Source organism: Ramlibacter cellulosilyticus (assembly GCF_014297465.1).
Lineage (GTDB): Bacteria > Pseudomonadota > Gammaproteobacteria > Burkholderiales > Burkholderiaceae_C > Ramlibacter > Ramlibacter cellulosilyticus.
On record NZ_JACORT010000003.1, the window covers coordinates 223234 to 277782 of the forward strand.

The following is a 54549-nucleotide window of genomic DNA, read 5'->3' on the forward strand; positions in this document are numbered from 1 at the left end:
CGCGCTGGTGATCGATCGCAAGCAGCTCGCCGCGCGCGGACTCGCGCTGGACGCCGTCGCCGACGCCGCGCGCGAAGCGCTGCTCGCGCAGCCGCCGATCGCCGCCGCGTACACGCGCCGCGAACTCGCGAGCGGCAGCCGCGCCGGGGCGCCCCTGTTCGAGGCGATGCGCAACACCTGGCACCCGGACGTCTCCGGCGACGTGCAGTACGCGTTGCAGCCGTACTGGATGTTCGGCAATGCGGGCAGCACGCACGGCTCGCCCTACGAGTACGACACGCACGTGCCGCTGCTGGCGTGGGGCCCCAGCTGGGTGCATGCAGGGCCGCGCGACGCGCGCGCGGAAATCGCGGACATCGCGCCCACGCTGGCCGGGATCCTCGGCATCCCGGCGCCGGCGGGCAACCAGGGCAAGCCGCTGCGCCTCGCGCGCTGACCGCCCATCGCCGGACCATGAAAACTTCACCAACGGGCAACACGGGGCTTACCCCGCGGTTACGCGCCAGGAGCAACCTAGGGCGCTCGCAACGCGGCAGGAAACAACCTACACAGGGTTGCGCCGGGAACTGTCGGCTGGGTCAGCCGTCGGCAGGCACCCTCAGCGCCTGCTGAACTTGCCCGCCTCCTGACGGAACAAGAAGGACATCGATGCCCACACCCCCGCCGTCCGCACCGGCCGATCCCCCCGAATACTTCGAACAGCCCGAGCCGCCGCCGCGGCGGAAGCTGAGCCGCCGTGCGTCCGTCATCGGCACCGTGCTCGCCCTGGTCGTGGCCGCGGGCCTGGCCTGGCTGGCGTGGGACCTCACGCGGCCCGAGCAGACGGCCGGCATGGGCGCGCAAGGCGGCCGGCCCGGCGGCGGCCCCGGCGGCCCCGGTGGCCCCGGCGGCGCGCGCGGCGCGGTCACCGTCGGCTTCGCCGTCGCGGAGGCCGCGGACATTCCCGTGAACCTCGACGCGCTGGGCACGGTCACGCCGCAAGCGACCGTGCGCGTGCGCCCCCAGGTGAGCGGCGTGCTCACGCAGGTGCTGTTCAAGGAAGGGCAGGGCGTCAAGCGCGGGCAGCTGCTGGCGACCATCGATCCGCGGCCGTTCGAGATGGCCTTGCAGCAGGCCGTGGGCCAGCGCATGCGCGACGAGGCGCAGCTCGCGGCCGCGAGGGTCACCCTCGAGCGCTTCGAGACGCTGCTCAGGCAGGACTCGATCGCCCGGCAGGAAGTGGACACGCAGCGCGCCACCGTGCGCCAGCTGGAGGCGACCGTCGTTTCCGACAAGGCGGCGGAAGGCACCGCGCGGCTGAACCTCTCGTACACGCGCATCACCTCGCCCATCGACGGGCGCGTGGGCCTGCGCAACGTCGACATCGGCAACCAGGTGAGCAACAGCGACACCAACGGCATCGCGGTGATCACCAAGATGACGCCCATCGACGTGGAGTTCGCCATCCCGCAGGACCACGCGGCCTGGCTGCAGCACAACGGCGGCGGCTTCATGGAGGTGCGTGCCTTCGACCGCACCCGCACCACGCTGCTCGACACCGGCGTGTTCGCCTCCATCGACAACCAGATCGACACCACGACCGGCACGGTGCGGGCGAAGGCGCGCTTCAACAACGCGCGGCTGCAGCTCTTCCCCAGCCAGTTCGTCAACGTGCAGCTGCAGGTGCGCACCATCAACAACGCGGTGGTGGTGCCCGTGACGGCCGTGCGCCAGAGCGGCAGCGGCGAGTACGTCTTCGTGCTGCAGCAGGACCGCACGGTGAAGCAGCGGCCGGTCGTGCGCGGCCAGCCGCTGGCCGAGCGCGTGCAGATCGTCAGCGGCCTGCAGCTCGGGGAGCGCGTGATCACCGAGGGCGCGGACCGCCTGCGCGACGGCGCGCGCGTCATGCTGCCGGGCGACACGCCGCCGGCCGGCCGCCAGGGCGGCGGCCGCCGCCGCGACGGCGCTTCCGCGCCCGGGGCCGCGGCATCGGGGGCGCAGCCCGGCGCGTCCGAACCCTTCACCGGCGCATCCGCCGCGCAGCGCCCCGCGACGAATCCGTTCGCGGGCGCGTCCGCCGTGCAGCAGCAGGCCGCCGGCGACCGCACCTGGCCTCGCGGGTCGCCGCCCAACGCCGTCACGCCGTCGCAGGCCGCGGCTTCGTCCGCGATGGGCGCCCCGCCGCAGCCGGGCGCCAACCTGAGCCCGGAGGAACGCGCCGCGCGCGCGGCCGAGTGGCAGAAGCTCACGCCCGAAGAGCGTGAACAGCGCCGCGCGCAACGGCGCGCGCAGCGCGAGGCGGCGGGTTCGGCACCAGCGCAATGAGTCCGTCCCGTCCCTTCATCCTGCGGCCGGTCGCCACCTCGCTGCTGATGGTGGCCATCGTGCTCGCCGGCCTGGTGGGCCTGAAGTTCCTGCCGCTGGCGGCGCTGCCGCAGGTCGACTACCCGACCATCCAGGTGCAGACGCTGTACCCGGGTGCGAGCCCGGAGGTGATGGCGCAGACCGTCACGGCGCCGCTGGAGCGGCAGTTCGGGCAGATGCCGGGCCTGTCGCGCATGAGTTCCACCAGCGCCGCCGGCGTGTCGGTGGTCACGCTGCAGTTCGGCCTCGGCCTCGCCCTCGACGTCGCCGAGCAGCAGGTGCAGGCAGCGATCAACGCGGGCGGTTCGCTGCTGCCGGCCGACCTGCCGGCGCCGCCGGTGTATGCCAAGGTGAACCCGGCCGATGCGCCGGTGCTGACGCTGGCGATCACCTCGCCCACGCTGCCGCTCACCGAGGTGCGCAACATCGTGGACACGCGCCTCGCGCTGAAGATCAGCCAGGTGAGCGGCGTCGGCCTCGTGACGCTCGCCGGCGGGCAGCGGCCCGCCGTGCGCATCCAGGCGGACAGCCGTTCGCTCGCGTCGCTCGGGCTCACGCTGGACACGATCCGCACGACCATCGCCGCGGCGAACGCCAACGCGGCCAAGGGCAGCATCGACGGCCCGACGCGTTCGTACACGATCAACTCCAACGACCAGCTGCTCACGGCCAAGGACTACAGCAGCCTGATCGTGGCGTTCAGGAACGGCGCGCCGGTGCGCGTGTCCGACGTCGCACAGGTGGTCGAAAGCGCCGAGAACGTGAAGCTCGGCGCCTGGGCGAACGCCCAACCGGCCATCATCCTGAACGTGCAGCGGCAGCCCGGTGCGAACGTGATCGCGACGGTGGATGCCATCAAGGAGCGCCTGCCGGAGCTCACGGCCGGCCTGCCGGGTTCCATGGAAGTGCACGTGCTGGCCGACCGCACCACCGGCATCCGCGCCTCGGTGGAGCACGTGTCGATCGAGCTCGTGCTGGCGGTGGTGATGGTGGTGCTGGTGATCTTCGCCTTCCTGCACAGCCCGCGCGCCACGCTGATCGCGAGCCTGGCCGTGCCGATCTCGCTGATCGGCACCTGCGGCGTGATGTACCTGCTGGGGTACAGCCTGAACAACCTGTCGCTGATGGCGCTCACGATCGCCACCGGCTTCGTGGTGGACGACGCGATCGTGATGATCGAGAACATCTCGCGGCACATCGAGGACGGCCAGAAGCCGATGCAGGCGGCGCTGCAGGGCGCGAGCGAGATCGGCTTCACCATCATCTCGCTGACGGTTTCGCTGGTCGCGGTGCTGATCCCGCTGCTGTTCATGGGCGACGTCATCGGCCGGCTGTTCCGCGAGTTCGCGGTGACGCTGGCGATCACCATCCTGATCTCCGCGGTCGTGTCGCTGACGCTGGTGCCGATGATGTCCGGCCGCTGGCTGAAGGCGCACACCGAGCCGGAGAAGGGCCTGGGCGGGAAGATCCAGCGCGGCTTCGACCGCGTGATCCACCACTACGACCGCGCCCTGGTCTGGGTGCTGGCGCGCCAGAAGCTCACGCTGCTCGTCGCACTGGGCACGCTGGTGCTCACCGTGCTGCTGTACATGCTGATCCCGAAGGGCCTGTTCCCCACGCAGAACACGGGGCAGCTGCAGGTGCGCGTGGAGGCGGCGCAGTCCATCTCGTATCCGCGCATGGCCGAACTGCAGCAGCAGGTGGCCAGGGCGCTGCTGGAAGATCCGGCGGTCGAATCCATCGCCAGCTTCGTCGGCGTGGACGCGGCGAATGCCACGATGCTGCACACCGGCCGCATGCTGGTGAACCTGAAGTCCGCCCGCGGCAGCCTGCAGCCGGTGATGGACAGGCTGCGCGAACGGGGCCAGCGCGTCGCGGGCGTGCGGATCTTCCTGCAGCCGGTGCAGGACCTCACCATCGAATCGGAAACGGGGCCGACCCAGTACCGGATCTCGCTGGAAGGCGCGGACACGCCGACGGTGAACGAGTGGGCCCAGCGCGTGGTGGACCGCCTGCGGCAGGAGCGCAAGCTCGCGAACGTGACGACGGACGCGGGCGCCACCGGCGCGGCGATGTACGTGGACGTGGACCGCGACACCGCGGCGCGCCTGGGCATCAGTACGTCCTCGATCAACGACGCGCTGTACAGCGCGTTCGGCCAGCGCATCGTCTCCACGATCTTCACCGAGACCAACCAGTACCGCGTGGTGCTGGAGGCGCGCCCGGAGACCACGACGAACGCCGTGGAAGGCATCCAGCTGCGCGCGAGCTCGGGCGAGGCGACGCCGCTGACGGCCGTGGCGCGCATCAGCGAGCGGCGGGCGCCGCTGCAGGTGACGCACGTGGCGCAGTACCCCGCGGCGACGATCGGCTTCGACACGGCGCCCGGCGTGGCACTGGGCACCGCCGTGGACGTGATCCGCGGTGTGGTGAAGGAGCTGCAGCTGCCGGCGACGGTGAGCGTCACCTTCCTCGGCGCGGCGGGCGCGTACGAAACTTCTCTCTCCAACCAGCTCTGGCTGATCCTGGCGGCAGTCGTCTGCGTCTACATCGTGCTGGGCGTGCTGTACGAGAGCTACGTGCACCCGCTGACGATCCTCTCCACGCTGCCCTCGGCCGGCATCGGCGCGCTGCTCGCGCTCATGCTCACGGGCAACGACCTGGGGGTGATCGGCATCATCGGCATCATCCTGCTGATCGGCATCGTGAAGAAGAACGCGATCATGATGATCGACTTCGCGCTCGACGCCGAGCGGGAGGAGGGCAGGTCCCCGCGGGAAGCCATCCACCAGGCGGCGCTGCTGCGCTTCCGGCCCATCCTCATGACGACGCTGGCGGCGCTGTTCGCGGCGCTGCCGCTGATGTTCGGCTTCGGCGAGGGCGCGGAACTGCGCCGGCCGCTGGGCCTGGCGATCTTCGGCGGGCTGATCGTGAGCCAGCTGCTGACGCTGTTCACGACGCCGGTGATCTACCTGGCGTTCGATCGGTTGGGGGAGAGGTTCCGTGGCCGAACTGCCCCCCACCCATCCTCCCCCCAGAGGGGGGAGGGGCCGGATGTTCCGCCCTCCCCCCCTGGGGGAGGGCCGGGGTGGGGGCACACGCGAGGCGCGGAATGAACCTCTCCGCCCCCTTCGTCCGGCGCCCCGTCGGCACCGTCCTGCTGACGGTGTGGATCGCGCTGGCGGGCATCTTCGCCTTCTTCCACCTGCCGGTCGCGTCGCTGCCGCAGGTGGACTTTCCGGTGATCTCGGTGTCGGCGAGCCTGCCCGGCGCGAGCCCGGACACCATGGCCAGCAGCGTGGCGACACCGCTGGAGCGGCGGCTCGCCACGATCGCGGGCGTCAACGAGATCACGTCCAACAGCGGCAACGGCAGCACGCGCGTCACGCTGCAGTTCGACCTGAACCGCAACATCGACGCCGCGGCGCGCGAGGTGCAGGCGGCCATCAACGCGACGCGCGCGGACCTGCCGTCCACGCTGCGCAGCAACCCGACCTATCGCAAGGCCAACCCCTCGGCCGCGCCGGTGATCATCCTCGCGCTGACCTCCGCCTCGCGCTCGCCCGGCCAGATCTACGACGCGGTGTCCAACATCGTGCAGCAGAAGATCGCGCAGGTGCCCGGCGTCGGCGACGTGGAGCTGGGCGGCGGATCGCAGCCGGCCGTGCGCATCGAGCTGATCCCCTTCGCCCTCAGCCGCTACGGCATCGCCTCGGAGGACATCCGCGCGGCCATCCAGGCCGGCACCGCCAACCGCCCGAAGGGGGACGTCAGCGTCAACGGCACGCGGCTGCAGATCTACACCGGCACCGGCATGGCCAACAACGGCAAGACCGCGTCCGACTATCGCGACCTGGTCGTCGGCTGGCGCAACGGCGCTGCGGTACGCCTGGCCGACGTCGCCGAGGTGAGCGACGGCGTCGAGAACATCAATACCATGGGCCTGTTCAATGGCCGGCCCGCGGTGATCGTGCTGGTGACGCTGCAGGCCGGCGCGAACGTGATCGAGACCGTCGACGCGGTGCGCGACCTGCTGCCCGAGCTGGAAGCGGCGCTGCCCGACGACATCGCGCTGGAGGTCGCCTCCGACCGCACGCACTCCATCCGCGCCTCGCTGCACGAGGTGGAGGTGACGCTGGTCATCGCGATCCTGCTGGTGGTGCTGGTGGTGAGCGTGTTCCTGCGCAGCGCCCGCGCCACCTTCATCCCCGCGGTCGCGACCGTCGTCTCCCTGCTGGGCACCTTCGGCGTGATGTGGATGCTGGGCTTCTCGCTCAACAACCTCTCGCTGATGGCCTTGACGGTGGCCACCGGCTTCGTGGTCGACGACGCCATCGTGGTGCTGGAGAACACGTCGCGGCACATCGAGGCGGGCATGGACCGTTTCCAGGCCGCCTTGCGCGGCGCGCGCGAGGTGGGCTTCACCGTGCTCTCGATCAGCCTGTCGCTGATCGCCGTGTTCATCCCGCTGCTGTTCATGGGCGGGCAGGTGGGGCGCCTCTTCCGCGAGTTCGCGGTGACGCTGTCCGCCGCCGTGATGATCTCGCTGCTGATCTCGCTGACCACCACGCCGATGATGTGCGCGTGGCTGCTTCGCCGCGACGCGCACGCGAAGAAGCCGGGCCGCCTCTCGCGCTGGGCCGAGCAGGGCTTCGGCCTCGCGCAGCGCGCCTACGCGGCGAGCCTGGACTGGGCGCTGGCCGCGCGCTGGCTGGTGCTGCTGATCCTGGTGCTGGTGATCGTGCTGAACGGCTTCCTGTTCGTGCGCGTGCCCAAGGGCTTCTTCCCGCAGCAGGACACGGGCCAGATCAACGGCGGCATCCGCGCGGACCAGAGCATCTCGTTCCAGCAGATGCAGGACAAGATCAAGCAGCTCGTGGAGATCATCCGCGCCGACCCGGCGGTGGACACGGTGGTGGCTTTCACCGGCGGCGGCCGCGCGGGCGGCGGCTTCATGTTCGTGAACCTCAAGCGCGGGCAGGGCGCCGAGCGGGGCCAGGCCGTGATCGCGCGGCTGCGGCCCAAGCTCGCGCAGGTGACCGGCGTGAGCCTCTTCCTCAACCCGGTGCAGGACCTGCGCATGGGCGGGCGGTCCTCCAACAGCACCTACCAGTACACGCTCAAGAGCGACAACGAGGCGGACCTCAAGCTGTGGGCCACGCGCCTGGCCGAAGCCATGAAGCGGCAGCCGGCGCTGACGGACGTGGACACCGACCAGCAGGAGAACGGCGTCGAGACGTACGTCGAGGTCGACAAGCAGACCGCGGCGCGCCTGGGCATCAGCTCGCGCGACGTGGACAACGCCTTGTACGACGCCTTCGGCCAGCGGCAGGTGGCGACCATCTACGAGGACCTGAACCAGTACAAGGTGATCATGCAGATGGCGCCGCGCTACATCCGCAGCCCGGAGGCGCTGAAGAACGTGTACGTGCCGGCGAGCGAGACCGGTGCGGCCACGGTGCAGGCCGCCGCGCAGTCGTCGTCCGCGACGTCCACCACGACCACCACCGGCTCCGCGACGGCCACCTCCGCCAATCCTTCGCTGCGCGACGCGTCCACGGGCGCCGCGGTGAGCACCTCGGTGACGCCCATGGTGCCGCTGTCCGCCATCGCGCGTTTCGCCGAGCGGCCCACGGCCACCTCCATCAACCACCAGGACGCCGAGCTGGCCACCACGGTGTCGTTCAACCTGGAGGAGGGCTACACCCTGCAGGACGGACAGAACGCCGTGCGCGCGGCCGCCGACGAGATCCGCATGCCGATCAACGTGCGCGGCAGCTTCCAGGGGCAGGCGCGCCAGGCGCAGGAGACCAACCAGCAGCAGCCGCTGCTGATCCTCGCGGCCATCGTCGTCATCTACATCGTGCTCGGGGTGCTGTACGAGAGCCTCGTGCACCCGATCACGGTGCTCTCCACGCTGCCTTCCGCGGGCATCGGCGCGGTGCTCGCGCTGCTGCTGTTCAAGATGGACTTCTCGATCATGGCGCTGATCGGGCTGTTCCTGCTGATCGGCATCGTCAAGAAGAACGCGATCCTGATCATCGACTTCGCCCTGGATGCGGAGCGCTCGCGCGGCCTGTCGCCCTACGACGCGGTGCGCGAGGCCTGCCTGCTGCGCTTCCGCCCCATCCTCATGACCACCCTCGCGGCCATCCTCGGCGCGCTGCCGCTCGCCGTGGGCTTCGGCGAAGGCGCCGAGCTGCGCCGGCCGCTGGGCATCGCCATCATCGGCGGCCTCGTGGCCAGCCAGGTGATCACGCTGCTGACGACGCCCGTGGTCTACCTGCTGATGGACAAGCTGCGCCGCCGCAGCCCGAACGAGCGCCTGCTCTCCCGCCACGGCGACGCCCGGACCGTCACCTGAAAAGAATGAACCGTTTCCGTCCCCTTGCCCTGATCGCCGCGCTGCTGCTCGCCGGCTGTGCCAGCCTGGAGCCCGCCTACGAATTGCCCGTCACGGACATGCCCGTCGCCTTCAAGGAAGGCAAGGGCGTGTGGGTGCAGGCCGCGCCCGCCGACACGCTGGAGAAAGGGCCGTGGTGGGAGCTGTTCGACGACCCGCTGCTGAACGCGCTGGCGTCGCAGGTGGAGATCTCCAACCAGAACGTCGTGGCCGCGGTGGCTGCGTACGACCAGGCCCGCGCGATCACGCGCGAGCAGCGCGCCTCCCTGTTCCCGCAGGTGAACCTGGATGCGAGCCAGAACCGCACCGGCGGCCCGGACCGCCCGACCACGCGCTCGTACCGCGTGAACATCGGCGCCACCTGGGAGCCGGACGTGTTCGGGCGCTTGCGCCTGGCGGTGCAGGGCGCGCGCTACGGCGAGCAGATCGCGCAGGCGGACCTGTACGCGGCGCAACTCGCGGCACGCGGCGAACTCGCCGCCAACTACTTCGCGCTGCGCCAGGCGGACATCGCCTACGCCTTGCAGCAGCAGGTGGTGGCGGGCTACCAGCGCAACCTGCAGATCACGAGCAACCGCTACCAGGCCGGCGTGGTCGCGCGCACCGACACGCTGCAGGCCGAGAGCCAGCTCGCCAACGCGCGCGCGGACCTGCTGGGCATCGAGCAGCAGCGCGCCACCTTCGAGCATGCGGTGGCGGTGCTGGTGGGACGTGCGCCGGCCAACTTCGACATCCCGGTCGACCTGAAGTGGAGCGTGAAGATCCCCTCGCTGCCGCAGGAAGTGCCCAGCACGCTGCTGCAGCGGCGGCCGGATATCGCCGCGGCCGAGCGGCAGGTGGCGCAGGCCAATGCGCAGATCGGCATCGCACGCGCCGGCTACTTCCCGAGCTTCGGCATCACGGGCTCGCTCACGTCCTCGGCCGCCACGATCGGCGACCTGTTCAACGCGTCCAGCCTGGCCTGGGCACTGGGCACGTCGGTGGCGCAGATGATCTTCGACGCGGGCGCGACGAGCGCGCGGGTGGACCAGTCGCGCGCGGCGCTGAACGCGTCGGCCGCCCGCTATCGCCAGACCGTGCTCACGGCCTTCCAGGACGTGGAGGACCAGCTGGTCGCGCTGCGGGTGCTGGAGCAGCAGCAGGCGCTGCGCGCGCAGGCGAGCCGCGCGGCCGACCTGGTGGAACAGCAGGTGCTCAATCGCTACGAGGCGGGGCAGGTGAACTACACCGAGGTCATCACGGCGCAGCAGAGCGCGGCGTCGGCGCGGCGGTCGCTCATCCAGGCGCAGATCGACCGGCAGGTCGCCGTGGTCGCGCTGATCCAGGCGCTCGGGGGCGGCTGGCCCGGCCTGGCCCTCGCGGAGGCCGGACGCTGATCAGGGGCTTTTGATCGGCGTCAACTCCGCGCAAGCGCCGCGGGGTACCGTCGCGGCATGGGCAACGGCAAATTCGCGCTGATCCTCGCGGTCCTGATCTCGGTGGGCGTGGCCGCGTGGCCGAGCGTGACGCAGAAGTCCGTCGTGCAGGGCGTGACGGTCGCCGTGACGCCGGGCAACCTGTCGCCGGACGCCACCATCTGGGATTTCGCCGTCGCCTACGACGCGGGGGCCACGCGCCAGCTCAAGGGCGACGAGCCGCTGGACCAGTTCGTGCTGCTCGGCGACGGCCGCCGCATGAAGCCGCTGGCATGGGAAGGCGACAAGGACGGCACGAAGCACCGCGCCGGCGTCCTCAAGTTCATCGCGATCCAGCCGCGGCCGAAGGAGCTGGAGCTGCAGTTGCAGCGGCCCGCGGAGAAGCAGCCGCGGGTGTTCCGGTTCGTGTTCGGGGATTGGTCGGCCTGAGCGTGCGCGCACCCGGGCCAGGCTGGGTTTCGCGCAGGAGGTAGGCTGGGTTTCGCGCAGCGAACCCCAGCATGCCGCCGCGATGTCGCTGGGGTCGCTGCGCGAACCCAGCCTACGGGGTCAGGATTGCTCCGGCTCCGTTCCCTGCCCCAGCAGCGCCAGCATCCCGCCCTCCAGCGCCTCCATGTGCTTCGCCAGCTGCGGCGTCGACTCCTTGGAGATCTTCATGTAGCCCTTGAAGGTGCGCAGCAGCGTCGCGCGGTCCGGGTGGTGCAGCAGCACGGTGGCCAGCGCCGCCTGCAGCACGTGCACCTGGGCGGCGAGCATCAGCTGGTTGTCGACGAGCCCCTGGATGCTTTGCCGGTGGACGTCGAGCGTTTCCCTGATTTCCTGGTCCTGGTCCATCGCTGCATTGTGACACTAGGCCTGCAGGGCCGGCGGCGGCGTCTTGGGCTGGTAGTCGCACCAGCGGGCCACCGCGCATTGCCAGCACTTCGGCAGGCGCGCCACGCAGACATAGCGCCCGTGCAGGATCAGCCAGTGGTGCGCGTCCCCGAGGTAGGCCTTCGGCACGCGCTCCATCAGCTTGCGTTCGACCTCGACGGGGTCCTTGCCCGGCGCGAGGCCCGTGCGGTTGCTGACGCGGAACACGTGCGTGTCGACGGCCATGGTCTCGTCGCCGAAGGCGACGTTGAGCACCACGTTGGCCGTCTTGCGGCCGACGCCGGGCAGCGCCTCCAGCGCCTCGCGGTCGCGCGGCACCTTGCCGCCGTGCCGTTCGACCAGGATGCGGCAGGTCTCCAGCAGGTTCTTCGCCTTGTTGCGGTACAGGCCGATGGTCTTGATGTACTGCTCCAGGCCGTCCTGCCCCAGCGCCAGGATCGCCTGCGGCGTGTTGGCGACGTGGAAGAGGCGGCGCGTGGCCTTGTTGACGCCGGCGTCGGTCGCCTGCGCGGACAGCAGCACCGCCGCGAGCAGCTCGAACACCGTGCTGTATTCGAGCTCGCTCTGGGGCAGGGGGTTGGCGGCCTGGAGCGTGGCGAAGAAAGGTTCGATGTCGGCGTCTTTCATGGGGGGATTGTCGCGCGGTGCGGTTATCGTGCGGCATGCGCCAGTTCCTCGCCGCGCTCCTGCTCGCCCCGCTCGCCTGCGCGGCGCAACCCCTCGCGGACGCGCGCCAGCTCGCCGCCGACCAGGGTTGCTACAACTGCCACGGCGAGCCGCCGCGGCGCTACGTGCCGTCGTTCCGGGAGATCGTCGCGCGCTATGCGACGTACCGCGGCCGTCTGGACGGCAAGGCGGAACAGGCGCTGGTGGACCGGCTGCACCACGGGTCGCTGTTCTCGCATGTCGCCGCGCACGAGCGGCTGACGGAGGAGCAGGCGCGGGCGCTGGTGCGGTGGCTGGTGGAGGGGGCGCCGTGAGCGGGGGCGTGGGTGGGCCCGCAGCAATCGTCGCCGTATTGGTAGGGTGGCGCGGCGAAAGCCGCGGACGGTGAGCGACAGCGAACCCCACCGAGCGGCCTACATCTCCTTCACCAACGCCGCCACGATGGCCGCCGTGGCAGCGTCGCGCCGCTGCACCAACGCCACCTTCCGCTCCTCCGCCTGCGGGATCTCGACCACCCGCAGCTTCGCGTCCTGCGCCCAGCGCGCGCCGCGCAGCAGCGGCACCACGGACACGCCGAGGCCGGAGCGCACCAGGTCCGCGATGCTCTCCAGCGCGTTGAGTTCGAGCACTTCCTGCGGCTTCACCTTCAGGCGCTTGAGCGTGCGCTCCACCAGGCGGCCGGTGTGCTGGGTGGGGTCGAACCGGATGAAGGGCTGGCGCTGCAGGATCGCGCGCGGGCTCGCTTCCTCCAGCTTGCGCGGCACCAGCAACACCATCGGCTCGGCATAGAGGGCGGTCCACACGAGGTCCGCGCGCGTGCCCGGCTCGCGGATGGCGATCGCGGCATCCAGGTCGCCGGCTTCCACGCGTTCGATCAGTTCGATGGACTTGGCCGCGGACACGTGCAGGTCCAGCGCCGCATGCCGCGCCTTGAGCGCCAGCGTGGCCTGGATCAGCGGCCGCACGGCGGAGACGACCGCCCCCAGGTGCACGGTGCCGGCCATGCTGTCGGCGCCGCGGGCGGGGGCGAGCATCTGGTCGTACAGCGCGAGCAGCCGGCGCACCTGCGGCACCAGCTCGCGTCCGGCTTCGTTGAGCACCACGCTCTTGCCCTGGCGCTCGAAGAGCGGGCGGCGCAGGTCGGACTCCAGCGCGCGCATCTGCTGGCCGACGGCGGCCTGCGTGAGGGACACGCGGGAGGACGCGGCGGCGAAGGAGCCCTCGGCCGCCACGGCGGCGAAGGTGCGCAGGAGGCGGATGCTGCTCATGGCGCCATGCTAAAGCACGGCTTTAGGATGGGTAAAGGAAGTTTCGCTTTTGCTTTCGCGTCACGCTTCCTATGATCGCCCCATGAAGCACTTCGACTTCCACAACCCCTACCCCACCACCCGCATCCCCGTCTTCGCGCGCAATGCCGTGTCCACCTCGCACCCGCTGGCGGCGCAGGCGGGGCTGCGGATGCTGTGGAAGGGCGGCAATGCGGTGGATGCCGCCATCGCCGCGGCCGCCGCCATGACCATCTGCGAGCCGGTCAGCAACGGCCTGGGCAGCGATGCCTTCGCGATCCTGTGGGACGGCAAGCAGCTGCAGGGCATCAACGGCTCCGGCCGCGCGCCGGCGGGCTGGACGCCCGAGTACTTCCGCAGGAAGTACGGCGCGGACGCGAAGACCCCGCCCAAGCGCGGCATCGACTCGGCGACCGTGCCCGGCGCGGTCGCCACCTGGGTGGCGCTGTCGGAGCGCTACGGCAAGCTGCCTTTCGGCGACCTGCTCGCGCCCGCCATCGAGATCGCCGAGCGCGGCTACCTGCTGCCGATCGTCGTGCAGCAGAAGTGGGATGCCGCCACGCCGGAGCTGGGCAGCCTGCCCGGTTTCGCGCAGAGCTTCCTGCCCTGGGGCCGCGCGCCGCGGGTGGGCGAGCTGTTCCAGTTCCCGGCGGCGGCGCGCGCGCTGCGCCTGATCGCCGAAACGAAGGGCAAGGCCTTCTACCAGGGCGAGATCGCCGAGGCGCTGGCGCGCTTCAGCAAGGACAACGGCGGCGTGCACGCGGTGCAGGACTTCGCGTCGTTCCAGCCGGAGTGGGTCACGCCGATCGCCAAGGACTACCGCGGCTACACGCTGCACGAGATCCCGCCGAACGGGCAGGGCATCGCGGCGCTGATGGCGCTGGGCATCCTGGGCAACTTCGACCTCGCCTCGCACAAGGTGGACAGCGCCGATTCGCAGCACCTGCAGATCGAGGCGATGAAGCTGGCCTTCGCGGACGTGTACCGCTACGTCGCCGAGCGTTCGGCGATGGAGGTCACGACCGAGCAGATGCTGGACGACGCCTACCTCGCGAGCCGCGCGAAGCTGATCAACATGAAGCGCGCGCAGGACTTCCAGGCCGGCAACCCGGTGAAGGGCGGCACGATCTACCTGACGGCGGCGGACGAGGACGGGATGATGATCAGCTTCATCCAGAGCAACTACATGGGCTTCGGTTCGGGCTGCGTGGAGCCGAACTTCGGCATCAGCCTGCAGAACCGCGGCCACGGCTTCAGCCTGCAGCCGGGCGCCAACCAGGTCGCTCCGGGCAAGCGGCCCTTCCATACCATCATCCCGGCGTTCCTCACGAAGGACGGCCAGCCGGTCATGAGCTTCGGCGTGATGGGCGGCAACATGCAGCCGCAGGGCCACCTGCAGACGCTGGTGCGCATGATCGACTACGGCCAGCAGCCGCAGGCCGCGTGCGACGCGCCGCGCTGGCGCTTCAACGCGGGGCTGGAGCTGAACGTGGAGCAGCAGATGGACGCCGGCGTCGTGCAGGACCTCGTCGGCCGCGGCCACCGCATCGACGTGATCAACGACAGCTACCAGGACTTCGGGGCGGGGCAGTTCATCTGGAAGATGGGCGACACGAAGAAGGAGGGGTACGTGATCGCGTCGGATTCGCGCAGGGATGGGTTGGCGGCGGGGTTCTAGTGCGCTGATTTGCTGGGGTTCGCTGGCGCGAAACCCAGCCTACGGCGCGGGCCGAACGTGCAGGGTCGCCTGCGTCCGTAGGCTGGGTTGCGCGAAGCGCACCCCAGCATCCGCCGCGCTACCTCAACCCCGCCAGGTAATGCCCCAGGTTCTCGATGTCCTGCTCGCTCAGCGTCCGCGCCACGCTCGTCATGTTCCCCGCGTCGTTCGTCCGCGTGCGGTCCTTGAACGCCTTCAGCTGCGCCACGACGTACTGGTAGTTCTGCCCCGCCACGCGCGGGATCTCGTTCTGGCCCAGGAAGCCGCCGAGGTGGCACATGGTGCAGAGCGTCTCTTCCGCCTTCGCCTTCCCCAGCTTGGCCTTCGCCTCGTCGACCTGGAAGGCCTGCGGCTTCAGCGTTTGCGCGGCGTAGAAGTTGGCGACCGCGATCATGTCGTCCCGCGACAGCGGCTGCGCCATCGGGGTCATGACCGGGCTGGTGCGCCGGCCTTCCTTGAAGTCGCGCAGCTGGACGTAGAGGTAGCGCCAGGTCTGGCCCGCCAGGAACGGCACCTCCGGCATGCCGGGTACGCCGTTGCCGTCCGCGCCATGGCACGCGGCGCAGACCTGCGCCTTGGCGCGGCCCGCCTCGATGTCCTGCGCGGCCGCCGCGGCGGCGGCCAGCGCAAGGAAGGCGAGGGCGAGGCGCCGCATCAGTCCGGCAGCGAGAACACCACCATGGTGTTGCCGCGCTTGAAGTCCAGCTGCGTGTTGCCGCCGCAGCCCATGGCGACGTACTGCTTGCCGTCCACCATGTAGCTCACGGGCATGGCGTTCGCGCCGGCGCCGCAGTTGAACTCCCACAGCTTCTGGCCGGTGCGCGCGTGCAGCGCGCGGATGTAGCCGTTGCCCTCGCCGTAGAACACGAGGTCGCCGCCCGTGGCGAGCGCGCCGCCGATCAGGGGCTGCTCGGTGTCGAACTTCCACGCGACCTTGCCCGTGTCGATGTCGACGGCCGCGAGCCGCCCCCACTGCTGCTCGCCCTCGATCACCTTGAAGGCACCACCCAGCCACAGCTTGCCGCCGGGGTACTTGGCCTCTTCCACGTGGTAGGTCATCGGCTGGTGGAGGTTGAGCGCGTAGGCGAGCCGGTGCCGCGGGTGGAAGGCCATGGGCGACCACTCCACGCCGCCGTTGGCGCCCGGCAGCATGCGCGCGCCCTGCTGCGTGGGCAGCACCCACATGTTCTCCTGCGGGATCATGGCTTCGGAGAAGCGGATCAGCCGGCCCGTGGCGCGGTCGTGCACGTACACGTGCCCCGTCTTGCCGCCGTGGATCACGCCCGGCACCATGCGGCCGCTCGCGTCCTTCACGTCCACCAGGATGGGCGGGCTCACGGCGTCGAGGTCCCAGACGTCGTGCGCGATGTACTGCGAGTGCCACTTGTACTGGCCCGTGTCCAGGTCGACCGCCACCATCGAGTCGGTGTACAGGTTGTCGCCGGGCCGCTCCGCGCCGTACAGGTCGGGCGAGGGGTTGCCCACCACGAAGAAGATCGTGCGTGTCCTGAGGTCCACCGCGGGATTCATCCACACGCCGCCGCCGAGCGTCTGGTAGAAGTTGCTGTCGCGGGCCAGCGCCTGCTTTTCGGCGGCTATGTCGCGCTTCATGTGGCGGCCGGTCGCGTCGTTCTCGGCCCAGACGCCTTCGTGGCCCTTCTCGGGGATCGTGTAGAAGGTCCACAGCAGCTTGCCGTCGCGCGAGTCGTAGGCCTTCACGAAGCCGCGGATGCCGTACTCGCCGCCGTTGGTGCCGATCAGCACCTTGTTCTCGACGACGGTGGGCGCCATCGTCTCGCTGTAGCCCTTCTCGGGGTCGGCGATCTGCGTCTCCCACAGCAGCTGGCCGGTGCGCGCGTCCAGCGCGACCAGCTTCGCGTCCAGCGTGCCCATGAACAGCGTGCCGCCCTCGATCGCCACGCCGCGGTTGTTGGGGCCGCAGCAGAAGGTGGTGATCGGCCCCATCTTGTGCTTGTAGTGCCAGAACTGCTGGCCGGTCTTCGCGTCGAGCGCGTACACGTGGTTGAACGACGTGGTCATGTACATGATCCCGTCGACCACGATCGGCGCCGTCTCCATGGACTCCTTCACTTCCGTCTGGAACATGAAGGCCGGGCGCAGGCGCCGTACGTTGCCTGCGTTGATCTGGTTGCCGGCGTAGTAACGCTGCTGCTCGTAGCCGCCGTTGGTGTGCAGCCAGTTGGCGTTCTGGCCGTGCGCCGCGTTGAGCATCTCCTGGGTGACGTTGGGCGCCTTGAGGATCATCGGCGGCCCGCCCCGCGCGCGCTGGCCCTGGATTTCCTGGGCTGCGAGGGGGACGGCGGCCAGCGCACACGCAAGTGCCACGGGCCAGGGCGAAAGGCGGAACACTCTCATACGACTTCTCCTCGGGTTGGATTCGAGTGAAGTCCGGCGCGCAAGCGTCGGGCTCGCAAGGACCGCTATCACAAGTATCATGATTTCGCGTGGCTCGCACAAGGAGGTTCCATGCGCATGCCATCCCCCAGCCGGTGGATCGCCGTCCTCGCACTCGCCGCCGCCTGCGGCGCGCAGGCGCAGCGCGGAGCCGACAACATCAACGTCAACGGGCAGCTGGTGCTCGCCGCGCGCGCGGGCCTGGTGCCGCGCGTGCAGCAGCTGCTCGCCGAAGGCGCGCAGGTGAATTCCCGGGACCGCAACGGCGACTCGCCCCTGAACATGGCGGCCGGCAAGGGCAATGTCGAGCTGGTCGACGTGCTGCTCGCGGCGAAGGCGGACGTGCAGCTCGCCAACCTCTCGGGCGTGACGCCGCTCATGTCCGCGGCCTATGCGCGCAGCCCGGAGATCGTGGGCAAGCTGCTGGCGGCCGGCGCGCGCACGGACCCCGTCGACCGCGTGAAGAAGACCGCCGCCGTCTACGCCGCCGGCCAGGGTTGCACGGCCTGCCTGGAACAACTGCTGGTGGCCGGCACGCCCGTGGACGCGCGCCTGGACCACAATCTCACCTTGTTGATGTGGGCCGCGGGTTATGGGCACGAGCCCATCGCACGGCTGCTGCTGCAGCGCGGCGCGGACCGCACGCTGCGGGACGACCGCGGCAAGACCGCCGCCGACATCGCGCGCGAACTCGACTACGCGCCCCTTGCGCGCCTGCTGGAGCCTTGATGCGACTCAGCGCGGAAACATTGCCGCGACTTCCTCCGGTAAGCACACGCAACCGCATGTGACGCTCCTGCCTCCCGGGCAAAGAGTGTTTCGCCGCCGGGGAGAGGGAGTTTCGCACGCATGCTTTCGTGCTCCCCCGGGCAGAGTGAAGCGACATGAGCTTCGACATCAAGGTCACCCACGAGCCAGGACTGGCGCGGGTGCGCATCGAGGGAAGCGCGGGCATCGGCAGGCTGCTGTCGCTGCTGAAGGTGCTGGAACTGGACTGCCGCAGCTGGCAGGCGGCTTCCGTGCTGCTGGACCTGCGGGACCTGCAGCCGGCGCTGTCGGACGACGAGCAGCTGCAGGCCGCGGAAGGCGCGGTCCTGGCTTTCGCCTCCCGCCGCAAGGTCGCCCTGCTGGCGACGCCCGGAGCGGCCCGCGAGGCGGGCGGCGTGCGCGTCTTCGACGACGAGGGCACCGCGCGCGACTGGCTGCTGCGCCCGTGATGCGATGATGCGTGCCGCAAGGAGGCACGCATGATCATCCGCAACGAACAGGACGTCACCGCGGCGGTGCTCGCGGAGGTGGAGCGCACGCCGGATGCGCGCCTGCGCGAGATCCTGGCCGCCGCGGTGCGGCACCTGCACGGCTTCGTCCGCGACGCGCGCCTCACCGAGGCGGAGTTCCACCAGGCCTGCGGCTGGATCGCGAAACTGGGCCAGGCCACCACGGGCTCGCACAACGAGGTGGTGCTCGCCGCCGGCTCGCTGGGCGTGTCCGCGCTCGTCTGCCTGCTGAACAACGGCGAAGGCGGCCGCCGCGAGACGACCGCCAACCTCATGGGGCCGTTCTGGCGCCAGGGTGCGCCGCGCCTGGCCAATGGCGGCAGCCTCGTGCGTTCGGCGACGACGGGCGCGCCCATCTTCGTGAACGCCTGGGTACGCGACCGCGAAGGCCGCCCCGTGGCGGGCGCCGACGTGGACGTGTGGCACACGAGCGCCGAGGGCTTCTACGAGAACCAGGACCCCGGGCAGGCCGACATGAACCTGCGCGGCACCTTCACCACCGACGAACGCGGCCACCTGTGGTTCCGCAGCGTGAAGCCGGCGGGCTACCCCATCCCGGTCGGCGGCCCCGTGGGTGCGCTGCTGCGTGCGCAAGGGCGGCACAACATGCGGCCGGCGCACATCCACTTCCTGATCACGAAGCCGGGCTTCAAGGCGCAGTTCTCGCAGGTGTACTCCAGCGACGATCCCTTCCTGCAGACCGACGTGCAGTTCGGCGTGACGCAGGCGCTGGTCGGGCAGTACGTGCTGCATCACGCGAGCGAACCGGCGCCCGCGGCGGACGTGCAGGGCGAGTGGTATTCGCTGGACCACCACTTCGTGCTCGACCCGGGCGAGCCGGTGCTGCCCAGGCCGCCGATCACGGGCAAGGCCGAAGGCGACCGGCCGGTACGGGTCGTGATCGAGCGGATGTAGGGTGGTGGTGAGCGACAGCGAACCCCACCGAAGGGCTACCGCCGCCCACGGGTAGTCCAAGACCTACCCGCCCCACCTCGACAGGACGACACTTTTTCTCCTCCGCACGACCTAAACAGGATGGAGTGCCACGAAAGGAGAACGACCATGCATACCGCCATCTGCGCCTTCGACACGCATGAGCAGGCGAAGGACGCCATCGCCTCGCTGGAGCGCGCCGGCTTCGCCCGCCACGACCTGCACATCGAGCACAAGCACGCCTCCGCGGAAGGCCGCGAGGCCAACGACCGCTGGGACGGCATGGAGCGCGAGATCGCCGTCGACCGCGGCGTGGTGCAGAACTTCGGCCACTTCTTCGCCAGCCTGTTCGGCCGCGACGAGCACGCCGGCCACGCCGACACCTACTCGCAGCACGTGGAGCGCGGCAGCCACGTCGTGGTGGTCGACGCGCACGACGAGGCCGAGGCCCGCCGCGCGCAGGACCTGCTGCGCGCCATGCAGGCCGGCGACCTGAACCTGGTGCACCGCCGCGAGCAGCGCCCCTTGCGCGACATCGTGGGCATGCGCCAGTCCGAAGGGACGGCCGTGAACCGCAGCAACGACACGTACGAGGCCGCGGGCAGCTTCGGCTCGCCCAACATGGACTACGAGCGCGCGCAGCGTGCCATGGCCTCCAACCGCGTGAGCCCGACGTCCGGCCCCGACCTGCGCGAGCCGGAGTCCGAGCGCGCGCCGGGCCTGCGCTATTCCGACAAGGACAAGCCGGTCTGATCGTCAAGGAGGCGCCATGCACACCGCCATCTGCACCTTCGAGGACCGCGCCCTGGCCCAGCAGGCCGTGGACCGCCTCGTCCAGGCCGGCTACGACCGGCACGACATCCACATGGAGCAGCGTCACCCGGACGGCAGCCCGATGGAGGAGCGGCGCGACCACGACGTGGTCGGCAAGTTCTCCTTCTTCGAGCGGCTCTTCGGGGCCGGCAAGCACGCTCCGCATGCCGAGGCCTACACCAGCGCGCTGGAGAAGGGCCTGTACGTCGTCATGGTGGAAGACCAGGACGAAGCGCACGCCGCGCGCGCGCAGGACGTGCTGCACGGCATGGAAGCGCGCGAGGTCAACCTGGTCCACCGCGCCGGCCAGCAGCCGCTGCGCGACGTCGTCGCGGAGCAGGGCTTCGGAACCGCCCGTTCGGACATGGGCGCGCTGCACAACGCGGACGTGAAGGGCGCCCCAGGCGAGTTCTTCCCGCCCGAACGTGAACCCGAGCGCGCCATGGCCTCGCAAGGCTGGGGCGAGCAGCGCAAGCTGGAAGTCGTCGACGAGGACAAGCCCATCGCCTCGCCGGACATCCCCGCCAGCCACGAGGACAAGCCCCGCTAAGCGCTGAACACTCCCTCCCCCTCCGGGGGAGGGCTGGGGTGGGGGCACGCACGGCCCGGGATCGCCGCTGGGCGACAATAAGCGCTCGCAACCCGAGACGCCCCCATGCCCCTCTCCTTCGCCTCCCGCCTCGACAACGTCGAAACCTCCGCCATCCGCGAACTCTTCAAGCTCCTCGGCAAGCCCGGCATCATCAGCTTCGCCGGCGGCTTTCCGGACAGCGCGATGTTCGACGTGGAAGGCCTGCGCGAAGCCTCGCAGCGCGCGCTGGCCGAGGAGCCGGGGGGCGCGCTGCAGTACGGCGCCACCGAGGGCTACGAGCCCCTGCGCACCCAGCTCGCCGCCTTCGAGCGCAGCAAGGGCGTGGCCGACCTCGAGCCGCACCAGCTGATCGTCACCACCGGCAGCCAGCAGGCGCTGGACCTCCTGGGCAAGACCATGATCGACCCGGGCGACAAGGTGATCGTCGAAGGCCCGACCTTCCTGGCCACGATCCAGTGCTTCCGCCTCTATGGCGCCGACGTGCAGAGCGCGCCCATCGACGCGCACGGCGTGCAGGTGGACAGGCTGGAGGAAATGATCAAGGAACACAAGCCGAAGTTCGTGTACCTGATCCCCACCTTCGGCAACCCGAGCGGCGCGCTGCTCTCGCTGGAGCGCCGCCGCAAGGTGCTGGAGCTCGCGGTGAAGTACAAGGTCCTCATCGTGGAAGACGACCCCTACGGGGACCTGTACTTCGGCGAGGCGCCGCCTCCGAGCATCCTGGCCCTGACGAAGGAAGTGCCCGGCAGCCGCGAGTGGGTGGCGCACTGCGGCAGCATGTCCAAGGTCCTGAGCCCGGGCCTGCGCGTGGGCTGGCTCGTCGCGCAGCCGGAGCTGCTGGCGAAGGCGACGATGTGCAAGCAGTTCAGCGACGCGCACACCAGCACCTTCGCGCAGGCGACCGCGGCGCAGTACCTGAAGTCGGGCCGCATGCCCGAGACGCTGAAGAACGTGCGCCGGAAGTACGGCGAGCGGGCGAGCGTGATGGCGGAGTCGCTGCGCAAGGAACTGGGCGACGCGATCGAGTTCACGGCGCCGCAGGGCGGGCTGTTCTTCTGGGCGCGCCTGACGGGTGCGGGCGGCAAGCTGAAGGACGCGAACGTGCTGGCCAAGCGCGCGATCGAGAACAACGTGGCCTTCGTGCCGGGGGCGCCGTTCTTCGCGAAGGATCCGGACGTGGCGACGCTGCGACTGAGCTTCGCGACGGCGGACGTGGAGAAGACGCGCGAGGGGATCGCGCGGCTGGCGAAGGCGCTCTGAGGCGCCGCCGGCCGCTGCGCTGCAGGCCGTGATCCTCGAACTCGTCGTCGGCTACTTCTCGACGCTGCAGGGCGCGCACGCGTACGGCTTCCTCTTCCTCCTGATGGCGCTGTGCGGCATGGGTGCGCCCGTGTCGCAGGACGTGATGCTGCTCGTGGCGGGCAGCTTCACCTTGCTCGGGACGATGCAGCCGGTGCCGGTGGTGATCCTCAGCGCGGTGGGGTTGCTGCTCGGGGATCTCTTCACGTTCTGGGCCGGCCACCATTGGGGCGCGCGCTGGGTGCGGCGGCCGTGGGCGGCGAGCTTCGTGGCGCCGGAGCGGCTGCCGGCGATCGAGGAGAGGGCAGGTCGCTACGCGCTGCCGTTCTCCTTCGTCACGCGCTTCCTCCCGGGGCAGCGGGCGACGCTGTTCTTCCTGGCGGGGACGTTCCGGATGCCGTATCGGGGGTTCCTCGTGGGCGACGGCATCGGCGCGCTGGTGCAGGCGGGGCTGTTCGTTTACGGCGCGCGGTCGCTGGGGTGGAGCTGGGCGATGCTGCGCGGGCGGTTCGAGCGGGCGGACGATGTGCTCACGGCCGCCCTGGTTCTCGGAGCGTTCGTGCTGCTATGGCGCAGGCGCGCCCCGTGAGGCGTGTGTGCTGGGGTTCGCTGTCGCGAAACCCAGCCTACGTTCGCTGGCGCGAGAACCAGTCGCCGAAGAGCGTTCAGAGTAGCCGCTGCAACTCGCGGTGGAACGCCTCCGGTTGCTCGTACTGCAGCCAATGCGCCGCTCCCGGCATCAGCACCAGCTCTCCGAGGTAAGGCGTCGTCGCGATCTTCTCGCGCAGGGCCGGCAGCACGTCGCGGTACAAGGCGTCTTCCTCGCCGTAGATCGCATCCACGCGGCAGGTAAGAGCAGGCAACGTGCGCGCCAGGATATCGGTGAGGGCCAGGCGCCGCCGATGCATCCGGTCCCGCGGCACGTTGGCCGCCTGCACGGCGAGCGCGAGGTCGTCCACGTTCTCCGGATGCAGCATCAGCACGCCCAGGTTGTTCCGGTGCGCCGCCAGCTTGCCTTCTTCTGTGGGCGCATCCCGCCACGACATCAGCGGCAGGCGACGGTCGCGCAGGCCGAGCCCAGGCGCGCCGACGATCACCAGCCGCTTGACCCGCTCCGGATGCGCAGCAGCCATCAAGCCACCGCACAGTCCGCCGAACGAGAATCCCACCACGTCGACGGGCGCATCGCCCACCAGCGCCGGCAAGGCCGCAGCAATCGCGGGCGCCACCGAGTCCGCATCCTGCCCGCCCGGCGGACGCGCCGAGTCGCCGAACCCCGGCAGGTCCGGCACCACCACCCGCCGTCCCGTGGCCGCGAGCGCTTCGACGTTGCGGATCCAGTGCGTCCAGCTCCCGCTGCCGCCGTGCAACAGCACCAGAGGTTCGCCCTTGTCCTCGCCCCACACGTGCCACACCAGGTCGCCGTCGCCGCAAGGCGTGGTGATGCGCCGCGCCAGCGCGTGCACGCGCAGGGCTTCGGGTGGAAGTTCGGTCGCGAGGGGAGGAAGCTGGGGCAAGTCGGTCATGCCGTGATTGTCGCCGCACGTGCACGCGGTGCGCCTTCCTGCCAACTCGTTCACGCCCTGCACCGGAATAAGGCCGTGCCGGCCGGCGTTGATCGCGTTGCAGGCCCCGTGCCGGCCTGACGACGGAGAAACCACCATGAAGAAACTGCTGCTGGCGGCGCTGCTGCCCGTGTCCCTTCTTGCTGCCTGCGCGTCCATGCGGGGCGCCGAGCCCGCGACGATGAAGGACGGCATGCTGGTCAACGCCAAGGGCCTCACCCTCTACAGCTTCGACCGCGACGTGCGGGGCAGCGGCAAGTCCAACTGCAACGGCGACTGCGCGGTGAAGTGGCCGCCGCACATGGCCACCGCCTCCGACCAGCCGCGCGGCGACTACACGATCGTGGTGCGCAACGACGGCTCGCGCCAGTGGGCGTACAAGGGCTGGCCGCTCTACACGTGGCCGGAAGACCAGGAGCCGGGGGACAAGTACGGCGACAACTACAACAAGGTCTGGCACATCGTGCGCTGAAGGAGCCGCCATGTCCCGTTCGCTGCTCGCGCTCGCCCTGGGCGCGCTCGCCTGGTCCGCCCAGGCCGGGCCGCTGAAGGTGACCGTCCTCGACAAGGAAGGCAAGCCCGTGCCCGACGCCGTCGTGGTGCTCGCACCCGCCGCGCCGGGCGCGCCCAAGCCGCTGCCCACGAAGGTCACGATCACGCAGGAGAAGATGCGCTTCCAGCCCGCCGTGGCGCTCGTGGGCGTCGGAGCGCAGGCGACCTTCGTGAACAACGACCCGTGGGAGCACCACGTGCGCGCCAGCCCCGCCGGCATCCACAACTTCGACAGCGCCGCGACGGGCGGCTTCGAACTGCGCCTCGATGGCAAGGCGCCGGGCAAGACGGCGCACGCCGTCGACGCGAAGTTCGACAAGGCCGGTGCCGTGCTCCTGGGCTGCCACCTGCATGCGTCGATGAAGGCGCACGTGTTCGTGAGCGACACGCCCTGGGCCGCGGTGAGCGGAGAGCAGGGCGAGGCGGGCTTCGACGCGGTGCCGGAAGGCCCGGTGCGCATCCGCGTCTGGCATGCGGACCAACTGCTGGACCTGCCGCCGCAGCAACTGACGCTCACGAATGCGCCGGCGACGGCGACGATGCAGTTGCAAGTCGTACCGCGGCGTCGCAGGGTGTAAGCGAACGCGGCCTGGGGACGCTAATCCCTTCGACAGATGCGAACCGTGGCGCGAGACTCCTAAAGTGGCAACCCGCACTCGCGCGGGACCATCCTGGAAGGAGGCGCACCATGGCGCATCGCTCGCTCCACATCGGACTCAACTTCGTCGATCCGGCGGCCTACGACGGCTGGGACGGCCAGCTCGCCGCCTGCGAGCGCGATTGCGACGACATGTTCGCGATCGCACGCGCGCAGGGCTACGAGGCGCAGCAGCTCAAGCGCGAGCAGGCGACCTCGGCGAACGTGCTGAAGGCGATGGCGGAGGCGGCCGCCGCGGTCGGCCCCCGCGAACATTTCTTCATGACGTACTCCGGGCACGGCGGCCAGGTGCCCGACACCAACGGCGACGAGCCCGACACGTTCGACGAGACCTGGTGCCTGCACGACCGCATGCTGCTCGACGACGAGCTGTACGCGATGTTCGGGCGCTTCCCGGCCGGCGCGCGCATCTTCGTGCTCTCCGACAGCTGCCACAGCGGCTCGGTCACCCGCGACCGCCTGCGCACGCGCCCGACGGAGATGCGCGGCGAGATGCGGCCCAAGTGGCTGCCGCTGCCGAAGGCGACGCAGATCTACCAGGCGCGCAAGTCGCTGTTCGACTCCATCCAGCAGCTCGCGGGACCGGCGGAGAAGCAGACCGTGGGCGCGAGCATCATCCTGATCTCCGGCTGCCGCGACGACCAGGTCTCGTACGACGGCCCGGTGAACGGCGCGTTCACGACGCAGGTGCTGGCCGCGTGGAAGAACGGCGAGTTCCGGGGCACGCACCGGCAGTTCCAGGAGCAGGTGTCCGCGGCGCTGGGCGGGTCGCAGAGCCCGCAGTACTTCCTGGCGGGGAACGTGGATCGGTCGTTCGAGAGGATGCGGCCGTTCGTGCTGAGCTGAGTGCGTGCGTGCCCCTCACCCCAACCCTCTCCCCAGGGGGGAGAGGGAGCAAGACGGGGTCAAAGCACGTCGTTGAGCAGGTACGCCGCGTTGTCGTGCAGCTTGTGCAGCCAGCCGCGCTTGCGCCATTCCTCCAGCTTCACCTCGCGGGCGCGGGCGACGTACTTCTCGAAGATGGCATCGAATTTCGCGGCGACGTCCTTGTCCAGGATGCCGAGCGTGATCTCGTCGTTGGTGTCGAAGGAGCGGTCGTCGAAGTTGGTGGAGCCCACGGCGCTCCAGCAGCCGTCGACCGTCATCACCTTCTGGTGCAGCAGCGTGTGCGGGTACTCGAAGAGGCGCACGCCCAGCTTCAGCATGGTCTCGAAGTGGCGGTGTCCCGCGTGCTGCACCGTCGGTGAATCGGAGCCGCTCGCGGCCGGCATCAGCACGCGCACGTCCACGCCGCGCTTCACCGCCGCGCCCATCGCGGCGATGGCTTCCTTCTTGGGGATGAAGTAGGGGTTCTGGATCCAGAGCCTCTTCTTCGCGAGGCACAGCACCGTGTGGTGCAGGATCTTCACCACCGGCGCGGAATTCTCCGGCTTGACGTAGGCGGCGTGGATCGAGATGTCGCCCACCTTCTGCAGCACGGGGAAGTAGGCGTCGCCCACGAACAGCTCACCGGTCTCGCCTGCCCAGTTCTCGCTGAAGGCGCCCTGGATGCTGTGCACGATGGGCCCGTGCAGCCACACGCTCACGTCGGAGTTGTGCAGGCCGTCTTCCGCATCCCCGAGCCAGTCGTCGGTGATGCAGTGGCCGCCGACGAAGGCTTCCTTGCCGTCCAGGATGCAGATCTTGCGGTGGTCCCGGTCATTGAGGACGCCGATCGTGTAGAGCGAGCGCTTGTGGAAGAACTTCACCTGGCAGCCCGCCTCGCGCAGGAAAGCCACCTTGTCCTTTTCGATTTTCTTGCTCCCCTGCGCATCCAGCAGGATGCGCACGGGCACGCCGGCGCGCGCGCGGTCCATGAAGGCGTCGGCCAGGCGGTCCGCCAGCTTCCCGGGCTTCCACAGGAACGTCTCGAAGTGCACGGACTTCCGCGCCGCCAGCATCCGTTCGACGAGCACGTCGTAGAAGTGCCCGTTCTCCAGGATGTCCACCGTGTTGCCCTCCACGGAGGTACTGAGCGTCAGTCCCGAGAGCGAGGGCATCAGCTCGCCGATGTCCGAGTCGCTGTCGACGGCGAGGATCGGGCTGCGGTGCCAGCGGATGGAGTAGATGACGAGCGCGAGCATCGCGACGAGCGCGATGGACAGCCACAGCCAGAACGGCGATTCCATGCCTTGGGTCTCCCGCAGGATGCAAATCCCGCCATCGTGGCCCATCCGGGGCACGGCTGAGGTACGACTGGGGCGCAGCCCGGCGCAGGCCGTGTCCGGCAAGATGCAGCGTCACGGCGTAGACTGGCGCGCCATGACCACCCCCCGCTACGACGCCTCCGCCCTGCACAACTATGCACGCGACCTGCTCGCCGCCGCCGGCATGCCGGAGGACAAGGCGCAGGGGGTGGCCGACATCCTGATCGAAGGCGACCTGCTCGGCCACACCACGCACGGGCTGCAGTTGCTGCCCTCGTACCTGCGCGAGGTGGAGTCCGGCTCGATGAACGTGGAAGGGCAGCCGCACGTGATCCGCGAGACGCCCGCCGCGCTCACCTGGGACGGCCGCCGCCTGCCCGGTCCCTGGCTGGTGCTGGAAGCCATGAAGAAGGCGGTGCCGATGGCGAAGCGCTGCGGCACGGGCACCGTCGTCATCCGCAAGAGCCACCACATCGCCTGCCTCGCGGCCTTCCACAAGCGTGCGACGGAGCAGGGGATGATGATGATCCTCGCGTCCTCCGATGCCAACTCGGCCAGCGTCGCGCCCTACGGCGGGCTCACGCCCGTCTTCACGCCCAATCCCATTTCGTTCGGCATCCCGACGTCGGGCACGCCCATCGTGACGGACATCTCGACGTCGGCCACGACCAACGGGCTCACCAACCGCCTGCACCAGGAAGGCGGCAAGCTGCCGGCGCCGTGGGTGATCGACGGGCACGGCAAGCCGTCGAACGATCCCGCGGTGCTGTTCCAGGAACCGAAGGGGACGATCCTGCCGCTGGGCGGGCTGGATTCGGGGCACAAGGGCTATGGCTTGTCGCTCACCGTCGAAGCGCTCACGGGCGGCCTGGCGGGTTTCGGTCGCGCCGACCCCAAGCAGGGCTGGGGCGCGACGGTGTTCCTGCAGGTCCTCGACCCCGCGGCTTTCGGCGGCAGCCAGGAGTTCGTGCGGCAGATGGACGAAGTGGCGCGGCAGTGCCATGCGGCGAAGCCGGCGCAGGAGGGGCGGCCGGTGCGGCTGCCGGGCGAGAAGGGATTTGCGTTGGCGAAACAGCAGGCCGCGGAGGGCGTGGTGCTGCACCCGGGGATCATGGAGGCGCTGAAGCCCTGGGCGGAGAAGTTGAAGGTGGCAGCGCCTGCGGCGCTTTGAAAATGCGCTGGGGTTCGCTTCGCGAAACCCAGCCTACGAGGCACGCTCCGTAGGCTGGGTTTCGCGAAGCGAACCCCAGCAATGCGAACGCACCTACGCCGCGACCACCGGCCGCCGCCCCCGCACCACCTTCATCACCGCGGGCGCGAACCACACCGCGAACGTCACCACCGCCAGCCCCAGCGCGATCGGCCGGTCGAAGAACGCGCCCAGGTTCCCGTTGGACTTGATCATCGACGTGATGAAGTTCTCCTCCAGCATCCCGCCCAGCACCACGCCCAGGATGGCCGGCGCGATCGGGAAGCGGTTGGCTTCGAGCACGTAGGCCACGACGCCGGCCACCAGCATCACCGTCACCTCGAACAGCGAGTTGTTGATCGCGAAGGTGCCCACGATGCAGAACAGCAGGATCAGCGGCATCAGGATGTTGCGCGGCACCTTGAGGATGCGCTTGGCCACCTTGATGCACAGGATGCCCAGCGGCACCATGAGGATGTTCGCCATGATGAACAGCAGGAACACCGCGTAGATGTTCTGCGGGTTGGTCGTGAACAGCGTCGGCCCCGGGTTCATGTTCTTCATGTACAGCACGCCGATCACGATCGCGGTGATCGAGTCGCCGGGGATGCCGAAGACGAGCGCCGGGATCCACGCGCCGGCCAGCGCGCTGTTGTTGGCGGAGCCCGACTCCACGATGCCTTCCACGTGCCCGGTGCCGAACTTCTGCGGCTCCTTCGAGAACTTCTTGCTCATGGCATAGGACATCCACGCCGCGATGTCCGCCCCCGCGCCGGGCAGGGCGCCGACGGCCGTGCCCAGCGTGCTGCCGCGCAGGATCTGCACCGGGTACTTCTTCGCCAGCTCCCACTGGCCGCGCATGACGTTGCCGACGTGGTCCACGACCAGTTCCGCCGGCGGGCTGGTGTCCACGACGTAGCGGATCACCTCCGAGATCGCGAACATGCCGATCATCATCGCGATCATCCCGATGCCGCCCGTCATCTCCGCATTGCCGAAGGTGAAGCGCGGGAAGCCGGCCGGGTTGCCCAGGCCGACGCACGCCACGAGCAGGCCGAGCAGCAGCGTCACCACGCCCTTGAGCGGCTGGTCGCTCGTGATGAAGACGGCGCAGGTCAGTCCCAGCAGCACGAGCCAGAAGTACTCGAAGGAGCTGAAGTGCAGCGCCACCTCGGCGAGCGCCGGAGCGGCGAGGATCAGCACCGCGGTGCCGAACAGGCCGCCGACGGCGGAGAAGACCAGGCCGGCGCCCAGCGCGAGTTCGGCGTGGCCCTTGCGCGTCATCGCATAGGCCTCGTCGGTGTACGCCGCCGAGGCCGGCGTGCCCGGGATGCGCAGCAGGCAGCCGGGCACGTCGCCGGAGAAGATCGCCATGGCGGTCGCCGTCACGATGGTGGCGATCGCGGGGATCGGCGGCATGAAGAAGGTCACCGGCACCAGCAGGGCGGTGGCCATGGTCGCCGTGAGGCCCGGCACCGCGCCGACGAACAGCCCGTACAGCGAGGCCAGCACCATCGCGATGAGGGTGCCCGGCTCGAAGACCATGGCGAACGCCTGGGCGATCGCGCCCCCGGTCACCAGGCCACTCCCTGCAGCATGCCCCAGGGCAGCGGCACGCGCAGCAGCTTGTAGAAGGCGAAGTGCACGAGCAGGCTGGCAACGATCGCGATGGTGATGGCGCCCAGCGGCCGCACGCGCAGCACGAGGAAGAGCGCCGCGAGGATGATCGCCGCCGTGAGCAGGAAGCCGAGCTTGTCGGCCGCGAGGATGTAGAACAGGATGGATCCGATGAGCACCACGAACGCGAGCACGTGGCGCGGCGAGCGCACCCAGTCGTCCCACACCAGCCAGTGCTGCTCCGCGCGATGGCGCAGGCCCTTCGCCACGAGCAGCACGCCGCAGATGCACAGCCCGGCGGCGATGAGGCCCGGGAAGAGGGCAGGCCCGACGGGCTGCCCCGGGATCTTGGGATAGCCCTGGATGGCCGCGAGGACGGCGGCGCCGAGCAGCAGCAGGAGCACGCCAAACACGGCGTCATTGAGTTTCATGCGGTAGCCCGTGGGAATGCCCTATGGATCCCTGCGTGCGCAGGGATGACGTCGCGAGACGGCGGCGTGCGCCGCCGTGGCGACGTCACTTCGCGATGCCCACGGCCTTCATCGTCGCGCCCAGTTCCGCGTCCGACTTCGCCATGAACTTGCCGAACTCCTCCGGCCCGGCGTAGATGACGCCGAAGCCGCGGCTCGCCATGAAGTCCTGGTATTCCTTGCTGTTGGCGACCTTCTGCACCACCGCCGCCAGCTTGTTGCGGACGTCGGCCGGGATGCCCTTGGGTGCGACGATGCCGCGCCAGGCGGCCATGGTCCAGTCGCTGCCGATCGCGGACTTCAGCGTCGGCACCTGCGGGTACAGCGCCGCGGGCTTGTCGCTCATGATCGCGAGGCTCTTCACCTTGCCGGCGTCGATCAGCGAACGCGCCTCGGGGAGCGACACCGGCGCGATCTCGATGCCGCCGGCCACCATGTCCTGCAGGCCCGGCGCGGCGCCGTTGCTGGGCACCCAGGCCACCGCCGCGGGATCGATCTTCTGGTCGCGCAGCAGGCCCGCGAGCGCCAGGTGCCAGATGCCGCCCTGGCCCGTGCCCGACGCCTTGAACTTGCCCGGGTTCGCCTTGATGGCCGCGAGCAGGTCCTGCACCGACTTGTACGGCGCATCCGCCCGCACCTGCACGCCCGCCGGGTCCGCGTTGACGAGGCCGATGGGCGTGTACGAGTCGCCCTTGAGCTCGGTCAGGCCCTGCCAGTGCATCATGCCGATCTCCACCGTGGCGAGGCCGATGGTGTAGCCGTCCGGCGGCGCGGAGGCGATGGCGGCGTGGCCGACCACGCCGCTGCCGCCCGTGCGGTTCACCACGTTCACCGGCTGGCCCAGCTCCTTCTCCATCAGGCTGCCCAGGATGCGCGCCGTCGCGTCGGTGCCGCCGCCCGCGCCCCAGGGCACGATCAGCTGGATGGGGCGCGAGGGATAGTTCTGCGCGGCAGCCGGCAGGGCGGCGGCGAACGCGGCGGCGAAAGCCCCGGCGATGAGCAGGCGGCGGGAAGCACGGGTCATGCGGATGTCTCCTTGCGTCGCGGTTTGGAGGGGAGGGCGACTGCCGGCCAATCTACGCCCGGCCGTGGCGTCGGCGTGCTAGGGAGAACCCAAGCCGCGCAGCATGCCTCTGCCATCGGGCAGGGGTGACATGCGCGCGCGCGAGGCGCAGACTGTCCTCCCCCTGCGAGGAGGTCCCCATGCTCGTCTTCACCAACCGCGACGTCGTTCCCGGGGCGGGAGCCTCGGCCTTCCAGCGCAGCTTCGCCCCCGGCGCCCGCCGCATCGGCGTGGCCGCGGCCGTGCGCGATGCCTCGGGCCGGTGGGACCTGTCCGGGATCGACGACGACGTCACGGAACGCGACGCCCTGGACCTGCTGCTGCCGCTGTTCTCCGGCGCGCGGCCGGTGCTGGTCTTCGTGCATGGCAACAGCCACACGCCCGTGCACACCTTCGGCCGCTGCCTGCAGCTGGACACCGAGTACAACGTGGAGGTCGTCGGCTTCTCCTGGGCTTCCGAAGGCTTCCTGTGCGACGGCAGCGCCTTGCCGCGCCTGGAAGGCGGCGACGCGCCGGTGGAGGAGATGGATCTCTCGGTCGTGAAGCCGGCGACGCGCGGCCAGGCCGACGCGCAGCAGTTCGCGCGCCGCTACCGCCAGGCCAAGACCAATGCGCAGGACTCCGTCGATGCGCTCGCGCATTTCCTGCGCATGGTCGCGACGGCGCGGCTGATCTCCAACGCGCGGCCGTACACGCTGGCCGCGCACAGCCTCGGGGCGCACCTGCTGCAGTACACGCTGGAGGTGCCGGGGGCGAGCGAGTCGGTGGCGACGGCGCAGAACGTGGTGCTGCTCGCGCCCTGTGCGCGCGCCGACGGGCATGCCGGCTGGCTGCACCAGCTGCGGCCGAAGGGGCGGACCTACGTGACCTTCAACAAGGCGGACAACGTGCTGTTCGGCGCCTTCGTGGCCGACGGCGGCAAGCAGGCGAAGCTGGGGGTGGACCCCGGCGCGACGCTGCTACGCGGGCCGGGCTTCCGCTACATCAGCTTCTCGAACGCGCAGACGGGGATGGGCGGGCATCGCTATTTCCTCGACGGGCTGACGACGGAGTCGCGGCGGCTGTTCTCGCGGCTGTTCCGGTCCGAGGCGGATCTGCAGGCGGGGGAGCCGGACCGGAAGGTGTATCCGGTCGGGTGCGATCCGGATGGGGCCGTCGGGTATATGGCGTTGCCGGATACGGGGCGGCTGGAGGCGTGAGCGCCGCCCGGTGGGGTTCGCTGACGCTCACCTTCCGCGGCTTCGCCGCGCCACCCTACAGGGGACCGGTCGCCCCCTGTAGGGTGGCGCCGCGCCAGCGGCGGAAGGTGAACGCAGTGAACCCCACCGATCACCCCTCGATCGTCAGCAACCGGTGGATCACCCCCGCATCCGCCACCCCCGTCTCCGGCAACTCGCTCGTGCGCTGGAACGCGCGGATGAAACGCGCCGTGCCGTTGCCGAAGATCCCGTCCGCGCGCACGTCGCAGCCCTGGTCCGACAGCGCGAGCTGCACCAGCCGCACGTCCAGCCCGCGCTGCAGCGGCGTGCGCACCGCGAGGTCGCGCGTGCCGGGCTGCGGGCCGTCGTAGCAGCCGGGCGGCAGCGCCGACAGCGTCGCGAGCGAGATCTCCTCGCCGCGCACCACCAGCGGCAGCGGCAAGCCCCAGGCGTCCAGCGCGATCAGGCGCTGGAACGCGTCCATGCGGTACACCGTCTGCCGCAGCAGCGCGTTCGGATGCGTCGCGAGCCACTCGCGCCGCGTGCGCACGTAGCGCTGGATCCATTCGTGCTCGCCCACCTGCTGCAGCGCGCCCGCGCTGGTGGTGCGATCGCGCAGCAGGCCCCAGGAGCCGTGCACCCAGCTGTCGTACACCACGGCGATGCCCAGGGGCGAGCGGATGCCCATGCGCGTGGCGGCGCGCACCGCGGGCTCCCAGTACACCTCGTCGAAGAAGGCGTCCTGCACGTCGCGCATGACGGGGTCGTCGGCACAGGCGCGCAGCAGGTTGTGCAGCTTCAGGTCCGTGTCGGCGGCCGCGCTGCGCGAGGCCAGGGCGGGCAGCCACGCGCGCAGGCGTGCACCGAAGCGCGCACCGGTGGTGGCGCAGTAGCGTTCGATGAGCAGGTGCAGGTTGCCCGAGCCGAGCGTGGTCTGCGCGCGCCCGTAGGTGAGCCGCCCGGTGTCGCCCGGCAGCAGCGTGACCTGCCCGTAGTCGCCGCGCACGGCCCCCGTCTCGAAGAGGTTCACGATCGCCTTGGCGGCCTGGGCCTGCGTGGCGGCGATCAGCGGTCCGGTGGCCCCGCGCGTGGCCGGCGGCATCGTGTAGCGCAGCACGCAGTAGCCGGGCAGGCCGGGGTCTTCGCGGCAGTCGACCACGTGGTGGCCGGTGCCCTCCAGGTCTTGCCTGCGCTCGCTGCAGTCGCTGCACAGGATGGTGGCGCTCAGGACTTCGCTCATCGACGTCTCCCAGGAAAGCTGCAGCCAGCTTAGGCCGCAGCGGGGAAGGCGCCATCTGCCGGATTGCATACCGGCCCGCGCCCCCGTGCACTGTGCACGTGCCGAGCCACGCCGGCAAGCGCGCGCTCATCCGCATAATGGCGGCGCATGACGACCCCGCCTTTCGCGCTGGAAGAAGCCACCGTCGACAGCATCCACGCGGCCTACCGTGCGGGCACGCTCACCACCATGCAGCTGGTGCAGGCTTACCTCGCGCGCATCGATGCATACGACCGCAAGGGCCCCGCGCTGCGCGCGCTGCTCACCGTGAACCCGAAAGCCCTCGAGGAGGCGGCGCGCCTCGACGCCGAGTACAAGGCGAAGAAGGGGCAGGTGGGCCCGCTGCATGGCATCCCCGTGATCCTGAAGGACAACTTCGACACGAAGGACATGCCCACCACCGGCGGCAACCTCGCCATGCGCGACTCGCGGCCGTCCGCCGATGCCTTCACCGTGCAGCGCATGCGCGCCGCCGGTGCGCTGATCCTCGCCAAGAGCAACCTGCAGGAGTTCGCGCGCGGCGGCGTGTCCGTCAGCAGCCTCGGCGGGCAGGTGCTGAATCCCTACGACCTCACCCGCACGCCCGGCGGCTCCAGCGGCGGAACCGGCGCCGCGCTCGCGGCGAACTTCGCCGTGCTCGGCACCGGCAGCGACACGGGCCAGTCCATCCGCTCGCCCGCGTCGGCCAACGCCCTCGTGGGCGTGCGGCCCACGCGCGGGCTCGTGAGCCGCGGCGGCGTCATGCCCAACAGCTTCACGCAGGACGAAGCGGGCCCGATCGCACGTACCGTGAAGGACGCCGCGTACCTCCTCGACGTGATGGCCGGCTTCGACCCGCGCGACCCCGTCACCGCGCTCGGCGTCGGCAAGGCGCCGGCCAGCTACGCCGCGGCGCTCGACGCGAGTGCATTGCGCGGCGCGCGCATCGGCGTCATGGGCAACCTGTATGGCAAGGAGCCGCGGCACGCGGAAGTGAACCGCGTGATGGAGCAGGCGATGCGCACCATGGAGGCGCAGGGCGCCACGGTGGTGCGCTTCAGCGTGCCCGGGTTCGACGCACTGGCGGCCAACGTGGGCACCGACCGCTGGGAAGCGCGCGCCGCCTTCGACAAGTACTTCGCCGAGCTCGGCCCGCGCCAGCCGGTGACCAGCTTCCGGCAACTCGTGGACAGCCGCACCGCATCGCCCGACATCCAGAAGACGATGGAAGCGGAGATCGCCATCGAGGACGGCCTGGCGAACGCGACGTACCGCGAGCGCATGCTGAACCGGGACAAGCTGCGCGTCCTCGTCGCCGCGAAGATGGCGGAACTGAAGCTCGATGCGATCCTGTACCCGCTGCAGCGCGTGCTCGTCGCGCCCGCCGGCCAGCCGGACCAGCCGGAGCGCAACGGCGTGCTTTCGCACGGCACGGGCTTCCCGGCCGTGACCTTCCCGGCCGGCTTCTCCACGCCGACGGCGACGGCACCCATCGGCGTGCCGATCGGCGCGGAGCTGCTTGCACTCGATTACACCGAGCCGCGCCTGCTCTCGCTGGCGTACGCCTTCGAGCAGGCGACGCACGCGCGCAAGCCACCGCAGAGCACGCCGCCGCTCGATTGAGCATTCCTCCCGCAGGGCCACCCCGAAAGGGCGAGGCACGCGCGCAGCGCCGGTGCTAAGTTTGCTTGCATGGCGCGGGACGGTGCGTCGCAGCCAGGGAGGAAAGACATGGACATCCTGCACGAGGAATGGGCCCAGGGCATCAAGCTCGCGCTCAAGGCGTACACGCGCGCCTCGGACGCCTATGCGCAGAACCTCGTCGCGCCTTCCGTGGCCTTGTGGGCGGTGCTCATCGCCGCCGGTGTCGTGCTGCTGGAATGGGTGATCGCCCGCCGGCATTCGCACGAATGACTTGACCTGCCGCAAACGGGGCGCGGCGCCGCGTCCCTAGCATGGCCTGCACAACCATGAGGTGCAGCATGCGTCTCCTCTTCGTCGCCCTCGCCGCCTTCGCGGCCACCTCGGCCCACGCGCAGGACACCAGCGCCACCCGCGGGCGGCTGCTCTACGGAAACCACTGCGTGGAGTGCCACACGCAGCAGATGCACTGGCGCGACCAGCGGCTGGCCCGCGACTGGGACACGCTCCTCGGGCAGGTGCGCCGCTTCCAGGGCATCGCCGGCCTCAACTGGGCCGAGGACGACGTGCAGGCCGTCGCGCGCTACCTCAACGAAACGATCTACCGCTTCCCGCAGGCCCAGGCGCAGCGCTGATGCACCATCCGGCAGAGGGCAAGGGCACGCGCGGCGCCTAGCATGTGCCCGCCTGCGCGTCGTACCGCGCGGCGCTGGAGGATGCGATGAGACTCCTGCACATCGCCGGCGGTGCGCCGGCCGTGCCCCTCGCCCGCGTGGGCGCCGATCCCGAACTCGCCGCCGACGTGCAGGCGCGGCTGGCCGCCGCCGGCCTGCTCGACCCGCCGGCCGACGGCCTCTTCGGGCCCGTGTCGCAGTGGGCACTGTCCGAATTCCTGGTCTTCTGGGGGCTCGCCGGGGCCTCGTCGCTCGACATGCACGTGGCCAGCGCGCTGCTGCAGGCCGACGCCGCGTTTCCCCTCGTCGCCGGTGACGACCTCGCGGGCGATACGGTGCGCGCGCTGCAGGCAGCAGGCCACTGGCTGTGCCGCCACCCGCGCGCGCTGAACATCGTCTACGTGGCCGACATGGGCCTGGACGGCGCACCGAGCGTGGACGCCACCTTCGGCGATGCGCGGCTGCTGCTGCGCGTGGACGAACGCGGCCGGCCGCAGCTGGCCGGCGCGTGGGAAGGCAGCCTGCACGTCGGCGGCCCGGGCGCGGTGCACGTGGCCTGCGGCCAGTACAAATCCTGGAGCGTGGGCCTGCACCAGGGCGACGCGCCGTACGACGCGCTGGTGCAGACCGGGCCGGTGGAAGCGCGCAACGCGAACGGCGCGGCGCTGGCCGGAGTGCTCGGCCTGGACCAGCACTGCGGCGACGACGATGCACGCGGCGGCCTGGGCCGCTGCAGCGCCGGCGGCCTGGTGGGGCGGAGCAAGTCCGGCCACCGCGAGTTCATGGCGATGGTGCGCAGCGACCCGCGCTACCTCGCGTGCAAGGGCTACCGCTTCCTCACGAGCGTCCTGCCGCTCGAGGCGGTGGCCGGCGCCGCTCCGTAGAATGCGGGGATGCGCAACACGGGAGGCGGCCTCGTCTATTCCACCGAAGGCGGCCGCATGTGCCCGGCGTGCCGGCGGCCGGTCGCGCAATGCACCTGCCGCCAGGCGGCGTCCGCACCCGCCGGGGACGGCATCGCGCGCGTGTTGCGCGAGACCAAGGGCCGCGGCGGCAAGGCGGTGACCGTCGTGCGCGGCGTCCCGGTCGACGCCACCGCGCTCCTCCAGCTCGGACAGGACCTGAAGGCCGCCTGCGGCAGCGGCGGCACCGTCAAGGACGGCTCCATCGAAGTCCAGGGCGACCACGTCGACAAGGTGATGGCCTTGCTGCAGCAGCGCGGTTTCAAGGCCAGGCGTGCCGGCGGCTAGTCGCAAGTCCTTACCGAATCAGCTGAACCGTCCGCTCGCGCCGGAGTCCTACACGGCTGAGCCTAAAGCACTACTAGATTCCAACGCATGACTCCGGCCCTCGTCCGGGCCCGCGCCTGGGCCGTCGACCACCTCCTGCGCGCGCGCGACCTGGCACGCCGGCACCCGGTGCGCACCGCGCTGCTGCCGCCGGCCCTGCTGCTCGCGTACGTGCTGGTCCTGATCCCCTTCACGCCGAGCATCTCCGACCTGCGCAAGGCCAGGTCCGAAGTGCCCACGGTGGTGCTCTCGTCCGACGGCATCGTGCTGGCGGAGTTCAAGCGCATCAACCGCGAGTGGGTGCCGCTGGACAAGATCTCGAAGCCGGTGATCGATGCGCTCATTGCCACCGAGGACCGCCGCTTCTACGAGCACCACGGCATCGACTTCCGCCGCACCGGCGCGGCGGTGCTCAATACCTTGCGCGGCCGGCGCGAGGGCGGCTCCACCATCACGCAGCAGCTCGCGCGCAACCTCTACCCCAACGAGATCGGCCGCTCCCTCTCGCTCACGCGCAAGGCCAAGGAAGCGATCACGGCGCTGAAGATCGAGGCGATCTACTCCAAGGACGAGATCCTGGAGACCTACCTCAACACGGTGCCCTTCCTGTACAACGCCTTCGGCATCGAGATGGCCGCGCGGACCTACTTCGACAAGTCCGCGGACAAGCTGGACGTGCTCGAAAGCGCCACGCTGATCGGCATGCTCAAGGGCACGGCCTACTACAACCCCGTGCTCAACCCGGAACGCGCCCGCGATCGCCGCAACACGGTGCTCGCCCAGATGGCGAAGTACGGCAAGCTGGACCCGAAACGCGCCGACCAGCTCGCCACGCGGCCGCTGCGGCTCGACTTCGAGCGGCAGGACCAGCAGGTGGGCCTCGCCCCGCACGCCGCTCAGCAGATCAGGAAGTGGCTGATCGCCTGGGCCGACCGCGAGGACTACGACATCTACGCGGACGGACTGGTGGTGCGCACCACCATCGACTCGCGGCTGCAGAAGGCTGCCAATGCCGCCGTCACCCGGCAGGTCCAGCAACTGCAGAACCTGGCGGACCGCAGCCGCCGCAAGGGCGAGGAAAGGCAGCTGCTGTCGGCGGGCTTCCTCGCAGTGGACCCGCGCAGCAACGAAGTGAAGGCCTGGGTGGGCAGCGCCGACTTCACGCAGGACCAGTTCGACCACGTCAACCAGGCGCGGCGCCAGCCGGGATCCACCTTCAAGCCCTTCGTGTACGGCGCTGCCTTCGCGCATGGCCTCTCGCCGCAGGACACCCTGGTCGACGAGATCGTCACCTACCGCGACAAGGGCGGCGCGCCCTGGACGCCGCGTGACGCGACGCCGCCCACGGGCCAGCCGATGACGTTGCGCGAAGGCCTCGCGCAGTCCCGCAACACCATCACCGCGCAGGTGATGGCGAAGGTGGGCCCGCAGAAGGTCGGCGAGCTCGCCTTCAACCTCGGCGTGCGCGACAGCAAGCTGGAGCTGGTGCCTTCGCTGGCGCTGGGCACGAGCCCGGTCACGCTGCGCGAGATGGTGACCGCCTACGGCACGCTCGCCAACAACGGGCGCTACCTGGGCGAGCCCACGCTGGTGTCGCGCGTCGATGACCGCCAGGGCCACACGCTGCTGCTGTTCACGCGGCCCAAGGGCATGGAGGTGCTGCCGAAGCCGCAGGCGCTGCAGATCGTGGACACGATGCGCGCCGTCATCGACGAGGGCACCGGCACCGCGATCCGCACGCGCTGGGGCATCCAGGCGGACGTGGCCGGCAAGACCGGCACGACGCAGGACAACACCGACGGCTGGTTCATCCTGATGCACCCGCAGATGGTGGCCGGCGCCTGGGTCGGCTACAACGACAACCGCGCGACCATGGGCGACGGCTGGGGGCAGGGCGCACGGAGCGCGCTGCCCATCGTGGGCGATTTCTTCGTGCAGGCGCTGCGCACGCGCGCCGTGGACGCGCGGGTCGAATTCGACCTGCCGCGGCCGCGGCCCAAGCCGCGGGAGCAGCCCCAGGACCCGGTGCAGGACCTGGTGAACGACATTCTCGGGCGGTTGATGCGCATGATCCAATGAGCGATTTCCGGGACAGCGCGGGGCAGGTGGCGGAGGCGCCGTCCCGGTACGACCTCGACGAGCTGGAGCGCCTGTTCCGGGACGCGCCGGCGGCGGTCGCCTGGCTGGAAGGGCCGCGGCACCTCTACCGGCTGGCGAACGATGCCTACCAGCGGCTCGTGGGCGAGCGCGACCTCGTCGGCCGCACGGTGGCCGAGGCGCTCCCCGAGATCGCGGCGCAGGGCTTCGTGGCGACGCTCGACAGCGTCTACGCTTCCGGGCAGCCCTTCGTGGGCAACGAGGTGCGCCTCCAGCTGCGGCGGCTCGCCGACGGCGCGCTCGAACCGCGCACCGTGGACTTCGTGTTCCAGCCCGTGCGCGACGCGGATGCCCGCATCACGGGCATCTTCATCCAGGCGACGGACGTCACGCAGCGCGTCGCCGCGCAGGTGGCGCTGGCGGAGAGCGAATCCAAGTTCCGCGCGATCACCAACTCCATCGACCAGATGATCTGGTCGACGCAGGCCGACGGCTTCCACGACTACTTCAACGACCGCTGGTACGAGTTCACCGGCGTGCCCTACGGCTCCACCGACGGCCAGGGCTGGAACGACATGTTCCATCCCGACGACCAGAAGCGCGCGTGGGCCGTCTGGCGGCACAGCCTGAACACGGGCGAGCCCTACCACATCGAATACCGGCTGCGGCACCGCTCCGGGGCCTACCGCTGGGTGCTCGGGCGCGCGCAGGCGGTGCGCGACGGCGACGGGCGCATCGTGCGCTGGTTCGGCACCTGCACCGACATCCAGGACATCGTCGACGCGCGCGAGGTGCTGAGCCGCTCGCGCGAGGAGCTGGAGCGGCAGATCGAGCACCGCACCCAGCAGTTGCTGCATGCCGAGGAGCAGCTGCGCCAGGCGCACAAGATGGAGGCGATCGGCCAGCTCACGGGCGGCATCGCGCACGACTTCAACAACATGCTGCAGGGCATCGTGGGCGCGCTCGACGTGATCCGGAAGCTGGAGCAGACCGGGCGTTCGGCGAACATCCCGCGCTTCGTGGACATGGCCATGAGCTCGGCGCAGCGCGCCGCGGCCATGACGCACCGCCTGCTCGCCTTCGCGCGCCAGCAGCCCCTGGCGCCGCAGCGGGTGGACCTCGTGGCGCTGGTGCAGTCGCTGCGCGACCTGGTGCGGCGCACGGCCGGCGAGTCGATCACGCTGCAGCTGGACCTGGCGGGAGACACGTGGCCGACCCGGTGCGACCCGAACCAGCTGGAAAGCGCCTTGCTGAACCTCGCCATCAATGCGCGCGACGCCATGCCCGGGGGCGGGCAGATCACGCTTTCCACGCGCAACGTGCAGCTGCCCGCGACGCAGCTCGGGCCCAACGAGGTGCTGGCCGCCGGCGACTTCGTGGAGGTGGGCGTGCACGACACCGGCACGGGCATGCCGCAGTCGGTGATCGCGCGGGCCTTCGATCCCTTCTTCACGACCAAGCCGATCGGGCAGGGCACGGGCCTGGGACTCTCGATGGTCTATGGCTTCGCGCGCCAGTCGGGCGGCTTCGCGCGCATCGAGAGCCGCGAAGGGGAAGGGACTTGCGTGGCGCTGCTGCTGCCGCGCGACAGCGGCGAGCAGGCGGTGGGGCCGGTGGTGGAGCCTGCACCCGAGCTGGTGGGCGGCCGCGGCGAAGTGATCGTGGTGGTGGAAGACGACGAGGTGGTGCGGATGCTCGCCGTCGAGACCTTGACCGGCCTGGGCTACCGCGTGCACGCGGCGGCGACGGGCCCCGAAGGTGCGCAGCTGCTGAACGAACTGGGTGCCGTGGACCTGCTGCTGTCCGACATCGGCCTGCCGGGCGGCGTCAGCGGCAAGCAGCTGGCGGACGCGGCGCGCGCGTCACGCCCGGCGCTGAAGGTGATCCTGATCACGGGCTACGCGCAGGAGGTGACGGACACCGACCTGCTGGCGCAGAAGATCGAACTGCTGAGGAAGCCGGTGCTGATCGACGTGCTGCTGCGGAAGGTGCAGGACGTGCTGAAGTCCTAGCTCTTCCCTGCGAGGGACGCGCCTGCCGCGCCCAGCTGCGCCAGCGCCGGACGGCTGCCCAGGTTGGCCGCGCGCTGCAGCCAGCTCACCGCCTGCGTGTCGTTCCTGGCCACCGAAGCGCCCTGCAGGTAGGCCACGCCGAGGAAGTAGCTCATCTCCATGCGGCCGTAGCGGATGCCTTGCTCGGTGGACTTGCCGCAGCGCTTCACGATCATCGGGATGTCGCCTTGCCCTTGCGCGAAGGCCTGCATCTCCTGCACCGTGCGGGACAGGTAGCGGTCGCGCGACTGCTTCGCTTTCGCCTTGTCCGGCAGGATCGCCACCAGCTCGTCGGCCAGGATGGGGAGCATCTCGAAAGGCGTCATGCCGCCGCGGGCACGAGGCGAGTACCAGGCGCGCAGCATCGCCTTGTCCAGCGGCTGCAGGCCTTCGACCTTGGTGGCGAAGTAGCTCAGCACGGTCGAGCCTTCCGGGTGGCCGCGCACGCCCATGACGTGCATGGACTCGTGGTACGCGCAGCGCCATTCCTCGCTCTCGCGCATCTGCATGGTCACGGAATCGATCTTGGTCTCGGCGCCGAAGTTCAGCCGCGTCTCGCAAGGCTGCGCTTCGCTGAGCTGGCTGTCCGGCACGATCTCGATGCTGACGTTCGCCTGCTGGGCGGCATCGGCGGCGTCGCTCACGTCGATGACCTTCAGGCCCGCTTCGGCGGCGACATCGCGCAGCGCCTTCAGCGTGTGTGCCTTCTTCGTGGCAGCGCTGGCGCCGTAGACGCGCACCTTCAGGTCCTCCTCCCAGCGCACGACCCGGGTCGCCGTGCCGCTCTGGTGCCACAGCACTTCCCACAGCGTGTCCATGCCCTGGTCGAAGGCTTCGGCACGGGACAGGGAAGGGAAGACGGCCGCGAGGGCGAGCAGCGCGGCGGCACCGGTCTTGAACATCGGGGTGGCTCTCCAGGACATGAACGCAGTAGGAGAGGGACTACGCGCGCAAGTTCAATCGTCGTACATGCATCTGCGATGCAGCGCGAATTGTTCCTGGCTGAGGCAGCTTGGCTCAGCCGGCCAGGCCCAGCGCCTCGTACACGCGCAAGGCCGCCCAGGCGTCGTTGGCGGCGTACAGCAGCTGCGACTCCGTCAGCCGGCGGTGCGCCCAGTTGGAGGTCGCCGCGCGCTTGGATTTCAGGTAGCGCTTGCCGAAGAGCACCGCGACCGCGGCCTTGACGCCCATCTGCCGGCGGTAGCCGCGCTCACGGAACACCGTGTCGAGGTCCAGCACTTCCTGCGGCTCGACACCGAGCTTGTTCACGATGCGGCGCCTGTCGTCGCGCAGGCCGAAGCCCGCCTTGATGATGCCGGAGCGCTCGAGCAGCTCGCCGGCGATCGCGCGGCAACCTGCGTCGTGCAGCTGGAAGATGAAGACGGCCTCGCGCGTCGCGAGCTGCACGATGTGCGGCCCTTCCGAGGCGACGCCGGCCTCGAAGGTGGGGCGGGACTCCGTGTCGAAGCCCCACACGGGCGCGAGCACGAGCGCGTCGGCCGCGAGTTCGGCCTCCGCTTCGGTGGCCACCACCGCGATGCGGTCGAGGCCGATGCGCTCGAAGGGCTCGAGGAGGGCGATCTCCTCGGGCGCCGGGAGGGACGGGGCTTGCATGGCCGCCAAGCATAACGGGCTGTCCGCTTGGCGACCGGGAACGGCGGAAACCCCTAGCGGCGCCGCCGGCCCGGCCCCCCAGAATGTTTGCATGCAACCCCGTCCCAGGAGAACCGCCATGTCCCGTTCCCGCGTCCGCCTGCTCGCGGCCGTGCCCGCCCTGCTGATCGCCGCCGCGCTGGCGCCCATGGCTTCCCACGCGCAAGGCGCCTGGCCGACGAAGCCGGTGCGCATCATCGTGACCTTCCCGCCCGGCGGCGCGCCCGACACGCTGGCGCGGGTGCTGGCGGAGAAGTGGAGCGGCCTGGGCCAGCCCATCGTGGTGGAGAACAAGCCCGGCGCGGGCGGCAACCTCGGATCCGACATCGTGGCCAAGGCGCCGGGCGACGGCCACACGCTGGTGGTCGGCACGGTGGGCACCCACGCGATCAACCCTTCGCTGTACGCGAAGATGCCCTACGACAACATCAAGGACTTCACGCCGATCAGCTTCCTGGCGTCCACGCCCAACCTCCTGGTCGTCAACAAGAGCGTGCCGGCCAACAACGTGAAGGAGCTGGTCGAGCTGGCGAAGAAGGAGAAGCTGTTCTTCGGTTCGTCCGGCAGCGGCACCTCGATCCACCTCTCGGGCGAGCTGTTCAACACGCTGGCCGGGGTGAAGATGCAGCACATCCCGTACAAGGGCCGCGCGGAAGCCATCCCCGACCTGCTGGGCGGGCGCATCCAGATGATCTTCGACAACATGCCCTCGGCGCTGCCCCTGGTGCAGGAAGGCAAGCTGAAGGCGATTGCCGTCACGAGCGCGCAGCGTTCGCCCGCGGCACCAGGCATCCCGACGATCGCGGAGTCGGGGCTGCCCGGCTTCGAGGCCACGTCCTGGTTCGCGCTGCTCGGCGCCGCGGGCATCCCGCGCGACGTGCAGATGCGCATCAACGCGGAGACGCTGAAGGTGATGGCCATGCCCGACGTGAAGGAGAAGCTCGCGAAGCTGGGGCTGGACCCGAACCCCGGCACGCCCGAAGCCCTCGCTTCGCTGATCCAGGCGGAGACGGCGAAGTGGGCCAAGGTGGTCAAGGAATCCGGCGCCAGGATCGAGTGAGGCCCGCCATGCTCACCCTGCACGGTTCCCCGATCAGCAACTACCACAACAAGGCGAAGCTCGCGCTGCTGGAGAAGGGCGTGCCCTTCGAGGAGCAGGTGGTCGACTTCCGCAACAAGGACGACGCGCTGTTCGCCAGTTCGCCGCTGGGCAAGATCCCCTTCCTCACCACGGAGCAGGGCTGCCTGTGCGAGAGCCAGGTGATCCTGGAATACCTCGAAAGCGTGCACCCGCAGCCCGCGCTGCTGCCGAAGGACCCGTTCGCGGCGGCCAAGGTGCGCGAGCTCGTCACCTTCCTGGACTGGCACCTCGAGATGGCGGTGCGGCAGCTGTATGGCGTGGCCTTCTTCGGCGCGCCGCCGCTGTCGGAAGGCAACCTGGCCCGCATCCGCCGCGAGATCGAGCAGAAGCTCGCCGGCGTGAAGCGCCTGCTGAAGATGGCGCCGTATGCGGCGGGCGACATCTTCACCATGGCGGACTGCAGCGCCTTCGTCGACCTGCCGCTCGCGGGGCTCGCCACGAAGACGGTGTATGGCGAGGACCTGCTGCTGGCCAACGGCATCGACTACAAGCCCTACCTGAAGTTCATCGGCGAACGGGCGTCGGCGCAGCGGGTGCAGGCGGACCGGAAGGCGGCGCTGGCGAAGGGGTGAGGACGCGGGCGCGTTAAGCTGCGCCCATGACCCCCGAACTCCTCCTCCGCCACCTCGACGACGCCACCCCCTGGCCGGCGGGCTGCGGCCTCGCGCTCGGCGAAGCCTACGAGCGTGCGCTCAGCGTGCGGCAGCTGCGCCTGCGTCGCGGCGAACAGCCGCGCGGCTACAAGATCGGCTTCACCAACCGCACCATCTGGGAACGCTACGGCGTCTACGCGCCCATCTGGGGCACCGTGTGGAACACGACGCTCACGTTCTGCGAAGGCGAGGGCGAACTCGCGCTGGCCGGCACCTGCCAGCCGCGGATCGAACCCGAATGCGTCTTCGGCCTGAAGGCCACGCCGCCGGCGCGCGCCACGCTGGACCAGCTGCTCGCCTGCATCGAGTGGATGGCGCCCGGCTTCGAGATCGTGCAGTCGCACATGCCGGACTGGAAGTTCACCGCCGCGGACACCGTCGCCGACAGCGGCCTGCATGCGCGCCTCCTCGTGGGCCGGCGCATCCCGGTGGACGCGAGCGATGCCGCCGCCTTTGACGCGCAGCTCGCCGCCGCGCGCATCCGCCTCACCCGCGACGGCCAGCCCGTCGACGAAGGCGTGGGTGCCAACGTGCTCGATGGCCCGCTGCATGCACTGGCGCATTTCCTCGGCGCGCTGCGCGATTGCCCCGGCGCCACCGACCTCCAGCCCGGCGACGTCGTCACCACCGGCACCTGGACGGATGCCTGGCCCGTGCACCGCGGCGAGCAGTGGCGCGCCGGGTTCGGCGCCCCGCTCGCGCCGCTGTCCGTGCGCTTCACCTGAGGGACGCCATGCAGCCTCCCTCTCCCGACCAGTGCCTGGCCGCGACGCCGCTCGTGGACAGCGACCATCCCGACGTGCGCGCCTTCGCGCAGCGCCATGGGCAAGGGGCCACGCGGCGCGAGCAGGCAGTGTCCCTGTACTACGCCGTGCGCGACGGCTTCCGCTACGACCCCTATCGCCTGGACCTCGGAGCGCAAGGCATGCGCGCGAGCTCGGTGCTCTCGCTCGGCTACGGCTGGTGCGTGACCAAGGCCGCCCTGCTCGCGGCCGCGGCGCGCGCGTCCGGCATCCCGGCCCGCCTGGGATTCGCCGACGTGCGCAACCACCTGTCCACGCAACGCATGCGCGACACCATGCAGACCGACGTCTTCATCTGGCACGGCTACACCGACCTGTGGCTGGAAGGCGCGTGGCGCAAGGCCACGCCGGCCTTCAACGTCGAACTGTGCGACCGCTTCGGCCTGCACCCGCTGGAGTTCGACGGCCTGCAGGACTCCATCTACCACCCCTTCGACAAGTCGGGGCAGCGCCACATGGAGTACCTCCAGGACCGCGGCAGCTACGCGGAGATGCCGCTCGAACGCATCGTCGCCGACTTCCGCGCGGTGTACCCCGGCTGGCTGCATGCCGCCGGCGTGCGCAGCGAGCTGCACGGCAGCGACTTCCTGCAGGATGTTGCGAAGGAGCCCGGCCCGGCCCTATGATCCGCGACCATCCTGGAGGAGGGTTCATGGACAAGCGACAGTTCCTCGGCGCCGCACTCGTCGGCGCGGCCGGCCCCGCGCTCGCGCAGGGCAATGCGGCGAAGGCCCTGAAGGGCCCCGCGCTGCTGACCGTCACGGGCGCCGGCGTGCGCGCGAACCGGGGGCCGTTCGATCCGATCCGCGACCAGATGATGGGCAAGCAGAAGCTCACCTTCACCAACGCGCACGCCTTCGACTTCGCCGCGCTCACCGCGCTGCCGGCGGTGCAGATCCAGCCCACGCTCGAATACGACAGCAAGCCGCACAAGCTCTCGGGCCCCCTGGTCACCGACGTCCTGAAGGCGGCCGGCGTGTCGGGGCAGGGCGGCAAGCTCGCCATGCGCGCCGTCGACGGCTACGCGCCGGTGGTCACGCTGGCCGACGTGGCCAAGTACCGCTTCATCGTCGCCACGCACCTGGACGGCCAGCCCATGCCGCTGGGCGGCCTGGGGCCGCTGTGGGCGCTGTACGACCCCGACCGCTTCCCCGACATGATGGCGAAGCCGGTCGACCAGCGCTTCGCCAACTGCCCCTGGGGGCTGTTCCACATCGACGTGCAGGCCGGCTGAGCCAGGCACCGGTTTCGTCGCGCGGCCAGCGGCGGCCGACTGCCGCCTTCGCTGCGCGACTACATGGCCGCGGGGGCCGGCGCGCTACGGTAGGGCAAGAAACAGGGAGACCCTGCCATGCCCCACAAGACATCCGAACTCCTGCGCGCGCTGGCACTGGTGCTGCCGCTCGGCATCGCCGCCGCCCCCGCGCTCGCGCAGGCCGCCACGCACTCCAAGCCGCAGGCCGCCGCGGCGAAGAAGTCCACGGCCATCGTGCCGGCGGGCTTCCCCGCGGACGCGGCGCAGCACGTGCAGCAGCTGAACGCGGACACCGCCACCCCCGAACTCCGGCAGGGTGACAAGGGTCCCGCCGTGATCCGCGCCCAGGTGCTGCTGGACCGCAACTGGTTCTCCGTCGGCGAGATCGACGGCAGCTTCGGCAGCAACATGAAGAAGGCGCTGGCTGCCTTCCAGGAAGCGCGCGGCTTGCCGGCCAGCGGCGTCGTGGACGCCGCCACCTGGCAGGCGCTCGGCCAGCAGTCGCCCGCCTTCGCGAGCTACGTGCTCACCGAGCAGGACGTCGCCGGTCCCTACGTGACGATCCCCAAGGACGACCCCGAGGGGCAATCGCAACTGCCCTCGCTCGGCTACCAGTCGATGGAAGAAGCGGTCAGCGAACGCTTCCACATGAGCCCGAAGCTGTTCGCCGCCCTGAACAAGGGACGCAACCTGCAGGCCGGCCAGTCCATCGTGGTGCCGGACGTCGGCCGCGCGGCCACGATGCCCAAGGCGGCGTCGCTGCGCATCGACAAGTCCGACCAGATGCTCTACATGATCGGTGGCGACGGCCGCGTGATGGGCGCGTTCCCCGTCACCATCGGCGGCCAGGAGTTCCCGCTGCCCGAAGGCGCGCTGCAGATCGTGGCGCAGGCGCCCAACCCGGACTACAGCTACAACCCCGAGCTGCTGCGCAACCCGAAGAGCGACAAGAAGGTGAAGCTGCCCCCGGGGCCGAACAGCCCGGTGGGCGTGATGTGGCTCTCGCTCAGCAAGGAGCACACGGGCATCCACGGCACCGCGGAACCGTCGCGGATGTCGCGCGCCGAAAGCAGCGGCTGCGTGCGCCTGACCAACTGGGACGTCGTGCGGCTGTCCACCGTCGCCGAGAAGGGCATCACCGTGGAGGTGCAAGCATGAAGACCTGGAGCCTGGCCCTGCTGGCGGCCGCGGCGGCGTTGTCGCTGCAAGCCTGCGATGTCACCGTGCACGACGCGTCGAAGGAGCAGGCGTCGTCGTCCGTGAGCGAACCGGCCCCCGCGCCCGCGCCGGCCGACACGACGAGCGTGGCGAGCAGCGAAGCGCCGCAGCCTGCGACGCAGCCCGCCGCGGAGGCGCCGGCCGCAGGCGCCTCGGCGCCCTCGGATACGACGATGTCGGCGCCGCAGCAGCCCGGCACGAGCGAGATGGGCGGCCCCGCCATGGGGACGGGCAGCATGCCCACCGACAACGTCGCCGCGGGCGTCGCTGCCCCGACGGAACTGGAGCGCTTCCTCCAGGAGCATCCGATCCGCGCCAGGTCGGGTGAGGGCGCGACCGCGAAGCAGTGAGCGCGATGCGCCGCGCCAGCTTGCTCCTCGCGTGCGCCCTGGCCGCGGTGCTGGCCGGCTGCGACCGCGAGGTGGTGACCACGGTCCATCCGCCGCGCCCGGACGTGCAGGAGAACACGGTGGCGCAGCCGCAGGCGCCGGAGCCCGCGCCGCCGCAAGCGGCCGTGCCGCCCGAGGCGCCGCCCGCCGTCTCCACTGCACCGCTGCCGGCGGTACGCGATGCGGGTGACGCGCAGGGCGCGCTGCTGCTGGCGCAGCGCCCGCTGGTGGTCCCCGTCGCGGGCATCGCCCCGAGCCGCCTCGCGGACAACTTCGAGCAGAGCCGCGGTTCGCGCAAGCACGAGGCGATCGACATCCTCGCGCCCGCGGGCACGCCGGTGGTCGCACTGGACGACGGCCGCATCACGAAGCTGTTCACGAGCAAGCCGGGCGGACTCACGATCTACCAGTACGACCCGGACGGCAAGCTGGCCTACTACTACGCGCACTTGCAGCGTTACGCGGAAGGCCTGCGCGAGGGCCAGGAAGTGCATCGGGGCGACGTGATCGGCTACGTGGGCAGCACGGGGAACGCGGACCCCGGCACGCCGCACCTGCACTTCGCCGTGTTCCGCCTCGGCGATCCGCCGAAGTGGTGGGAAGGGGAGGCGGTGAATCCGTATCCGGCGTTGAGCCGGGCCAAGGCGGCGGAGCAGGTGGCGGCGCGGTGAGTTGCTGGTAGCTCGTAGGCTGGGTTTCGCGCCAGCGAACCCCAGCGCTCCGCGAAGCGCTACGGCCTCCGCGCCATCACGACATACATCCCCGCTCCCACCACCAGCATCCCGCACGCGATCCACAAGGACCTTGCAAACCCCTGCGCCGCGTCCGCGCTGTGCGCCACCAGCCACGCCGCGAGCGGCGGACCGGCGATCTGGCCCACGCCGTACATCGCCGTCAACAGCCCCATGTAGCTCGTCGCCTGCCGCGGCCGCACGCGCCGCACTTCCTGCATGCCGAAGAAGGTGATCGCCGTGAACGGCAGGCCGAGCAACAGGCTGCCGATCGCGAAGCCCGCCAGCGTCGGGCTCACCAGGCTCGCGGCGACGCCTGCAGCCTGGATCGCGTAGCAGGCGGCAAGCCGCAGGCGCAGGTCGGCCGCCCGCAGCCGCGAAGCGACGATCGCCCCGACCATCACGCCGACACCGAACAAGGGCCAGAAGAGATCGAGCCACGGGGATCCGGGCAAGGCCTGCCGCGCGATCACGGGCAGGAAGGTCGCCGTGATGATGTAGCCGATCCCCGCCAGCCCGTAGGCGACCGTGAGCATCGCCATGTACCCCGGCCCGATGCGCTGCGTTTCCGTGGTCGCCGAGGACCCGTCGCCCGTCACCGCAGGCGCCGCCAGGCCGCGCCGCAAGTCGAACACCGCCCACACCGACGCACTCAGCCCCGCCGCGAGGACCGCGAACGTCGCCCAGCCCACGGCCGCCGGTGCCTCCATCGCCACCAACGCGCTCGCCGCGAGGCCGCTTGCCACGATGCCGGCGCCCGGCCCGACGTAGATCAGCGCGCCCATCGCGGGCACGCCGCGGCGCGCGAGCTGCTCCAGGCACCAGCCCGAGGTGTAGAGGAAGACCACCGCGCTCGCCACGCCCGCGAGGAAGCGCAGCACCGGCCATGCGGGCTCGACATGCAAGGCCATGCCGAGGGTCAGCAGCGCGGTCGCGACGAGGCCGGCGCGTACCAGCCGCGGCCCGTTCACCGCGGGCGAGGCGCCCAAGCGCCGCCAGATCCACGGCTGGAAGGTGCAGGCGAGCGCGCCCAGCAAATAGCCGAAGTAGTTCGCGCTGGCCAGCAGGCTCGCGCCCGCGAGCGTCACCGAGCGCTCCGCCAGCATCATCGGCAGCAGCGGCGTGAAGGCGAATCGGCCGATGCCCATGGCGACGGCGAGCGAGACGAGCCCGGCGAGGGCGATGGCGAGCGGGCGCGAGGGCGGCGGGACGGCGGACATGGGGCCGCGCAGTGTCGCACGGAGCGCGGTTCCGGCACTGCCGTGGCGATTGGCTACCATCTCGGCCCATGAAGATCATGCTCGCGCTGCGTCCCTGCAGCCCGGGGCTCGCGCGCCGCCTCGGTGCCGACGAGGCCCTGGCCAGGGCGCTGGGAGCCAAGGCGCATCCCGCCGTCGGTTTCCTGTTCCCCCGTTTTTTCGATGCGTCCGGCCCCGTGCTGCCGCGCCTGCTGGCGCTGGCCGAGGGCGAACCCGTGAGTTTCCTGCGCGACGTGCAGTGCACCGCCACCGAGCTGGAGGCCTGCAGCCACTTCGAGGCGGTCTGCCGCAGCACCGTCGGCCAGACGCGCGCCGACTCGAAGGCCACCATGGCGGCCTACCACCAGGAGACCCTGCAACCCACGGCGAGCCGCTGGGCGGTGCGCCTGCCGCAGCGCATCTTCCTGAGCAAGACGCTCGCCGGTGGCGCGCTGAGCCACGTCGACGAGTGGACCGGCGAGTACGTCCTGGGCGGCGACCTCGCGCAGGCCTTGCGCGCGAGCGGGCTCACCGGCTTCGAGCTGCGGCCGGTGCTGCATTTCAAGACCGGCGAGGGGCACGACGGCGGCCACCACCTGGTGGCGCGCGAACTGCTGCCCGCGGCGCTGGAAGACGCGACGACTTTCGAGACCTTCGACGACGGCCCGCGCCAGCCTTCGACGCCGCGCCGCTACGGCCTGCTCAGTTACGCGGAGGGCGCGCTGGAAAGCAGCCCGGACCTGGCCCGCACGGCCGAACCCTGGGGCGCGTGGCGCACCCCGGCGTGGATCGTGCGCCAGCGGGCGCGCGCGTGGTTCGAGGCGCAGCAGGTGAAGGGCTGGAAGTTCCAGCCCGTGCTCGCGGCGGGCAGCCGCCTGCACGCGGAGCACACGCAGCGCTGGCAGGACGTGCTCGGCCGCCTGCGCGGCGCGGGCGCGAGCATCGTCGCCTGACTTATCGGGCGACGAGCACCGGCACCGGCGACTCGGCCACCACCTTGCTCGCCACGCTCCCCAGCATCAGCCGCGCGATCCCCGTGCGGCCGTGCGAGCCGACGACGATCAGGTCGGCTTCGGCCTGCTTCGCGGTCTGCAGGATGCCGCTCGCCGCGGCCACGTCTTCGGCGAGGCGCGGCTGGAACGAGACGCCCGCCTGCTCGCACAGCGCCAGCACCTTGTTGTGCGCATCGGCGGCGTGCTGCAGGGCGGCCGACATGTAGGCCTGGAAACCGAGCGGGTTCGACTCGCCGATGCCGAGGTAAGGGTAGGGGTCCACGACGTACAGACCCGTGACGCTCGCGCCGTGCACCTTCGCGAGGTCGACCGCGAGGCGGGCGGCGTGTTCGGAAGCGGCGGAGCCGTCGGTGGCGAGCAGGATGCGCTGGAACATGGGGGAACTCCGTGAGGGCATGCGTCCATCCTGCGCCGCCCGCTGCGGGCCACGCTTGACCTGCATCAACGCGCGCGGCCGCGCGGACATAATCCGCGGCATGGCGTTTCCCCTCGACGGCTCCTCCATCACGCACGGCATCCAGCTCGCGGTCGCGCCCGTGTTCCTGCTCACGGCGGTCACAGGGATGATCGGCGCGGTGGCCGGCCGGCTCGCGCGCATCATCGACCGCGCGCGGACGGTGGAAGACCGCGCGCTGACCGGCACCTACCCCGGCGGCCCGGAGCTCGCCCACCAGGAACTGGAGGCGCTGCGCGTGCGGGGCAAGCTGTCCAACGCCTGCATCGCGCTGCTGACCACCTGCGCCTTCCTGATCGGCGTGACCATTATCGTGCTGTTCCTCGGCGAGACCAGCGGCATCCAGATCAGCCGCTGGGCGATCGGCAGCTTCCTGCTCGGGGTGGCCACCTTCCTCGCGGCGCTCCTGTGCTTCCTGGCGGAGACCTTCCTCGCCACGCGCATCCTGGACTTCCGGCTTCGTCCGCATGGCCGGGGTCCGACCGCTTGAAGCGGCCTGCCGCGCCGGGTAGCATGGTCCGGCCGCGGGTCGCGGTGAGGAGACCGGCATGCCGCAGCTGATTGCCACCGTCAAGGGCGTCGAAGTCAAGCACGTCTACCTGCACAAGGACCGCACGACGCTCGGCCGCAAGCCCGGCAACGACATCGTGCTGGACACCATGGTGGTGAGCGGCCAGCACTGCGCCTTCGACCTCGTGGGCGTCGCGGACGTCTACCTCCAGGACCTGGGCAGCACCAACGGCACCTACGTCAACGACCGCATGGTCAAGGAGCGCACGCGCCTGAACGACGGCGACGTGATCGCGATCGGCCCCTACCGCATCCGCTACCTGCAGGCGAGCGAGGAGCCCAGCACCTTCGGCGGCACGCAGGCCTTCATGCCGGACGCGCCGCAGCTGCACGCGAGCTTCACCGTCGAATCGGGTTCGTCCAGCGGCCTCGAGGTGCCGGTGGTGAAGGCGGTCACCACCTTCGGCAAGCCCGGCGTGTCCGTCGTCTCGGTCGCGCACCGCCGCGGCGGCTTCTTCGTCACCCACCTCGGCGGGGCCAGCGCGCCCCTGCTCAATGGCCAGGCGATGGGCAGCGACCCGGTGATGTTGTCGGATCAGGACGTCCTGGAGCTCGCCGGCACCCGGATGCGGTTCCAGCTGCGGGAATGAGGGTACGATGACTGCATGGGACTGATCGGACGGATCTTCGGGGGCAAGGGGAGCGAGGGCGCCGCCGCCCACTCCACGCAGTTCCACGAGAGCGAGCCCGACTCGTCCGACCAGGAAGGTTCGCGCAACGCGCCGCGGCGCGAGCTGGTGCAGGTGATCCTGCGCGACACCATGCGCAAGCACGGCATCCCTTCCGACTGGATCGAGTGCCGCATGCTGTCCACCGTCAACCGCGTCGGGCGCCACGGCCTGCACGTGAACTTCGTGGTCAAGCAGGCGCACGACCGCCTGCTCGCCTATGTCTTCGCCTTCCAGGACAGCTTCGAGCGCGAGCTCGCGCGCTTCGAGCCGCGCGCGCGCGACTGGCTCCTGAGCATCGGCTGGGAGTTCCAGGGCTTCAACGCCGCCGAGATGCCGGACCCGCGCACCTGGGCGCAGAGCGGCCCGGCGCCGCTCATGCCCATGCCCGGCCTGCGCGCCGGCGCGCTGAAGGGCTTCGAACCCACCGAGGACCCGCTGGCGGCGGATGCCGAACCCCCCAAGAGCGACGAGGACGTGCAGCGCGACCTGGAGGCGCTGTTCGCCATCCGCGACCAGGCTCTCGCCGATGCCGCCGGCCGGTCCACGCCGAAGGGCGAGGAGTTCGAGCCCACGCAGCCTTTCTCCGATTCTTCCGAGTCGCCCGACGCCGACGACCCCCGGGGTTCCAGGAAGTAGAACCTTCTGCTGTCGCGCCGTTGCCGCGCGCGGTGTATCCGCCCGCAACAGGAGCGCACACAAGCGACCGCCGGTCCGCACGCCATGACCGTCCGCTCGTTGCGGGCAGGATGCGTTACGCGTCGACACCGCCGGGTCCCTCCGCCCCTGCACCATCCGCGCGTGTCTTGACCACGAAGGAAGTTGGATGGAGAAGAAGACGATGAAGCGCTGGATGCTGGCCCTCACGGGCGTGGGAGCGGCGGTGGCGCTGGCGGCCTGCGGTGGCGGCGGTGGCGGCGGCGCGACCCCCATGGGCACGCTGCAGCTGTCGGTGACCGATGCGCCGGCCTGCTACGAGCACGTGATGGTGAACGTCGCCAAGGTGCGCGTGCACATGAGCGACGACACCGGCACGAACGATGGCGGCAGCGGCTGGCGCGACATCGTGCCGCCGAACGCGCCGGTGCAGATCGACCTCGTGAACCTCACGAACGGGCAGCTGAAGGACCTGGGCAGCGCCGAAGTGCCCGCCGGCACCTACCACCAGCTGCGCCTGGTGCTCGCGGACACCGGCAACACGGTCACGCCCATCGGCGGCACC

55 protein-coding genes (2 of these 55 cut by a window edge) are annotated in these 54549 nt (G+C 70.5%); 40 read left to right on the plus strand and 15 right to left on the minus strand.

Translation table 11 applies throughout. The features are described from left to right. From H8N03_RS09730 to H8N03_RS09755, 6 genes are all read left to right on the plus strand, one after another. On the plus strand, positions 1-436 hold the 3' portion of the coding sequence (locus H8N03_RS09730) for an alkaline phosphatase family protein (RefSeq protein WP_187075964.1). The gene continues 1196 nt to the left of window position 1, outside the view; only the last 436 of its 1632 coding nucleotides appear in the window; the start codon falls outside the window, past its left edge; the stop codon is at positions 434-436. A 212-nt stretch (positions 437-648) separates the two neighbouring features. Next, complete coding sequence (locus tag H8N03_RS09735) at positions 649-2304, plus strand: efflux RND transporter periplasmic adaptor subunit (RefSeq protein WP_187075965.1); 1656 nt, start codon at positions 649-651, stop codon at positions 2302-2304. Beyond that, on the plus strand, positions 2301-5459 hold the full coding sequence (locus tag H8N03_RS09740; RefSeq protein WP_187075966.1) for an efflux RND transporter permease subunit: 3159 nt from the start codon (positions 2301-2303) through the stop codon (positions 5457-5459). Before H8N03_RS09735 ends, H8N03_RS09740 begins: the two co-directional genes overlap by 4 nt. Further along, entirely contained in the window at positions 5456-8707 is a 3252-nt protein-coding gene (locus tag H8N03_RS09745; protein WP_187075967.1) for an efflux RND transporter permease subunit, read from the plus strand. The genes H8N03_RS09740 and H8N03_RS09745 overlap by 4 nt, the downstream gene beginning before the upstream one ends. Before the next feature lie 5 nt (positions 8708-8712). Next, the gene (locus tag H8N03_RS09750; protein WP_187075968.1) at positions 8713-10122 is read left to right on the plus strand and encodes an efflux transporter outer membrane subunit; all 1410 of its coding nucleotides are present in this window, start codon (positions 8713-8715) and stop codon (positions 10120-10122) included. Positions 10123-10179: 57 nt separating this feature from the next. Beyond that, complete coding sequence (locus tag H8N03_RS09755) at positions 10180-10590, plus strand: hypothetical protein (protein ID WP_187075969.1); 411 nt, start codon at positions 10180-10182, stop codon at positions 10588-10590. Between the two features lie 120 nt (positions 10591-10710). Here the strand turns inward: H8N03_RS09755 and H8N03_RS09760 are convergent, their stop codons facing one another. Together H8N03_RS09760 and nth are read right to left on the minus strand one after the other, a co-directional pair. Then, positions 10711-10995: a hypothetical protein gene (locus tag H8N03_RS09760; RefSeq protein ID WP_187075970.1), complete on the minus strand. Its 285-nt coding sequence runs from the start codon at positions 10993-10995 to the stop codon at positions 10711-10713. A gap of 15 nt (positions 10996-11010) precedes the next feature. Next, positions 11011-11661, minus strand: a complete 651-nt coding sequence (nth, locus tag H8N03_RS09765) for an endonuclease III (RefSeq protein ID WP_187075971.1) — start codon at positions 11659-11661, stop codon at positions 11011-11013. 35 nt (positions 11662-11696) lie between these two features. Here nth and H8N03_RS09770 point away from each other — a divergent pair, with 35 nt between their 5' ends. Beyond that, positions 11697-12014 carry a c-type cytochrome gene (locus H8N03_RS09770; protein WP_187075972.1) on the plus strand — a complete coding sequence of 106 codons (318 nt, stop codon included), beginning with the start codon at positions 11697-11699 and terminating at the stop codon, positions 12012-12014. A 99-nt stretch (positions 12015-12113) separates the two neighbouring features. Here H8N03_RS09770 and H8N03_RS09775 read toward each other — a convergent pair whose 3' ends face one another. Then, positions 12114-12968, minus strand: a complete 855-nt coding sequence (locus H8N03_RS09775; protein WP_187075973.1) for a LysR family transcriptional regulator — start codon at positions 12966-12968, stop codon at positions 12114-12116. Between the two features lie 82 nt (positions 12969-13050). Between H8N03_RS09775 and H8N03_RS09780 the strand changes: the two genes are divergently transcribed. Then, positions 13051-14664, plus strand: coding sequence for a gamma-glutamyltransferase family protein (locus tag H8N03_RS09780; protein WP_222622921.1), 1614 nt, complete (start codon positions 13051-13053; stop codon positions 14662-14664). A gap of 118 nt (positions 14665-14782) precedes the next feature. On the opposite strand, the gene H8N03_RS09785 is transcribed toward H8N03_RS09780, so the two are convergent. Together H8N03_RS09785 and H8N03_RS09790 are read right to left on the minus strand one after the other, a co-directional pair. Next, positions 14783-15358: a c-type cytochrome gene (locus H8N03_RS09785; protein WP_187075974.1), complete on the minus strand. Its 576-nt coding sequence runs from the start codon at positions 15356-15358 to the stop codon at positions 14783-14785. Further along, on the minus strand, positions 15358-17079 hold the full coding sequence (locus tag H8N03_RS09790) for a pyrroloquinoline quinone-dependent dehydrogenase (protein ID WP_187075975.1): 1722 nt from the start codon (positions 17077-17079) through the stop codon (positions 15358-15360). Before H8N03_RS09790 ends, H8N03_RS09785 begins: the two co-directional genes overlap by 1 nt. 111 nt (positions 17080-17190) lie before the next feature. Here H8N03_RS09790 and H8N03_RS09795 point away from each other — a divergent pair, with 111 nt between their 5' ends. The 7 genes from H8N03_RS09795 (at position 17191) to H8N03_RS09825 (ending at position 22621) form a co-directional block, all read left to right on the plus strand. Then, positions 17191-17847 (plus strand): ankyrin repeat domain-containing protein, encoded by a 657-nt coding sequence (locus H8N03_RS09795; protein WP_187075976.1) that lies wholly within the window; start codon positions 17191-17193, stop codon positions 17845-17847. A 155-nt stretch (positions 17848-18002) separates the two neighbouring features. Then, a complete protein-coding gene (locus H8N03_RS09800) occupies positions 18003-18335 on the plus strand; it encodes a hypothetical protein (protein ID WP_187075977.1) in 333 nt (110 codons plus the stop codon). Positions 18336-18365: 30 nt separating this feature from the next. Next, positions 18366-19310 carry a dioxygenase family protein gene (locus H8N03_RS09805; protein ID WP_187075978.1) on the plus strand — a complete coding sequence of 315 codons (945 nt, stop codon included), beginning with the start codon at positions 18366-18368 and terminating at the stop codon, positions 19308-19310. A gap of 147 nt (positions 19311-19457) precedes the next feature. Continuing rightward, positions 19458-20081, plus strand: a complete 624-nt coding sequence (locus H8N03_RS09810; RefSeq protein WP_187075979.1) for a hypothetical protein — start codon at positions 19458-19460, stop codon at positions 20079-20081. 16 nt (positions 20082-20097) lie between these two features. Then, positions 20098-20691 carry a hypothetical protein gene (locus tag H8N03_RS09815; RefSeq protein ID WP_187075980.1) on the plus strand — a complete coding sequence of 198 codons (594 nt, stop codon included), beginning with the start codon at positions 20098-20100 and terminating at the stop codon, positions 20689-20691. 105 nt (positions 20692-20796) lie between these two features. Continuing rightward, positions 20797-21993: an aminotransferase-like domain-containing protein gene (locus tag H8N03_RS09820; RefSeq protein WP_187075981.1), complete on the plus strand. Its 1197-nt coding sequence runs from the start codon at positions 20797-20799 to the stop codon at positions 21991-21993. A gap of 28 nt (positions 21994-22021) precedes the next feature. Then, positions 22022-22621: a DedA family protein gene (locus H8N03_RS09825; protein WP_187075982.1), complete on the plus strand. Its 600-nt coding sequence runs from the start codon at positions 22022-22024 to the stop codon at positions 22619-22621. A gap of 76 nt (positions 22622-22697) precedes the next feature. Here H8N03_RS09825 and H8N03_RS09830 read toward each other — a convergent pair whose 3' ends face one another. Next, positions 22698-23558, minus strand: coding sequence for an alpha/beta fold hydrolase (locus tag H8N03_RS09830; RefSeq protein ID WP_187075983.1), 861 nt, complete (start codon positions 23556-23558; stop codon positions 22698-22700). A gap of 136 nt (positions 23559-23694) precedes the next feature. Between H8N03_RS09830 and H8N03_RS09835 the strand changes: the two genes are divergently transcribed. From H8N03_RS09835 to H8N03_RS09845, 3 genes are all read left to right on the plus strand, one after another. Further along, positions 23695-24069, plus strand: coding sequence for a COG4315 family predicted lipoprotein (locus tag H8N03_RS09835; protein ID WP_187075984.1), 375 nt, complete (start codon positions 23695-23697; stop codon positions 24067-24069). Between the two features lie 10 nt (positions 24070-24079). Beyond that, positions 24080-24727, plus strand: coding sequence for a cupredoxin domain-containing protein (locus H8N03_RS09840; RefSeq protein WP_187075985.1), 648 nt, complete (start codon positions 24080-24082; stop codon positions 24725-24727). Positions 24728-24837: 110 nt separating this feature from the next. Beyond that, complete coding sequence (locus tag H8N03_RS09845; RefSeq protein WP_187075986.1) at positions 24838-25653, plus strand: caspase family protein; 816 nt, start codon at positions 24838-24840, stop codon at positions 25651-25653. Positions 25654-25712: 59 nt separating this feature from the next. Here the strand turns inward: H8N03_RS09845 and H8N03_RS09850 are convergent, their stop codons facing one another. Further along, positions 25713-26975 (minus strand): phospholipase D-like domain-containing protein, encoded by a 1263-nt coding sequence (locus H8N03_RS09850; protein WP_187075987.1) that lies wholly within the window; start codon positions 26973-26975, stop codon positions 25713-25715. 133 nt (positions 26976-27108) lie between these two features. Between H8N03_RS09850 and H8N03_RS09855 the strand changes: the two genes are divergently transcribed. Further along, on the plus strand, positions 27109-28164 hold the full coding sequence (locus H8N03_RS09855) for an Ldh family oxidoreductase (protein ID WP_187075988.1): 1056 nt from the start codon (positions 27109-27111) through the stop codon (positions 28162-28164). Positions 28165-28257: 93 nt separating this feature from the next. Here H8N03_RS09855 and H8N03_RS09860 read toward each other — a convergent pair whose 3' ends face one another. From H8N03_RS09860 to H8N03_RS09870, 3 genes are all read right to left on the minus strand, one after another. Then, a complete protein-coding gene (locus H8N03_RS09860) occupies positions 28258-29727 on the minus strand; it encodes a tripartite tricarboxylate transporter permease (protein WP_187076205.1) in 1470 nt (489 codons plus the stop codon). Positions 29728-29756: 29 nt separating this feature from the next. After that, positions 29757-30230, minus strand: coding sequence for a tripartite tricarboxylate transporter TctB family protein (locus tag H8N03_RS09865; protein WP_187075989.1), 474 nt, complete (start codon positions 30228-30230; stop codon positions 29757-29759). Positions 30231-30315: 85 nt separating this feature from the next. Then, positions 30316-31293, minus strand: coding sequence for a tripartite tricarboxylate transporter substrate binding protein (locus H8N03_RS09870; RefSeq protein ID WP_187075990.1), 978 nt, complete (start codon positions 31291-31293; stop codon positions 30316-30318). A 179-nt stretch (positions 31294-31472) separates the two neighbouring features. On the opposite strand from H8N03_RS09870, the gene H8N03_RS09875 reads away from it, so the two are divergent. Further along, the gene (locus tag H8N03_RS09875) at positions 31473-32531 is read left to right on the plus strand and encodes an alpha/beta hydrolase (protein WP_187075991.1); all 1059 of its coding nucleotides are present in this window, start codon (positions 31473-31475) and stop codon (positions 32529-32531) included. Positions 32532-32661: 130 nt separating this feature from the next. Here the strand turns inward: H8N03_RS09875 and H8N03_RS09880 are convergent, their stop codons facing one another. Further along, positions 32662-33771 (minus strand): chitosanase, encoded by a 1110-nt coding sequence (locus tag H8N03_RS09880; RefSeq protein ID WP_187075992.1) that lies wholly within the window; start codon positions 33769-33771, stop codon positions 32662-32664. A gap of 147 nt (positions 33772-33918) precedes the next feature. Between H8N03_RS09880 and H8N03_RS09885 the strand changes: the two genes are divergently transcribed. The 7 genes from H8N03_RS09885 (at position 33919) to H8N03_RS09915 (ending at position 41502) form a co-directional block, all read left to right on the plus strand. Further along, complete coding sequence (locus H8N03_RS09885; RefSeq protein WP_187075993.1) at positions 33919-35412, plus strand: amidase family protein; 1494 nt, start codon at positions 33919-33921, stop codon at positions 35410-35412. A 108-nt stretch (positions 35413-35520) separates the two neighbouring features. Further along, complete coding sequence (locus tag H8N03_RS09890) at positions 35521-35703, plus strand: hypothetical protein (protein WP_187075994.1); 183 nt, start codon at positions 35521-35523, stop codon at positions 35701-35703. Positions 35704-35771: 68 nt separating this feature from the next. Further along, the gene (locus tag H8N03_RS09895) at positions 35772-36065 is read left to right on the plus strand and encodes a c-type cytochrome (RefSeq protein ID WP_187075995.1); all 294 of its coding nucleotides are present in this window, start codon (positions 35772-35774) and stop codon (positions 36063-36065) included. Between the two features lie 86 nt (positions 36066-36151). Next, positions 36152-36988, plus strand: coding sequence for a peptidoglycan-binding domain-containing protein (locus H8N03_RS09900; protein ID WP_187075996.1), 837 nt, complete (start codon positions 36152-36154; stop codon positions 36986-36988). 9 nt (positions 36989-36997) lie between these two features. Then, complete coding sequence (locus H8N03_RS09905; protein ID WP_187075997.1) at positions 36998-37354, plus strand: translation initiation factor Sui1; 357 nt, start codon at positions 36998-37000, stop codon at positions 37352-37354. A gap of 87 nt (positions 37355-37441) precedes the next feature. After that, entirely contained in the window at positions 37442-39472 is a 2031-nt protein-coding gene (locus H8N03_RS09910) for a penicillin-binding protein 1A (protein ID WP_187075998.1), read from the plus strand. Next, the gene (locus tag H8N03_RS09915; protein ID WP_187075999.1) at positions 39469-41502 is read left to right on the plus strand and encodes a hybrid sensor histidine kinase/response regulator; all 2034 of its coding nucleotides are present in this window, start codon (positions 39469-39471) and stop codon (positions 41500-41502) included. The genes H8N03_RS09910 and H8N03_RS09915 overlap by 4 nt, the downstream gene beginning before the upstream one ends. Here H8N03_RS09915 and H8N03_RS09920 read toward each other — a convergent pair. Together H8N03_RS09920 and H8N03_RS09925 are read right to left on the minus strand one after the other, a co-directional pair. After that, positions 41499-42464, minus strand: a complete 966-nt coding sequence (locus H8N03_RS09920; protein WP_187076000.1) for a hypothetical protein — start codon at positions 42462-42464, stop codon at positions 41499-41501. The two genes, H8N03_RS09915 and H8N03_RS09920, sit on opposite strands and share 4 nt — an antisense overlap. A gap of 94 nt (positions 42465-42558) precedes the next feature. Continuing rightward, positions 42559-43155 carry a 3'-5' exonuclease gene (locus H8N03_RS09925; RefSeq protein ID WP_187076001.1) on the minus strand — a complete coding sequence of 199 codons (597 nt, stop codon included), beginning with the start codon at positions 43153-43155 and terminating at the stop codon, positions 42559-42561. A gap of 118 nt (positions 43156-43273) precedes the next feature. On the opposite strand from H8N03_RS09925, the gene H8N03_RS09930 reads away from it, so the two are divergent. The 8 genes from H8N03_RS09930 to H8N03_RS09965 all read left to right on the plus strand — a co-directional run bounded on the left by H8N03_RS09930 (position 43274) and on the right by H8N03_RS09965 (position 49324). Then, positions 43274-44254 (plus strand): Bug family tripartite tricarboxylate transporter substrate binding protein, encoded by a 981-nt coding sequence (locus H8N03_RS09930; protein ID WP_187076002.1) that lies wholly within the window; start codon positions 43274-43276, stop codon positions 44252-44254. Positions 44255-44262: 8 nt separating this feature from the next. Continuing rightward, positions 44263-44907: a glutathione S-transferase family protein gene (locus H8N03_RS09935; RefSeq protein ID WP_187076003.1), complete on the plus strand. Its 645-nt coding sequence runs from the start codon at positions 44263-44265 to the stop codon at positions 44905-44907. A gap of 26 nt (positions 44908-44933) precedes the next feature. Beyond that, positions 44934-45713 carry a 2-keto-4-pentenoate hydratase gene (locus tag H8N03_RS09940; protein WP_187076004.1) on the plus strand — a complete coding sequence of 260 codons (780 nt, stop codon included), beginning with the start codon at positions 44934-44936 and terminating at the stop codon, positions 45711-45713. Between the two features lie 8 nt (positions 45714-45721). Further along, entirely contained in the window at positions 45722-46417 is a 696-nt protein-coding gene (locus H8N03_RS09945; RefSeq protein ID WP_187076005.1) for a transglutaminase domain-containing protein, read from the plus strand. A 26-nt stretch (positions 46418-46443) separates the two neighbouring features. After that, on the plus strand, positions 46444-47025 hold the full coding sequence (locus H8N03_RS09950; RefSeq protein WP_187076006.1) for a putative pterin-binding protein: 582 nt from the start codon (positions 46444-46446) through the stop codon (positions 47023-47025). A gap of 117 nt (positions 47026-47142) precedes the next feature. Next, entirely contained in the window at positions 47143-48204 is a 1062-nt protein-coding gene (locus H8N03_RS09955; RefSeq protein WP_187076007.1) for a L,D-transpeptidase family protein, read from the plus strand. Beyond that, on the plus strand, positions 48201-48614 hold the full coding sequence (locus tag H8N03_RS09960) for a hypothetical protein (protein WP_187076008.1): 414 nt from the start codon (positions 48201-48203) through the stop codon (positions 48612-48614). The genes H8N03_RS09955 and H8N03_RS09960 overlap by 4 nt, the downstream gene beginning before the upstream one ends. A 5-nt stretch (positions 48615-48619) precedes the next feature. Next, positions 48620-49324, plus strand: coding sequence for a M23 family metallopeptidase (locus tag H8N03_RS09965; RefSeq protein ID WP_187076009.1), 705 nt, complete (start codon positions 48620-48622; stop codon positions 49322-49324). Between the two features lie 59 nt (positions 49325-49383). Here H8N03_RS09965 and H8N03_RS09970 read toward each other — a convergent pair whose 3' ends face one another. Continuing rightward, positions 49384-50604, minus strand: a complete 1221-nt coding sequence (locus tag H8N03_RS09970; protein ID WP_187076010.1) for a YbfB/YjiJ family MFS transporter — start codon at positions 50602-50604, stop codon at positions 49384-49386. Positions 50605-50672: 68 nt separating this feature from the next. Between H8N03_RS09970 and H8N03_RS09975 the strand changes: the two genes are divergently transcribed. Beyond that, complete coding sequence (locus H8N03_RS09975; protein ID WP_187076011.1) at positions 50673-51575, plus strand: hypothetical protein; 903 nt, start codon at positions 50673-50675, stop codon at positions 51573-51575. Position 51576: 1 nt separating this feature from the next. Here the strand turns inward: H8N03_RS09975 and H8N03_RS09980 are convergent, their stop codons facing one another. Then, complete coding sequence (locus H8N03_RS09980; RefSeq protein WP_187076012.1) at positions 51577-52011, minus strand: universal stress protein; 435 nt, start codon at positions 52009-52011, stop codon at positions 51577-51579. A 100-nt stretch (positions 52012-52111) separates the two neighbouring features. Here H8N03_RS09980 and H8N03_RS09985 point away from each other — a divergent pair, with 100 nt between their 5' ends. From H8N03_RS09985 to H8N03_RS10000, 4 genes are all read left to right on the plus strand, one after another. Further along, positions 52112-52579, plus strand: a complete 468-nt coding sequence (locus H8N03_RS09985; RefSeq protein ID WP_187076013.1) for a DUF2721 domain-containing protein — start codon at positions 52112-52114, stop codon at positions 52577-52579. 58 nt (positions 52580-52637) lie between these two features. Further along, on the plus strand, positions 52638-53249 hold the full coding sequence (locus H8N03_RS09990) for an FHA domain-containing protein (RefSeq protein WP_187076014.1): 612 nt from the start codon (positions 52638-52640) through the stop codon (positions 53247-53249). 15 nt (positions 53250-53264) lie between these two features. Further along, positions 53265-53966, plus strand: a complete 702-nt coding sequence (locus H8N03_RS09995) for a hypothetical protein (protein WP_187076015.1) — start codon at positions 53265-53267, stop codon at positions 53964-53966. A gap of 187 nt (positions 53967-54153) precedes the next feature. Next, on the plus strand, positions 54154-54549 hold the start of the coding sequence (locus H8N03_RS10000; RefSeq protein ID WP_187076016.1) for a DUF4382 domain-containing protein. 822 nt of this gene lie beyond the right edge of the window; 396 of the gene's 1218 nt are visible here — the first part of the coding sequence; its start codon is at positions 54154-54156; its stop codon lies beyond the right edge, outside the window.

Coding starts and splice junctions, on each gene's coding strand:
- H8N03_RS09735 (WP_187075965.1), top strand. CDS start 649: ATGCCCACACCCCCGCCGTCCGCACCGGCCGATCCCCCCGAATACTTC.
- H8N03_RS09740 (WP_187075966.1), top strand. CDS start 2,301: ATGAGTCCGTCCCGTCCCTTCATCCTGCGGCCGGTCGCCACCTCGCTG.
- H8N03_RS09745 (WP_187075967.1), top strand. CDS start 5,456: ATGAACCTCTCCGCCCCCTTCGTCCGGCGCCCCGTCGGCACCGTCCTG.
- H8N03_RS09750 (WP_187075968.1), top strand. CDS start 8,713: ATGAACCGTTTCCGTCCCCTTGCCCTGATCGCCGCGCTGCTGCTCGCC.
- H8N03_RS09755 (WP_187075969.1), top strand. CDS start 10,180: ATGGGCAACGGCAAATTCGCGCTGATCCTCGCGGTCCTGATCTCGGTG.
- H8N03_RS09760 (WP_187075970.1), bottom strand. CDS start 10,995: ATGGACCAGGACCAGGAAATCAGGGAAACGCTCGACGTCCACCGGCAA.
- nth (WP_187075971.1), bottom strand. CDS start 11,661: ATGAAAGACGCCGACATCGAACCTTTCTTCGCCACGCTCCAGGCCGCC.
- H8N03_RS09770 (WP_187075972.1), top strand. CDS start 11,697: ATGCGCCAGTTCCTCGCCGCGCTCCTGCTCGCCCCGCTCGCCTGCGCG.
- H8N03_RS09775 (WP_187075973.1), bottom strand. CDS start 12,968: ATGAGCAGCATCCGCCTCCTGCGCACCTTCGCCGCCGTGGCGGCCGAG.
- H8N03_RS09780 (WP_222622921.1), top strand. CDS start 13,051: ATGAAGCACTTCGACTTCCACAACCCCTACCCCACCACCCGCATCCCC.
- H8N03_RS09785 (WP_187075974.1), bottom strand. CDS start 15,358: ATGCGGCGCCTCGCCCTCGCCTTCCTTGCGCTGGCCGCCGCCGCGGCG.
- H8N03_RS09790 (WP_187075975.1), bottom strand. CDS start 17,079: ATGAGAGTGTTCCGCCTTTCGCCCTGGCCCGTGGCACTTGCGTGTGCG.
- H8N03_RS09795 (WP_187075976.1), top strand. CDS start 17,191: ATGCGCATGCCATCCCCCAGCCGGTGGATCGCCGTCCTCGCACTCGCC.
- H8N03_RS09800 (WP_187075977.1), top strand. CDS start 18,003: ATGAGCTTCGACATCAAGGTCACCCACGAGCCAGGACTGGCGCGGGTG.
- H8N03_RS09805 (WP_187075978.1), top strand. CDS start 18,366: ATGATCATCCGCAACGAACAGGACGTCACCGCGGCGGTGCTCGCGGAG.
- H8N03_RS09810 (WP_187075979.1), top strand. CDS start 19,458: ATGCATACCGCCATCTGCGCCTTCGACACGCATGAGCAGGCGAAGGAC.
- H8N03_RS09815 (WP_187075980.1), top strand. CDS start 20,098: ATGCACACCGCCATCTGCACCTTCGAGGACCGCGCCCTGGCCCAGCAG.
- H8N03_RS09820 (WP_187075981.1), top strand. CDS start 20,797: ATGCCCCTCTCCTTCGCCTCCCGCCTCGACAACGTCGAAACCTCCGCC.
- H8N03_RS09830 (WP_187075983.1), bottom strand. CDS start 23,558: ATGACCGACTTGCCCCAGCTTCCTCCCCTCGCGACCGAACTTCCACCC.
- H8N03_RS09835 (WP_187075984.1), top strand. CDS start 23,695: ATGAAGAAACTGCTGCTGGCGGCGCTGCTGCCCGTGTCCCTTCTTGCT.
- H8N03_RS09840 (WP_187075985.1), top strand. CDS start 24,080: ATGTCCCGTTCGCTGCTCGCGCTCGCCCTGGGCGCGCTCGCCTGGTCC.
- H8N03_RS09845 (WP_187075986.1), top strand. CDS start 24,838: ATGGCGCATCGCTCGCTCCACATCGGACTCAACTTCGTCGATCCGGCG.
- H8N03_RS09850 (WP_187075987.1), bottom strand. CDS start 26,975: ATGGAATCGCCGTTCTGGCTGTGGCTGTCCATCGCGCTCGTCGCGATG.
- H8N03_RS09855 (WP_187075988.1), top strand. CDS start 27,109: ATGACCACCCCCCGCTACGACGCCTCCGCCCTGCACAACTATGCACGC.
- H8N03_RS09860 (WP_187076205.1), bottom strand. CDS start 29,727: ATGGTCTTCGAGCCGGGCACCCTCATCGCGATGGTGCTGGCCTCGCTG.
- H8N03_RS09865 (WP_187075989.1), bottom strand. CDS start 30,230: ATGAAACTCAATGACGCCGTGTTTGGCGTGCTCCTGCTGCTGCTCGGC.
- H8N03_RS09870 (WP_187075990.1), bottom strand. CDS start 31,293: ATGACCCGTGCTTCCCGCCGCCTGCTCATCGCCGGGGCTTTCGCCGCC.
- H8N03_RS09875 (WP_187075991.1), top strand. CDS start 31,473: ATGCTCGTCTTCACCAACCGCGACGTCGTTCCCGGGGCGGGAGCCTCG.
- H8N03_RS09880 (WP_187075992.1), bottom strand. CDS start 33,771: ATGAGCGAAGTCCTGAGCGCCACCATCCTGTGCAGCGACTGCAGCGAG.
- H8N03_RS09885 (WP_187075993.1), top strand. CDS start 33,919: ATGACGACCCCGCCTTTCGCGCTGGAAGAAGCCACCGTCGACAGCATC.
- H8N03_RS09890 (WP_187075994.1), top strand. CDS start 35,521: ATGGACATCCTGCACGAGGAATGGGCCCAGGGCATCAAGCTCGCGCTC.
- H8N03_RS09895 (WP_187075995.1), top strand. CDS start 35,772: ATGCGTCTCCTCTTCGTCGCCCTCGCCGCCTTCGCGGCCACCTCGGCC.
- H8N03_RS09900 (WP_187075996.1), top strand. CDS start 36,152: ATGAGACTCCTGCACATCGCCGGCGGTGCGCCGGCCGTGCCCCTCGCC.
- H8N03_RS09905 (WP_187075997.1), top strand. CDS start 36,998: ATGCGCAACACGGGAGGCGGCCTCGTCTATTCCACCGAAGGCGGCCGC.
- H8N03_RS09910 (WP_187075998.1), top strand. CDS start 37,442: ATGACTCCGGCCCTCGTCCGGGCCCGCGCCTGGGCCGTCGACCACCTC.
- H8N03_RS09915 (WP_187075999.1), top strand. CDS start 39,469: ATGAGCGATTTCCGGGACAGCGCGGGGCAGGTGGCGGAGGCGCCGTCC.
- H8N03_RS09920 (WP_187076000.1), bottom strand. CDS start 42,464: ATGTCCTGGAGAGCCACCCCGATGTTCAAGACCGGTGCCGCCGCGCTG.
- H8N03_RS09925 (WP_187076001.1), bottom strand. CDS start 43,155: ATGCAAGCCCCGTCCCTCCCGGCGCCCGAGGAGATCGCCCTCCTCGAG.
- H8N03_RS09930 (WP_187076002.1), top strand. CDS start 43,274: ATGTCCCGTTCCCGCGTCCGCCTGCTCGCGGCCGTGCCCGCCCTGCTG.
- H8N03_RS09935 (WP_187076003.1), top strand. CDS start 44,263: ATGCTCACCCTGCACGGTTCCCCGATCAGCAACTACCACAACAAGGCG.
- H8N03_RS09940 (WP_187076004.1), top strand. CDS start 44,934: ATGACCCCCGAACTCCTCCTCCGCCACCTCGACGACGCCACCCCCTGG.
- H8N03_RS09945 (WP_187076005.1), top strand. CDS start 45,722: ATGCAGCCTCCCTCTCCCGACCAGTGCCTGGCCGCGACGCCGCTCGTG.
- H8N03_RS09950 (WP_187076006.1), top strand. CDS start 46,444: ATGGACAAGCGACAGTTCCTCGGCGCCGCACTCGTCGGCGCGGCCGGC.
- H8N03_RS09955 (WP_187076007.1), top strand. CDS start 47,143: ATGCCCCACAAGACATCCGAACTCCTGCGCGCGCTGGCACTGGTGCTG.
- H8N03_RS09960 (WP_187076008.1), top strand. CDS start 48,201: ATGAAGACCTGGAGCCTGGCCCTGCTGGCGGCCGCGGCGGCGTTGTCG.
- H8N03_RS09965 (WP_187076009.1), top strand. CDS start 48,620: ATGCGCCGCGCCAGCTTGCTCCTCGCGTGCGCCCTGGCCGCGGTGCTG.
- H8N03_RS09970 (WP_187076010.1), bottom strand. CDS start 50,604: ATGTCCGCCGTCCCGCCGCCCTCGCGCCCGCTCGCCATCGCCCTCGCC.
- H8N03_RS09975 (WP_187076011.1), top strand. CDS start 50,673: ATGAAGATCATGCTCGCGCTGCGTCCCTGCAGCCCGGGGCTCGCGCGC.
- H8N03_RS09980 (WP_187076012.1), bottom strand. CDS start 52,011: ATGTTCCAGCGCATCCTGCTCGCCACCGACGGCTCCGCCGCTTCCGAA.
- H8N03_RS09985 (WP_187076013.1), top strand. CDS start 52,112: ATGGCGTTTCCCCTCGACGGCTCCTCCATCACGCACGGCATCCAGCTC.
- H8N03_RS09990 (WP_187076014.1), top strand. CDS start 52,638: ATGCCGCAGCTGATTGCCACCGTCAAGGGCGTCGAAGTCAAGCACGTC.
- H8N03_RS09995 (WP_187076015.1), top strand. CDS start 53,265: ATGGGACTGATCGGACGGATCTTCGGGGGCAAGGGGAGCGAGGGCGCC.